Here is a 56,240-nt window from a genome sequence, read left to right on the forward strand (position 1 = left end):
TCGAGGAGGCAGTGAGCGAGGGTAAGGCGAGTAGAATGAAGGTAATAACCAAGGCAATGACAAAACTAAACTGCCCCCCCACCCAAAGCCCACGGGCACAATAAAACCACAAAAAACCAACACCATGGTGGTGCCGGGGCCGGGATTTGAACCCGGGCCCCCCCCTTGCGGGGACGGACTTTAAGGTTCCCTGCGGAATCTCCAGGCCCGCGCCTTGGACCTGGCTCGGCCACCCCGGCGTGTCAATAAGCCATTAACTGCGATTTAAAACTTTTCTTCATGGATTACGGCTTCACTATGGCTTTTTCAGTCTCTAGTTCTCTCTTGAATATTGATAATGCGTAGTTTATGTCGTTAAGTGGTATTCCTAGCAACTCAATTGCTTTCCTGTTGTTTAGGCTACTATCTTTGGGCCTTCTAGCTCTGTAATTTACGTCGATGAGCCTTATTGGCTTTATCAATTCCTCACTAAACCCAAAGTACTTAGCTATGGCTCTTGCGAATTCGTACCTGCTTAATCTTGGCCCAACCACGTGTATCACTCCATTGAATTTAACATCAAGTAGCTTTGTAAAGGCCTCGCCAATTATCGTATTCAATGTGGGTGATGACCACTGATCAGTTATTGCAGTGACCACCTCACTCCTCATTAACTTCTCAACCACGGTTTTGCCGAAGTTCGGCCTTCCGGGCCCAGTGCCGTAGATCCAGGCAACCCTGACTATGGAACCGCCTAAGGCTCTCGTGATTTCCTCCGCGAGGAGCTTCGTCAATCCATAGTAATTAACGGGCCTCGGCACATCATCCTCCGAGTACATGCCCCCCTCTCACCATCGAATACGTAGTCCGTGGATAGGTAATAAATGGCGGCGCCAACCTTATAGGCCGCCGTGAGCAATTCCCTACTTGCCACCACATTAACCCTATAACAAAGCTCTAACTGTTCCTCACACTGATCAACATTGCCTATCGCGGCCATGTGAATAACCACGTCAGGCCTATAATCATTAATTAACCTAGTTGAATCCCTCGTTATGTCAGCTTTAACAATGGTAATGCCAGGTATGTTAATGGGATGCTCGTTATAAGTACCGACAACCTCATACCTATTAGCCAGACTAATGGCTGTTTTGTATCCTGCGATGAACTAACGCCGGTGATTAATACAATCATCATTGAATAGGTTAAGTCGATTCTTTATAAGGAATTTCAGGAAAACCATGGCACAGTCTCACGATTATTAATGAGTAAGGTTAATTAAACCATAAAATTACTAAGTGGTTTGAGGGAGGACTCGAGAGCCGTGAAGCCCACGGCCCGATGAACTGTCACTCCTCCGGAGCGGCCACATCATATTTCTATTTTTCAATTTACTCATCTATCATTATTATGTAGGGTTCCTAAACATTCCTTTTCATCAGTAATACATTAATTAATACATTAATTCTGTTGTATGAAGATTATGATGCATTTTCTCGACTGGAATATTTATTAGGGGGGGTACTACAAATAATTTGGGGGGGTTATCTAAATGTTATTTAGTATCGAGCCTAAGAGCAGGAGGGAGGATCTCTATGATTTTGATCATGAGTTGGGAATGCTTGTGAGGTTTCTAAGGGGTTCGAGGTTGACGTTGGTTACTGGCCTTAGGAGGACTGGTAAGACGTCATTATTAAAGGTTGCACTTAATGAGGCTGGCATTGATTATGTATACGTAGATGTTAGGTTAAGCATGTACGCGGGTTACCGTGACGTGATTGACTTATTCGTTCAAGCGCTTAATGAGCTTCTGCGTAGGAGGTCCTCGATTAGGGATAGAGTAATTAATGCGTTTAGAGGCGTCGAGGGTTTAAAGGTTTCTATTAATCCGCCTGAAATATCGGTTAGGTTCAGGGGTAAGCCGCGGGTTAGCATTGCCGACCTACTTACTAGGCTTAATGAGATTGGAGAGCCCATGATAATAGCGATTGATGAGGCTCAGGAGTTGAGGAGGGTTAATTGGCTTAGGTTTGATAGGCTGTTTGCTATATCTTTGATAATCTACCGAACATAAGGCTTGCACTATCAGGTTCGCAGGTTGGTCTCCTTTACGACTTCCTAGGGCTTCATGATCCAAAGGCACCACTCTTCGGTAGGGCGTACATGGAGGTTAGGACTAGGAGGTTAAGCCCTGACGAATCCCTCGACTTTCTTGAGCGTGGTTTCAATCAATTAGGCATTAATTGTCCTAGGGATGTCCTTGAGAGGGCTGTGGAGACTTTTGATGGGATTATTGGTTGGTTGACATACTTTGGTTATGCGTACTCAATGAGGGGTTCCGTGGACTTTAATGAAATAATGAAAGATGCTGTGCAACTGGCGCTTAATGAATTACGAAACCTGATATCCTCACTCAGGAGCGTTAGGTATGCAGTGATTTTAAGGGTGTTGGCCAGGGAACCAATGCCCTGGAGGTTAATTAAGCGTAGACTTGAGGACTATGAGGCAGGGAAATAAATGCCGCGACGGTTTCCGAATTATTAAGCAACCTGGTGGGCCTGGGCATTATCGAGAAGGCTGATGATTATTATAGGATTTCCGACCCCGTGTACAGACTCGCTGCCGAGCACCTGTAAGGGTTTAATACGGGCTGTGATTAAATACAGTCGCCATAAATGGACCTAATCAAGTACCTGGAGTTTAAGGAAGAGTTAAGGAATAAGTTGGAGAATGAGTTGAGTGCTGAGTCAATAGAGAGGGCGAGAAGGGACCCACATGCAAGGAGGTATCCAAGGCCATGTGGTATGACAATACACACTGGGATTGGATGCACATACTCATGCACCTACTGCTACATCTATGACATGGGATTTCCGCACAAAGCACGACCATACCCACTAAGTGGTAAGGAGTTACTCTATGCATTGACATTGAACCCATACGTGGTGCTCGGGCCTGGTGGTACGATGCTTGCCATGGGGGGGTCCGTAACCGAGCCATTCCTACCCGAGACCAGGGATAAGGCCCTTGAGTACATAGAGGTTCTTGGTCCATTGGGTAATCCGTTGCAGGTTAGTTCCAAGTCTGTGCTTGGTGATGATTACATAGTTAGGATTAGGGAGTATGCGCCTCGCATTAGCTTTCTCGAGACTGTGGTGTGCCTTAGGGATTGCAGGAGGATAGAACCCCCCCTAGCCCCCCCAGACCCAATGGATAGGCTGAGGTTTGCAGGTAAACTCATCAAGGCAGGGATAAACACATCCCTATTCATAAGACCAATAATACCCAACATAACCGATAGGGATGCCCGTGAAATACTATTAATGGCTAAGGAAATGGGCGTTAAGTCCGTAGTACTTGGTACACTTAGGGTTACCGCAAGCATCTATGAGAGGCTCAAATCAATCGGTATTGACCTAAGCCTGAGGTTACCGAGCAGCAGGTTAGGTAGGGAGCAGGTTCCCATTAGGGCCAGGGATTTGAAGGACAAGATTGCCTCGTTGGCTAGGGAAATGAGTTTTAGGGTCTATGAGTCTGCGTGCGGAGCGAATATCGAGGCTGCCGGGTTGGGGTGCTATGCCTGTAAATGGGGGCCATGCGGCGACTTAAGTAGGTTACCCAATGTTGATGTTGGTGATGTTAATGAGTTCATCAAGTACCTGGGTTACTCCGGGCGTGTTGAGCAGTTGAGGGATAACAAAATCGTTATTAGACTTGATAAGGGTGATGCACGTAGAGTCGAGGCGCTGCTCAGGGAGTTGCTTAGGCGTGAGGTCGTTATTAGGGGGGGTTTCACGAAGCATCACTGCGTAGGTGGCGTATGTGGCGATTCTGATTAATTAGGTAACCTGGCAGTACTGTTTAATCGATATCAATACAATAGGCTGGATAAGCAGGGAACGTTCACTCAGCATCGGGATGATGAATCAGCCAGAGCCATCATCACCCAGTTATTAAGTGTTATTGAGGGGGGGTTATTACGTGAAAAGGGTGTTTAGGCATGTTTATCAATCTCGAAACCACTCCTCATTTAAGTACCGTTTCTATCCGCGTGATAAAGGCTTAAATAATACGTGATGTTGCTTTACGGTGTCTTCGTTCAAGTACTCAGACGTTTATAGGATTGTGTATCCGAGGAGACATGAGGGTATTTATAAGAACCGTGGCGATAATCCCTGGGTATCAATAAGGATTAGGCAGGGTGTTGGTCGCGACCCAAGCAAGTGGTTTTCAAATCAACTAAGGGTTATTGCTGAGGTCAGTAGGGTTTATGGTGATGGTAGGGCGATGCTCGGTACAAGGGGGGGTGATATAGAGATCTTCAAGGTTGATTTTAGGCTTTTTGACGAGGTTGTGGCTAAGCTCAAGGAGGTTGGTCTCGACCCAAGGGACTCCTGCGGTAATTCCGTTAGGAACCCAATACCATGCGCATCCCAATTCTGCCCATACGCCCACGTCAATGCTGAGGCGCTATCAACATTCATAGGCGATTACTTTAGGTATAGGAGTGAGTATGAGCAACCATCACTTCCGCATAGGATTAAGATATCAATATCAGCCTGTGAGAGGGCTTGCGCAGTGCCCGTGGCTCAGGACATAGGCATTGTGGCTAAGCCCAACGGTAAATTTGACATTTACCTAGGTGGCGGCGTGGGCGAGCATGCCTTCAGCGCTAAATTGGCGTTTGTTGATGTTGATGCGGAGGATCTGCTACCAATCTGCGTGGGTGTTGCTGAGGTCTTTAGGAGATCTGGTGAGAGGAGGGGGGGGTTCAAGTGGGTGGTTAAGTTACGCGGCCTTGATAAGGTTAAGGAGGAGGTAATGGCGATTGCCAGGGAGGTCAAGCCCAAGCTACCCAAGCCCCCTGATTTAGCGCCTAGGTTCGTTAAATCGAGGATTGTGAAGGTCCCATACCCAACTGGCTGGGTTACTGCCGATGAATTGGTTAAACTGGCTGATGTGGCTGAGAGGTATGGGTTTGGCTATGTATTACTGTTTAACAACCAAAGCGTTTACATACCTGTTCATGAGGGGGTTAGTAGGATTGAGGAATTGAGTAATTATGAGGTTAGGGATCCAGGGTCCATGTATCCCGAGGGTCCAATAACCGTTGCATGCCTAGGGAATGAACTATGTCCGCCGGGCCTAATAGATACCACGGGGCTCGGTCGTAAAATACACGTGCACTTAAGCAATTTCAATGAGCCGATTAGGGTTGGCATTAGTGGGTGCACGCATGATTGTGGTATGTCGTGGGTTTCGGATATTGGGCTTGAACCATTCGGTTCTAAGATAGGATATTAATAACGATGGGTGGTTCACCAACGGCGTTGGGCTTTGCCATTGGTACGGTTGATCCAGGGAATGCAGAGCTCGCGGCGCAGGTTCTACTTGACATGTATAGGAGTTCGGGCATTCACGGGGGGGTTAGGAACTTCGTGACTAAGGTTGGCGTTGATGCCATTAGGAGTGAGTTAGCTAGGCGCGTGCCCTCCTTTAAACCGCCGGATAAGGATATCAATATCGTATTCGGGCCAGACTAACCTATGGGGAATATGCTTTAAAGCGCGGTTTACTTTTATTTTCAGCTTATGATTATTGAGGACTTACCCGCATTGTCAACGGCCATTATCTGGGCCTGGGCGTCAATAATGTATGGGGACTTCATGAGGAGAATGCATCCGCTGGTTGTAAACTTCCTCAGGATGTTCTACGCCTCGGTAATACTCCTAATCCCAGCAATTGTGTTAGGGCTTAATTATGGAGCCGTGTGGGGGGCTCCCTGAGCGGTTTATTATCCCTAGTGATTGGCGACTCGCTATACCTATTCTCAATCAATTACTCAGGGGTCTCAATCGCAGCCCCCCCTGTGTCGTACACCTACATCCCACTGACCGTGGTGTTTGCGGTATTCCTAGGTGAGCAGTTAACCATAACGAAATTACTAGCGAGCATACTACTGATACCCGGCGTTTACCTGCTATCTCGTAGTGGTGGCTCAAGGAGGGAGATTAAGGGCTTATTCCTTGGTCTTGGAGCGGCCCTTGCATGGGCTGCTGGTCAGTCAATGATTAAGGTTGCCGACATAACGGGGGGGCTTAACCCAATCTCCATAGCCTTTACGAGGGTTGCAGCGGCAGGTATTGTACTGCTTGTGATTAATTATTTCATGGGAAACAACATTGCAGGGGCCATTAGAGGGACGGTACGTAGCTACCTGCCCATTATTGCCGTACTTGACCTGGGCCTTGGCGTTGCCCTATTCGCCTTCTCAATGGATTTAATAGGCCTTGGGCTTACCGTGATATTGACGGGCACGATGCCATTAATAGCCCAGCTCATGTCGAGTGCCATGGGTAGGGAGAAATTTAGTGTTGTTAAGTTCCTTGGTGCATTAGTGATAGTAATGGCGATTGTTTTAGTGGTTCTTTAATGATTGCCATGATTAACGACTATATTTGTAATTCTCTAACGCTTATCGCTATATTGGGGGAACTTAGCTATTAACTCTCTATCCTCGGTTACCAGCTTTGCATTGAGTTTCATCGTTAGATAAACATAGGACGCGTCATAATAGGTTATGTTCATCCTTCTGGCTAGGTCGATGACATCGCTGTTTAGGCTTATTGGTACGACATTCATAAATCCAATGACATTATTAAATACTTTAAGCAGCAGTTCCACATTTACAGTGGTTAACTTGCTAATTCTCCATAGGTAATTACCAATCTCATAATATGCTAAGTCGATGGTGTATTGATTCCTTAAGGCATTAACTGCCTTATCTGGTTTAAGCTCTACCAGCCTGATAATGGCGCTTGCGTCAAATACGAGGCTCATCTTGAATCACGGTCTGCGCGTATACTTCTTATGACGAAATCATTGCCATAAATCTCGCTAATTTTCCTAAGCTCCTTGGAAGCCTCCTTAAGCAATTCAATTAGTTCCTCATTTTCCCTACGCATTACTTCCTCCTCGAGAGCTTTACGTAAAACCTCAGAAACATTAATACCATACCTCCTAGCCTTCTCAAGAACCTCTCTCCTGACCTTAGTTGATACTGTAACCCAATTACCCACGTTACTACATTATAAATTCCTACCTATAAACATTACTCCATTATTGGTAATACACTTCCCTAACTACCAGTTATTATTAAGTGAGGAGAGGAAATTGACATATGACGGCATGAGTATTACGGGAGGTGCACAGTCCTAATTATTATGCCTTGACCCTTTCCCTGAGGTACTTAATCAACTTCTCAATATCCACCCGTGCCATTTCATCATTAACGTACCTGCTCAACACGCCCAATGGGTCAGGCCCATTATATTGATATTCATGCAGATCTATCGCCAACTCGGTGTAATAGGCTATATCCTCCCCCCCATGCCGTGTAGCTAATGTTTGGGCAACGGCCTTCATGAGTGTCGTGGGCATTACGGCTATGACTAAGTCGACGTAATCCACCACCTTACCATTCCTCAACCTCTTCCTACCCTTAAATACATTAATTAATAAGTCCCTACTACCCAACGCTAAGTATGATAAGTACGCCTTCCAAGCCTGAAATGCCTTACCCGCGGCATTCCTGTAAAGGTCTCTCTTCAGGAATTCCTCAGCTAATTCCGTCTTAACGGCAATCCCCCCCTTAGCCCTGGCCCTGGAAATCTCGTTCAGATTAGTGGCGCGTATAGTTTTGTGGCTTGAATTCAAAAACTAAACGCGCATTAAGGATTGTGTATATTATTCCATTAAAAATAGTTAAGGGTTCGAGCCTTAAACCAGTAATTAGTCTTGACCTAGCACCTTGATAGCTTCTTCAATCATTCTATGAATTCTCTCGATTAATGGTTCCACATCCTCAATTGCTAATTTAGTCTCATGAAAACCCCCCCACACATGCAATGAGTAACCTGCATTCCAACCATCCAATACCCAGTCACCAAGGGTCTTGGATAACCTCGAACAAGCCTTAAGCAGTAGGTGCGTATACCACCTGCCCTCCTAATTGCCTGTTGGTTTTCGGGCGTGTTGTACTTTTCGGCCAATGCCTTAACAATTTCCTCGGCGGCCTTATACGCCTTCTCACTGGCTTGAACAGCATCACCTTTATTCATGTACTCCCTGGCCTCATTGAGGTATTTCCTGGCCAACTCAAGCCTAAGCCTGATACTCTCCGTTGGGTCCTTTAAGTATAGTTGGTTTAAAATCACGTCAGTGACATCAATACCAAGTCTCTCTGCAGTCTCAATTACCTCCTTAGGTATCTCCACATATATGTTAAATGCATTCCTTGCTTTAAATACTAACCGTTTCACTTAGTTACCCCCCCAAATTTTGACAGAGTCAATTTAATTAAATGCGCCCTATGATATTAGTTCATACCCTATGGATGGACTCACGAATAAGGACCTTGCCGTGCTCATGCACCTGAAGAGGGCCAATGTGGATTACGGTAAGTCAATAGCCATAAACACGGGCATCCCACTTGAGGAGGTTCTGCAGATACTCGATAAGCTTGAGGCGATGGGCTTGATCGAGAGGGTCAGGGGGGGTGGTAAGACGCTTAAGAGGAGTGTTGCACGTTTCAAGCTTAGTAATGAGGTTCGTAAACACCACGTTTATTACAGGCTTTCGAGACGCGGAGAACTGCTCATTAGGAGTATTAAGAGGAGTAATAGTGCGGGGAAGGGCTAATCCTAGTGATTCATCAGGACGTTGAGTGTTCAGTGAATGAGGATAGGATCTTCTGTCTCCCTCAATTATCGTGGTAATGCCCTGTTTAACCATGTCGAGATCCAGGTAACGACTTAATGCGCTCTCCCTATCCAAACCGTTGTATTGGAACTCATGAACGTCCAGGGCTAACTCAGTCAGTAGTACCACGTCATTGCCGTACTTACGCCCCCAGTATCATGGCCACCTTCTTCATGCGTGTCGTGGGCATGATAGCTATTATGAAATCCACGGTCTCAACCCTAATCCTCTCCCTAAGCCTGGCGAAACCCTTAAACTCACTCGCCAACTCATTACGGGAATTAGCTGCCAAAACCACTAAGGTGGCTTTCCATCCCTGGAAGGCCTCGCCAGCGGCATTCCTGTAGAGACCATTCTCCAAGAACTTCTCGGCTAACTCGAATTCATAGAGTGCCTCCTTCGCCCTGACTTCCACGTACTTACTTATGTCCTTCCAGGGTGTACTATGGGTTCCATCTAGGCAGCAAATAGTTGTTTTAAGTTAATGAATATATGCCTTTATTCATGAACTGGCTTCGTAAGATTTATCTGAGCCCGCGCCTTACTTAGTCAATGGTTGAGTATGTATTCAAACCCATTGGTTATGTGGAGAGAGGTTTTCCAAGGCCGGGTGAACCCGAGAAAGATAGGTATGAAACCAGGTATGACTTTATAGGCGTTGTTCGCATTTATGATGAGTATGTCGATGGTCTACGCGGTCTTGAGGAGTACTCGCACATAATCCTAATTTACGTATTCCATGAGCAGAGGGAGGCGAGGCTCAGGGTTAGGTTAAAGGGTACGGATAAGGAGGTCGGCGTCTTCGCCACGAGGTACCCGATCAGGCCAAATCCAATTGGTTTGTCGGTGCTCGAGCTCGTGAGGCTTGAACCTCCTAGGCTGTGGTTACGAGGTCTTGATGCATGGACTGGGACTCCCATAATCGATATTAAGCCTTATGATTATTACGATGTTGTTAAGAAGCCGAGGGTTCCCAGGGAGTTTGAGGATGAGTGGGTAAGGAGCTACGTTGAGAAGGGGTATGGCGAGAAGGTTCCGTGGTTGGGCCCGTGCCCCCCCTAATGCCTTAAGGGTTAATTAATCTCGTGCACATCACTTTATCAATGGGCCATGTGTGGGTTAACGCCAAGGTTAGTAATGCTGACCCTTATTGAAAGCGCGGATCATTTAATGACTAGGATTAATGATAAGGCTTTTATTGAGGAATGGCATTACCTTAGACGGAGGTTCCTGTTGCCTGAATAACTTAGTAAGCCTTGGAAGGATTTACGGGCGTATATCGAAGCCAGGAGGGCTGAGGCATCAGTCGAGGCTAGATTGGCATTGAGGTTGTTGGTTGAGGGTTATACCAGGAACGCCGCTGGCAAGGCGTTTCAAGCATTTAAATCGTTGCTTGCGGCATTGGCTGGTGAGAGGAGGGAGGAGCTTCGCGGTAGTGTTAAGAATATTGATAGGGTAATAGCCCACATGCCCACATCCATGATTCGTGAAGTGGGTAAACTACTTGGTCTTGAGAGGGAATCCTTGATAGCGCTGGCGCTTCATCAGTATCAATACAATGGCGCTGATCCTGAGGGTGTCATGAGTATATACCCATCAAGGGACGCCGCAGCGAAAGACATATGTAACTTATTGAGTAATGTGGCTAGGGTTCTTGGCGATGAATCACTAAAGCAGGAATTAGATAGTACATGCAGGTCTTTTCAGGTGTAATTTTAAACTTCGATGGATTGCGTAAGCCTCCTTAACTGACCATTGGCACCTCCTCAGGCGCGACTTCGTCGGGCATGAACCTGTTAGTCAATACGTGACCCCCCCTCCTTAAGTGTTCGAGAGCCTCCTCAAGGTCAAAGATTGGGTGCTTACAGTCTATGCAGTATACCCAACCATACGTTGATAATACCTCTTAGTCGATTCTCGGCATCCTTCGAGAAATGACTGTGCTTAGCGCCCTCCTCCTTCAGGACTATGCGGTCTTTATAATAACCAAACCACATATGGATGGCATGGGGGGGTATGAATTCCTCCTCACCCTCGTTCATTAACCTTATATAGATTAAGGATGTGTTTAAGTTTTTATTAAGAAGTTTTTCAATAATTTATTAATAATTTCATAAATTATTTCGAATCATTACCCGATTTAAGAGAATATTGTTCATTATATGATGGATTTTTATGCTAATAATTCTTAAATTATCTATGTCAATTTAAAATAATTAATAATTAACAACTGTATTCTAACTGGTAACTGAAGGACACTTTTTATATTGGGTATTGATGGTTTCCCTGATAGGTATGATGTACGTGGTGGGTGATGTAGTATGAATGAGTTGAGGTATATAATTGGTGGTCCTCAGGGTGGTGGTTTGGAGACTACGTCTGAGATACTTTCATGGGCCTTTGCGAGGTCTGGCTATGGCATTATTTCTGATAGGGAGTATTTCTCGAATATTAAGGGTAGGCATAGCTATGTTCATGCCACGGTATCAGCCACGGAATTACCCAAGCACCTTACTTACCCAGTCGATATTGTGGCTGCCATGGATGCCGAGACGGTGTTCACGCACTTCAATGATCTTAGGGATGGGGGTTACCTAATCTATAATAGTGATGATGACTCAGTTAATTACGCCAGTATACCCAGCATGGAGAGGGAGTTGAGGGATAGGCTGGGTGAGCAGTTTAAGGAGCTTGGCCTAGATGGTACGGTTAAGTCCGTGGTTAAGTACCTACAGGGCAGTAGGAAGGTGCGTGTGGTTGCCCTGAGCTTTAAGGAATTGCTCATGGAGATTCAAAAGCGTGAAGGCATTGTTCCATCCCAAGCATCTAGGTACATAAGCACGATACTCGTTGGTGCCGTGGCCGCGATAACCGATATTAGCCAGGAAAGCCTTGACTATAGCCTTAGGAGGAGGTTTACGAGGGAGGACGTCTATAGGCATAATAGGGCTATGGCGGAGATAGTCATTGACCTAGTCAAGAGCCAATTCGGTTCAGAGCTTAAGCTCGACCCTCCGAAAATAGGCGTTAAGAGCATCCTCGTGGCTAGTGGCAATGATGCAATAGCAATGGCTAAGGTGGTGGCGGGGGGGGTTAGGTTCCAGGCATACTACCCAATAACGCCGGCCGCCGACGAGAGCTTCACGCTTGAGGAATACGAGACACTCGGCGGTGAGGGTTCAGTAATCGTCTTCCAAACAGAGGATGAGTTAGCCGCGATTAACGCAGCAATAGGCGCCGCCTTAACCGGCGTCAGGAGCTCAGTGGCAACGAGCGGCCCAGGCTTTGACTTAATGGTTGAGGGCCTTGGGTGGGCGGGCCACAATGAGGTCCCTGTTGTGGTCACGTACTACCAGAGAGGTGGACCAAGCACCGGGCAACCGACCAGGGGGGGAGGCCAAAGCGACCTACTGTCCTCAGTATTCGCCTCCCACGGTGAGTACCCGAGGATCGTGCTCGCAAGCGGCGATCATGAGGAGGCATTCTACGACGCAATTGATGCGTTTAATTACGCTGAGACGTACCAGGTACCGGTCATACACCTCGTCGATAAGTTCCTGGCCAACACCATAGCCACAATACCAATGCCGAACCTAGACAACGTGAGAATAACCAGGGGGGGTGTACTGGCACCGAAGGGCCTCAAGGAGTACAAGAGGTTTGACTTGTCAAGCCCCATATCGCCGAGGGCATACCTAGGTGAATACGTGATGTGGTACACGGGCGATGAGCATGATGAGTATGGGCACATTAACGAGGACCCAGTCAATAGGGTTAGAATGATGAATAAGAGAATGAGTAAGCTCGACATAATAGATAGGGAGATACCCGAGGAGAGGAGGTATTCATACTTCGGCCCTGAGAGACCTGACATATTATTGGTTGGTTGGGGGGGGTTTGTTAAGGGCACAGCCATGAAGGCCATTGAGGAGCTTAATGAGGAAGGGGGGGTAAAGGCGGGTTATTACCACATTAGGATGTTTATACCATTCCCAAGAAACTCACTTACGAAGTTCGCCAACGAGGTTGGGGGGGTTAGTAACCTAATTGCCGTGGAGCATAATTACATGGCCCAGGCGGCGAAGCTTGTGGCTATGAATACCGGCGTCATGATTAACAAGTCAATAGTCAAGTATACAGGGAGGCCTATGTACGTTCACGAGCTCGTGAGCGCCGTTAAAAATGTACTGAGGGGGCAGTACGAGGGAGGTGGTGAGCTATGGAGCGTAAGATCAAGCTAACAATAAACGACTACAAGACCAATGTATGGGTTGACTGGTGCCCAGGGTGTGGTAACTACGGAATACTCTCAGCCATGTACCAAGCCTTCGCTGATCTGCAGCTCGAGCCTGAGAAGACGGTGGTCGTCTCTGGAATAGGCTGCTCAGGGAAGACCCCCGCACTTCATAAACGTGACTGGCGTACATACGCTGCATGGTAGGGCGTTACCATATGCTGAAGGCATTAAGCTCGCTAATCCGGACTTAACGGTGGTGGTTAATGTAGGTGATGGAGATCTACTGGGCATTGGGGCTGCGCATTTCGTGGCTCTGGGTAGGCGTAATGTGGACCTGGTCGTTATAATGCATGATAACACGGTCTACGGCTTAACGAAGGGACAGGCAAGCCCGACATTGGCTAGGAACCTGCAGCCCAAGGCACTTCCCAAGCCTAACATACAGGATGCGGTTAACCCAATAGGCCTCGCCATTGCTGCTGGCTACACATTCATAGCCAGGGGGCTACGCTGCGAGGGTTCAGCACCTTAAGGAGTTGATAAAGAAGGCAATACTCCATAAGGGCGCCGCGTTCATTGATGTCCTACAGCCCTGCGTAACTTACGACAACATACACACATATGACTATTATAACAAGAGGGTTTATGATTTGCAGGAGGAGGGTTGGGACCCAGTGGTTAAGAGCCCCCCGAGGAGCTACCGCAGAAGGCTGCGCAGGCATTGGCTAAGTCGTATGAGGGTGATGGTAGGATACCAATTGGTATATTCCTAATTAACCCGAACGTGCCTACGTTCGAGGAGAGGTATGCACAGAGGTTGCCGAATTACCTAAAGGTGCCGCCGGCTAGGGAGCCCATTGAGGTTGATGGTAAGCCCGTGATAACCACGGAGAAGTTCAAGGAAATATTCAAGAAATACGTGATCGAGCTTAAGTGAGGAGTCGTTTCGGCTTCCGATTCTTTAAAATGGTGTCCGCAATCTTTATATTTAACCAACTGTGTTATTGACGCAATGTCATTATATTACGATTTAGTACCGACAGGGATTCCAGGGCTTGATGAGGCACTGGGTGGCGGGTTGATTAGGGGGGGTAGGACATACCTAATTAGTGGTGAGACTGGCACGGGTAAGACCTTGCTATCGCTGTCCTTCCTGATAAATGGTATTTATAAGTACGGTGAGCCCGGCATCTATGTATCCGTTGATGAGACCTATGACCAACTAATGAATGGCGTTAGGAGGTTTGGTTGGGACCTTGAGGCGCTTAGGGAGCAGGGTTACCTGGAGGTACTTATACCCGAGATGGACATTATCGAGAAGATTAGGGAGAAGGACCCAATAACCATAGCCAGATCCCTGGTATACACAATAGCCGATTACGCCAAGTCCCTGGAGGCCCAGAGACTGGTCATTGACCCAATAGCGCCTCTAGTCACGCTGGAGAAGGATGTGCAGGTTCTTAGGGAGTACATTAGGGCATTGGTCATGGGTATTGAGAGGGAGGTTGGTGTGACGACGATAATAACCACGGAAATACCGACGGGGGGCCAGGGTAATCTCGAGATATGGAGTTGAGGAGTTCCTGGCAGCCGGCGTATTCGTAATGGGGCTAGCCCAAACAACCGAGGGCGACTTCAAGAGGTACCTATTCATTAGGAAGATGAGGTGGCAAGCAGTACAACCAACAATACTTGAGGTCGAGATACAACCAAAGGTTGGCGTGGTCGTTAAAGGACCACTTAAGGATGTCCACATACCATTCTACGCATTAATGATTTGATTTAATTCACCTTTTATGAATGATAAAAGTGCATGAATATGAATTCTTATAGAAGACACTAATAATTCGATTATGCAACATGTGCGTATATATACTTATTTACCTAACACGTATTTTTAACTACAATGAAGGCATTGGTTTGGACTGCAATTAAAAGAATGGAGATTAAGGATGTTGAAAAACCTAAGCCAGGTCCTGGTTGGGTTCTGCTTAAGGTAAGGTATACTGGTATATGCGGTTCTGACGTGTCCGGTTTCTTAGGATTGAACGAATTGCGTAAACCACCATTAATAATGGGACATGAATTTACGGGCGTTGTTGAGGACGTGGGCCCTGGCGTTCCTAAGGATGTGGTTGGTAAGTTATTTGCCGTGAATCCAATTGTTGGCTGTGGTCATTGTAGGTATTGTAAGATGGGTCTTAAGAATCTATGTGTTGAGAGGAAGATAATAGGCATTGATTATCCAGGCGCATATGCTGAATACGTATTAGCGCCATATGACAATTTATACCCAGTAACTGATCCCATTAGGGGTGCATTAGCTGAGCCATTAGCAACATCATTAAGGCTGTCAGATTATCGGGCGCTGCTCTTGGTGATTCAGTCCTGGTTCTTGGGGCTGGGCCTGTTGGTGCATTCGCAATAAAGCTTCTATCAGCTGGCGGTATTAGGGACTTAACGGTTGTTGAAATTAATAAAAACAGGCTTGAGTGGGCTCGTAGGTTTGGAGCCACAAGGCTTGTTGAGAAGAGTGGTGATGAGGCATTAAAGGAAATTAGGGAGTTATACCCTGAGGGTGTTGATGTAGTCATTGATGCTGTTGGTTCCGAAATTACAAGACGATTAGCAATAAATGCAGTACGTAGGGGGGGTGGTAGGATTATCTTCGTTGGTTTACATGATAATGAAGTTAAGATACCAGGTAATGTAATAGTTAGGAATGAAATTGAAATAAAGGGTTCCTTCTCATACACAGATGAGGACTTCAGGAGGGCAGTTAATTTATTAGAGCAGGGACTTCTTGATCCACGCGAGGGTTGGATTGATATTAGGCCTCTTGAACGTGGCCAAGAGTCCTTTGAGGAGTTAACAGGAACATACACGAAATACGTCAAGATAATGCTTACACCAGGTGAGTAAGTATGGGTAATGGTGAGGTTGAAACTTTTAGAATTAAGGATGTTAGAGCTTATGTCGTTAAAGGCGGTGGTGCTGATTACCATGATCAATCAACTAACCACTGGATACTTGGTTACATAGCAACGCCAATATCAATATATCCAGAGTATAGAGCTAGTAGAGCATCATGGGGGGGTTTAAATGTACTTGGTTCACTCGTTGTTGAAGTTGAGGACTCAAGAGGTGAGGTAGGTTTTGGCGTGAGTACTGGCGGCTATCCAGCGGCTTGGATAGTAGAGAATCACCTGAAGAGGTTTGTTGTTGGTAAGTATGTTGGTGAAATAGAAAAGACTTGGGATCAGATGTTTAAGGCAACGATATTCTATGGGAGAAGAGGGCTCGTTATGAATGCCATATCCGCAGTTGATCTCGCGCTATGGGATTTGGCAGGTAAGGTTAGGGGATTACCTGTTTATGATCTACTTGGTGGCCCTGTTAGAGATGAAATAGTGTTTTATGCCACAGGTCCTCGACCCGATATTGCAAAGAAGAAGGGTTTCATAGGTGGTAAGTTACCACTTAAGCATGGACCTGCTGATGGTATAGAGGGATTGAAGGAAAACGTGAAGATATTCAAGGAGTGGAGAGAGCAACTTGGCGATGATTTCTTACTTATGTATGATTGTTGGATGAGTCTTGATTTACCATACGCAATGAGACTCGTAAATGAACTAAAGCCATATGGTCTTTATTGGATTGAGGAGCCATTCATACCAGATGATTATTGGTCATATGGTGCTCTTGCTCAGATATTACCACCAACATTATTAGCCAGTGGTGAGCATGAATCAACACTTCACGGCTTTAGAATGCTTCTTGAGGTTGGTAGGGTTAATGTCATTCAACCGGACATAACCTGGGTTGGTGGTATAACACCGATGATAAAGATATCAGCGCTTGCTGAAGCGTATGGTGCATACGTAATACCACACGGTTCAAGTGTATATGGTTATCACTTTATAATAACCAGGGTTAATAGCCCATTTGCTGAATACCTCGTCGTATCTCCAGACGCCACAGAGATAATTCCTCAATTTAGTCCGCTATTGCTTAACGAACCGGTTCCAGAGAATGGAAGAATTAAACTTAGTAGAAGACCTGGCTTTGGGGGGGTTGAGCTTAATAGAAGGATTGAATTAGTGAGGGTTAAGTGATTTTAAATATTAAATGATCCATTGTTTGTATCTATTTATGTTTTCTGGATCGTAGGCTGGTATTATGTATTTACTAATTCTCCTTAAGTATTCATAGGCGTCAAGGCATTCATAAATGTCTTCAGCGATTCCAATGGGTATATTCTCGGTTATGTTTCTCATGGTGAACGCGGCATCCGTGTAGCTGACAATGCCATCCTTAGTCTCGAGTATTATAGCCATGGAGCTCCTATGGTGACACCCAGTCCACTTTACTCTAACGCCAGGGACTACGGCATCCTCATCGTTTAAGAGGACGATCCTATTCCAAGCCTCCTCGAACAAATACTCCCTAACATACCTGGGCAGGTAAATGTCCCTATTGAGGAATGGTGATGGTCTTGGGTTAACCACATCCTCGAACCAACCCTCCTCGAGAAATAAATCCTCGCCTTTTTAAATAGGTCTATATTGCCCACGGTGTAATCCTGCACAGGCGTTATTACCACATGCGCAATATCATCTGGCTTTAAATTCAACCTCTTAAGAACATTCTCAATCCTCTCATCATCACCAACTGTAAAGCGACATCTATCACTACCAGCCCACTCCCTAAGGAACTTATTTCTAAGCGTTAAATCCCTAACAAGGCCCGTACCAACTAATACGTACCCATCATCCGTGTCAATAATCAATGAATAGAAGGAAAGCCTAACCCACTTATCAAACCACTGCATCCAATAAACCTCAGGTCCAGGAACTTCACCATGTTCTCCAACCTTGGCAAGCCAAAATCGTTTGACACCCATGCTGACCACCCTATGGCGTTATCACAAATCTGCCTAATATTTTACCCTCCGCTAATCTATTTAAAGCATTATTAACAGCGTCTTCCTCAAGAGGTACCTTCTCTATGTAAGACTTTATTCCATGTTCCTTCACGAATTTAACCATTTCCTCCATCTCACTTATAGAGCCATAATTACTACCAATAACTACGTACTGCCAAACCGTAGTTTCAAACACGGGTATTGGATAAGACTTACCCTCCATGCCAACGAGTATTACGGCACCGCCTGGTTCTAATAAAGGTATCATTTTTGCAGAATCCTCATTACCCACGAAATCGAGCATTACAGCTGCGCCATCTGGATTTAAATCTTTAATTACTTTATTAACATCACTGGGATGTACGGCATAATGAGCCCCTAACTCCATAGCCCACTTAAGCTTACTATCACTCCTAGAGACAGCTACTATTTTTACATAGGGTACTAAGTGCTTGAGAAACTGAATTGCATATGAAGCCAGACCACCAACACCATAAACAATAACTACTGAATCCGGTTTTAAGTAAGGCAGCGCCTTTTTCACTGCTGAGTATGAAGTTAAACCTGCATCAGCTAAAGGTGCAGCCTCTATGGGGGGGTCAATATCTATCTTAACTAAGTACCTGTAATTAGGTACATATAAATACTCAGCGTACCCACCATAATAATATGATTGACCTGGAATAGCATGGCCTTTGCACATCATGCACTTATCAATGCGGCAATACTTACAATTTAAATCAGCCCATATTGCGTAAACAAGGACCTTATCACCAGGATTTAGCCCTTTAACTCTCTTTCCGACAGCCTCAATAATGCCTGCATTTTCATGACCAAGAACGAAAGGTGTTCCAAACCCTTCTCTAGGTTCCTCACCTTTCCATAACCTTATGTCTGTTTTGCACATACCGGCACCTATGATTTTAATAAGTACTGATTCATCATCACCTGGTTCCGGAATATCTACATAACCTATCTTTAATGGTTTACCGAATTCCTGAAGTATTGCCGCCTTTACTTTCACATTTTAATTTAAGATATAAAGTACCTTATAAATCATGACTGCAACATGTTAGATATAAATAATTGAAACTTGAGTCTATTGATTTTAAGAATATTTTTTAAATTACTTTATCAATCTATTTATGGAATTTTGCCTCCATAGAAATCTCTCAGAACTTCTTCTAATGATTTGCCCTGTGACTTAGGTCCATACAAATAGCCTATTATTATATTTAGTATAAAGAATGTCGTAGCAACAGCAGCGATGGCTTTATATCCAATTATAGCTATTAAAGTCGGTACTATTAAGCTCCATACACCTAGGGCAAACCTCATCCAAGACCATGCAAAGCCCTGAGCACTATTCCTCACCTCAGTTGGGAATAACTCAGTTGACCAAACCCTTGTCTGCGGCCAAAGCCACATACCATGTCCAAATCCGAATCCTATTACGTTAAGTAATGCGACCCATAATATACTGAATGGTAGGAATATGGGTACTGCAAATGATATGGCGCAGATCGCAGCAGCTACTGCGTACATTACATTCCTATTTAGCTTATCAGATAATTGCATATAAACAGCTACTACACCTATTATTGCGGTTATAAACCACAGTATATCACCTACATAAGCCATCGTGGTCGTTGTGAATCCAATATCCTTAAAGAAGTAAGGTAGGAAGAACCCGAATGTTCCCGCTGGTACACCCCAGAATATATAAATTGGTATTATGAACGCTAATCCCTTCTTATACTTAAAGATGTCGCTCCACTTATACTTATATTGAGATTGTTGAGGCTGCGCGCCCTGAGGAGTATTTGCTTGCGTAGTTGTTTGTTCACCAAGCTGTTTTAAAGCTTCTTGAACTATGTTTGTCTTGCCAGCTACTAACCCCCCCACCTAGGTGATTCAATTAGGCCTCTTCTGAGGATCCAGGTTATTATTGCAACGGCAGCCAATACACTGAACACAACCCTAAAGGTTAATGCTCCATAGGGCTCAAAGGCTATACCTAATAGGAGCATGACTATAGGTCCTATATACCAAAAGACGTTGGTAAATGCCATTAAAAATCCTCTTTTATACTTTGGTGCGTATTCTGCTATTAACGACCAGGATGTAGGCACATCAAGACCAACAGCGATACCTACAATTATATACCCTATTAAAAGCATTATATAATTAACAGCTGCAGCCATTATTAATGCACCTACGAAGTACGCAAGTAGGTCATACATATAGATTGTTTTTCTACCATATCTATCACCAAGAGGCCCTGCTATTATTGCTCCAACAAATGCCGCAAATGCGTTAGGGCTAAACGCAGCAATGATTCCTAATAAAAGTGACGTTAAATGAAATGTTGAGATCCAATATATCGTGGATACCGCACCAGCGACTATCGAACCTGCATCTAAGAAATCACCCATTGCAGCCAAAACAGTCCATCTATAGTGGGCTAAAGTTAACCTTGCCTCATCAAACCTCCTTATTACATCCCACGAACTCATACAATATTAATAAGAATACACTATGAATATAAAGCATCTATGCAACATGTTGTATGATGATTATAAAAAACTATGTTAGTTATGTAAAATGGAAGAAAAACTTAATAATAGGAATTACGCATTATCAATGCCGTGAGAAATATCAATTATTATAATTTAATATTGTTAGATTTAAGCTATGTCCATGAAGTTGATTGGACAGCAAATCTTACAGATTTTGATTGGGTCTATAGGGTTACACAGGCTGGTTTTGATTATTCTAGGGGCGAGGTCGTCGAGGTTGCTACATTGAGGATTAACCGTAAGGATGACTTAAGGCAAGTCTTTAATTCATTGCGTAAACATGATATTGATATAGTATATTTTATGGGTATAAACCCGGGTTATCCTAAGTATGTTAAGGTTATTGTTAAAGGTAATATAGATTTATCCACTCGTTTTCTGGCTCAGGAGCTTGGGCTTCTTGAGGTTTATGCGTACTATACTAATGGTGTTGAGCATTGGGGGGGTTTCTTAGCTTTTAATCGTGAATCCATTGATCAATTCCTTAAAGAAGTTATTAATTATGGCAAAGTCATTAATGAGAGTCTTAAGGCTTTAAAAATTGAGGATTTAATTGCAGCAAATACATCAAAACTTGATGTATTTTTAAACTCGAGTGAGTACAGAGTGCTTAAGTATGCCTTTGAACGCGGCTTTTTCAACATACCACGATCAATAAGTATGGATGAGCTATCTAAAGAGCTTGGCCTTTCGAAGTCCACGATAGATCGTTATATACGATCATCATTAAGTAAGATACTTAAGGCTATAATATGGAGAGAAAATTGACTATACTTTATCTACTACATCACCATAACCATATATTAAATTTAAACTATCTACTCCTTTTGCCTTCGATGAATTCCACGAGCCATTGGTAGGCTATGTCGGGTGGTGCATGGACTGGTGGGTTCTTGAATGCCCATGCGGATAGCTGATGAGCGGCCCACCAACCTCTCTATCCATTGCCAGTTTCATGACCCTGACTATGTCGATCATAACGCCGGCGTTGTTAAATGGATCGTAAACCTCTAGATCAATCCTAATCCTGATTGGTACGTTTGCGAATCCGCGGGCTTCAATGAGCATGTGCGCAATCTTCCTACTGCCGAGGAACTTTATGTAGGCTACCGGCGATATGTATGCGTCGAAGTCCTCACCATCCGCCATCCTCTTCACAGCCTCCGTCTTAGTCCTTTCCTTCTGTCCCTTCCTATACATTAGGTTTAGGAAGTCTGGCGTGCCGCCAACGTTTAGTTGGTACGTGCCTCTATCTTAACGCCCCCCCTTAACGCCAATAGCCTAATTATGGTCTTGTGGAGGACTGTGGCGCCTAATTGATTTTGGACATCATCACCAGCGAGAGGTAACTTTGCCTTCTCGAACTTTTCCTGCCACTCTCTAGATGTCGCTATTACTGACGGCATGGCATTCACAAAGGCAGTCCCACTCCTTAGGGCAGCCTCAGCATAGGCCTCACTGGCTCTTTGGGCTCCCGTTGGTAGGTAATTAATGAGGACATGCGCATTAGTACTTTCTAACTCCCTAATAACATCCTCGATGGAACCCTCTGTAATTGGTATGAAGGTATTTCTTAATTGCTCAGCGACACCGTCAAGTAATGGGCCTGCCCTCACGATAACGCCCAATTTACCAACATCAACTATCTTAAGCGCATTGTTAGGCTCTGTGAATATTGCCTCGCCTAGGTCCTTACCGACCTTACGTGAGTCAACGTCAAAGGCAGCAACAATCCTTATGTCCCTTGGCTCGTATGGCCCGATGCGTTGGAATGCGAGCCCGACGCTCAGTCTCGACCTCGCAGTATTTAAGTCCCTGGATAAAGGCTGAGGCCGTATTACCAACACCGGCTATTGCTACGTTGATGCTCGACTTCATTGTTCACGTAATATTAACAGTTATTAATAAAGGTTTCTCCCGATCAATTCACTTACTCTTCAAAACCGCACCCAGTATCAGGAGTACTACGCCAGCTATCACGAGGCCTATGCTTACGATGGAGGATAGTACGAAGGGCATGAGCGTATTAACATTAATCGTGCCGTAGGTATAATAAACCATCACACTCTCACTATAATTATTTACCATTGATAACGTGCCTGGGCTTGTTTCGGGTACGTACACAACCACGTATTGGCCCTCAACATTCTCGGTCTCTAACTGGCCCGGCCCTGATGTAACCACCTGTAATGGCTTTCCTAAGGTGTCATTGTAGATAATCATTATTGCAGCACCGTTTTCTGGAACGGCTATCGTTATTGATGAGTTTGGTGGGACCAGGGTCTCATTGCGTACCCCCCCAGTAACTAGGGCTTCAACGCCGCTTGTTATTCCTGAGCTTAGGTAAATACCTATGAAGAATATGGCAATCCCAAGCACTATTAATGCACCGCCCGTTATCAATAATCCCTTCCTCATTATTTCATTACTAGAATGAATTATTTAATAAGTAATTCTCACTCTGATGGGTTAGGATTAGGCATGTTCGTGGCTATCGAGGGTATAGACGGTGTTGGTAAGTCAACGGTAATATCCATGTTAAGGAAGAAGCTGGAGGAAGATGGTTATAGGGTGTACACCACGGCTGAGCCTAGTCAATCACCCATTGGCAGGTTAATAAGGGATTGGCTCCTTAAGCCTGGCTCTAACGTGGCTCACCCATCAATATTTGCCCTACTCTTCACGGCTGATAGGGTTCAGCATTACTATGGTGAGGTTAAGCCTATGCTTGACGGCGGTTACTTAGTCATTACTGAGCGTTATATGGAGTCGACACTGGCTTATCAAGGTGCAATGGGGGGGCTGCAGCAGGAGTGGTTAATGGAGCTTCACAGGTTTGTGCCTAAGCCAGACTTAACAATAATTCTTGATGCACCCATCGATACTGTGATTAGTAGGCTACGTAGTAGGCGTGAGCTTGAGGTTTTTGAGGTCAATAGGGAATTCCTCGTTAAGGTTAGGGAGATCCTGCTGAGGCGGGCGTGATGAATAACTACCCGGTGGTCAATGCGGATAGAGAGCTGGGCGTTGTTGTTGATGATGTTTACGGGTTAATAATTAATGCATTGAGGAGGGTAGCTTAAATAGGCGTAATGTGGTAGTACCTTGCTATGTCTGTTAAGATGATTGACATAACAAGTAAGGAACCTGTCTATAGGGAGGCCATTGCCACAGGCTTCCTGAGAGTCGACGAGGATACCATGGGCGAACTAATGAAGACTGGCGTTAGCGGTCTTGGTAATGCGGCGGCCATAGCTAAGGTAACGGCAATAAACGCAACAAAGACTGCTTGGAAATACATACCGCTTCTTCACCCGGTGCCAATTACGTATATCGAGGCCAGGACGCGCTATGAAAAGGATGGAATTAGGATGGCCGTGTTGGCTAGGACGAAGGCTCAGACCGGCGTTGAGATGGATGCATTGTTCGGCCTATTCACGGGTCTGCTGGCTGCGTGGAACACGATTAAGGGATGCAGTAGGACATGCACGCCTGAGTGGGTCACAAACTTCATGGGTAAGCAGGTACAGACCTGTGGTTCAAGCCGTGTTGATGGTATGTTCGACATTAAAGTCGTTAGTAAGGTTAAGTCTGAGGACGGGGGGGTAAGCCTTTCACTAGGTGATTTTGAGGATAATGCGGGTGGCGCACCTGTTGTCACGATGTTTGACGTTACCACCGAGCCCACGTATTACGGCGAAGCATCGGCTAAGGGCTTCATAAAGCTTAGGGAGGGCACTATCGAATTGATTAGGCAGGGTAAGGTGGAGAAAGGCGATGTGGTGACCGTGGCTAAGGCAGCGTCAATAATGGCCACCAAGAAGACCTGGGAGGTGTTACCCCTCGTGCACCTTAATTATATAACCTATGTTAATGCTGATGTTAAGGTTGTTGAGGATGGCGTTGAGGTTACCGTGGACACGCGTAACGTATCAAACACGGGCTCCGCGATGGAGCGGTCTTCGCCGTAGCGTCGGTCTACTGACTGTTTGGGATATGGTCAAGAAGTATGAGAAGGATGAGAATGGTCAATACCCGTACACAGTTATTAAGGAGGTCAGGGTATTAAAGGCCCTAAAAACGCCCGTTGTTTAGGCGTAGACCTCGGTTATCACCTTCTCAACTTCCTCAACATCCTTGACAGTGTCAACGGACTTCCAATAAACATCCCTATAGATAACGCCCCTAATCCTCCTCTCACTTGCTAGCTTTGGGAATGCCGTGACCTCAATATCGCCCTTATCAGGTAAGTACTTAAAGATGTCCTTGGTGAAGGCGTAGACACCCGCGTTTATTAGGTAATCAAGCAGTGGCTTCTCCCTGAACTCCGTTATGAAGCCCTCATGGTCAACGTGAACAATTCCATAGGGACTCCTCATGGGGGGGACGAGGGCTATCGTTGAGATGACATTACCATTCAACTGTTCTATTAATGGCTTAATCGATAGGTTCGTTATTATATCGCCATTAAGCACTATGAATACCTCATCCTCAAGGAACTTCATGGCGTTCTTAATGGCGCCACCCGTACCAAGGGGTTCCTCCTCAACGCTGTAGAATAGCCTAACGCCGAATTTGGAGCCATCGCCCATGACTTCAAAGACCTTGGTCCTTAGGTAACCAACGGCGAGGACTATATCCTTAATACCCTGCCTACTAAGCCACTCAATCTGCCATTGAAGTATTGGCTTACCACCAACCTCAATGAGTGGTTTTGGTCTATCCAACGTTAGTGGTTGGAGCCTCTTTCCAAAGCCTCCAGCCAGGATTAATGCCCTAACCATTAATTGAGAATTAAGTTAGCTCTATTAATGCATTAAGCATCATAAACCTGCATTTAAAGTTAAACTTATTAACTTAAACTTTAGGTTTAAGGAGCGTATGATTGATAAGGCATTGGAACTGCTTAGGCAGGGCAAGGTAATATTCATACACGATTCCGATAATAGGGAGAATGAGGTTGACGCAGTGATTAGGCTGATTACGTAACGCCATCCGTAATTACCTGGATGAGAAGGAATGCCGGTGGTTTAATATGCTTCGTGACGGAGGACTCAATAGGTAGGCAATTAGGTCTTGACTTTATGAGTAATGTATTACGTAAAATAGGCTTTAACGGGCTAGTGAAGAGGCCCGGCTATGGTGATGACCCAGCATTTTCAATATATGTTAACCACGTGAAGACAATAACGGGCATTAGGGATAGGGATAGGGCATTAACGATCACGAGACTTGCCGATGTGGTTAAGATGATTAGTGAGGGTAGGGTAATGGATGCCCGTAAGGTCTTCTATGAGGAGTTCTACGCGCCAGGCCACGTGCCAATATTGCTGGGCAGGGTGGGGGGGCACAGGTTCGGGCATACCGAGTTATCCCTAATGCTCTCAAGGATGGCGGGAATACCGCCAGCGCTGGTAATTGTTGAGATGCTCAGCGATGATGGTGGGGGGGCATTAAGTAAGGATACTGTAAGTAAGATAGCCAATGAATTAGGCACAGCTCTCATAAGTGGCGATGAAATAATTAATGAGGCTAAGAGGTATGGAATTATTTAAATATATTTATCTAAATAATAAATCATATAAGTGAATATCGTATTAACTCACGTATTACTAATATACCTCCTGCCTTGATATTGTTTAATCTCAACTTGTCATAATTATCATAAAATTTGATATTAGTAAAGAAATTATGTGAGATTTAGCGTATTGAGACCGATATATTCGTCCGTTGCATTTCCAAGCGATGTTTTTAAATACTCCCGAATCAATGAACTTATTGACCAATATGGTCACACTAGAGGACCTAGCAAAGAAGGAATATGATGTGGAGGGTAGGAAGCTTAAGCCTACGAAGGTTTGGAAGGTTCAGCCTAAGGGTAGGAAGGGCTTCGTAATGGCGTTGTTCAAGACGCCCGATGGCAAGACAGTGAGGAAAGTAATAGCCAAAGTAGACGAACAAGGAAACATAATAACCTAAGTACTTAATACGTTCAAATAAAAATTCATAAAAACTATCCATTTTTCCCTTTTTATTTCCTTACCTAAAAATCATATTAATTGCGTATGAATTGCTGGCTAGTCTTTATTGAGGACTGCTCAAGGCCATGCAATTGCGTAAGTGAGCACCCATTGGTTTTAAATTCGAATCCTGGTATTAATAAGGACGATAACGTGATAATTGTAGATGAAGAGACAAGGGTTCCCTGTTGCATGGCTACGGTTAATAACATTAAGTCTCTGTTATCAATAATACACCGAGAATATACATTTATCTAAAGGACTGTAAGACTCCCAGCGAGAATAGTATGTATGAAATTATGAGAGTTATAAGGTCTGTGAGCTATATGATTAAGATTATGAATATAAGTCAAAATTTATGTGGATACGATATTGATTAAATTGAACAAAAATATGATAATAAAAATTAAAAATACATTAAATATAAGGTATTTTTATGACAGAGTCTAAGGAGCAAAGGCAATCAATTAGGAGAAGTAATGTTAGGTGGCTCATTGTCGCTTTAATGTTTATCGCAATAACATTTAACTATGCTGATAGGGAGATATGGGTTTTAACAGAACCGGCATTCTCAGCATCCTTTGGATGGTCAAAGCCAGGTGCCCCCCCGCTATCTCATTATGCATTAATGAATATAAGCCTAATACTATTCATATGGTCCCTTGCATATGCAATCTTCAATTTCCCTGGTGGCTGGATCACGGATATGCTAGGAATAAGGAAGGCCATGGCAGCATTCTTTGGTCTATGGTCGGCATTCACGGCATTAACGGCATCAGCCTTCAACTTCATATCAATGGCAATTGTGAGAGGATTAATGGGTGCGTCAGAGGGGGGGCCTGTATGGCCAATAAATTCCCCAGTATAAGGGATCCGTCTAAGGCATTTACGTGGGCTGGGTCAGGGCAGGCATTAGGGCCTATAATTGGCTTGGCGGGTGGTGCGGCGTTATATGCATTATGGGGGGGTTGGAGGGGGGGCGTGTTTCTATTCTTCGGTATACTAGGTATATTATTAGCAATTGCTTGGTATGCACTTTCTAGGGATAAGCCTGAGGAGCATCCTTGGGTCAATAAGGCGGAGCTTGATTACATTAGGGAGGGTAAGGCCATGGCTACGGAACCAACGCTTAAGTCCAGCGATACATGGAAAATAGCACTCCGTATAGTATTTACGACACAGGCCGGTATTGGCGTCCTATTAACATTTATATCGTTTGGATATATACTTTATACATTCCTATATTGGTTACCACCGTTGATGTAGGTGAATTCGCCCACTCAGTAACTAAATCAGGTTATTACTCAGCGGCAATAGATACGGCACTCTTTATTGGTTTTATAGCGTCTGGTCCATTTAATGACTGGTTGGTTGCTCGTTATGGTAAAGTAATGGGTAAGAGACTCGGTTCGATAGTGCCCATGTCGTTAATGATAGTGGCAGTTGCCTTATCATACTTTACGGGGATTGCCCATGAATTATTGCCAACGGCGTTATTACTTGCGACGGCAGCGGGATTAATGAACTTAACCGTGGGTTCTTATGCCGTTAATGGCTTTGATATAGCACCACCTGGAACCACTGCTACTGTGATGGGATATACAATGGTATTCTTAATTTGATGAGTGCTTTCAACTCTATAATAATTGGTTACCTCTTTATTAAGTATGGACCCTTCGTCGGTTTCACAAGTGCTGTGTTCTTCATGGCACTATTCTTAGCTGGTTACCTAGTGTTTATTAGGGAGGGTACCTGGAAAAGGGCCATTGAGTATGGTTACTCACTCGTTCAGGAGACGTTAAGTAGGTACCACTGAGCGCTTTAATTAGTTATTATTAGTTAAAATACGTGTTACGTAATATTTATATCCACGATGTATTACCGTAGACTCACTATGTTTGGTTATGCAGGTAAGATTGCCAGGATTGATTTATCCAGTGGTAAAGTATTGATTGAGGAAACACCCAATTGGTTGGTGGAGTTGTTTTATGGAGGTAAGGGCTTTGTCTATGGAATACTGTCAAGGGAGTTAAGGCCAGGTATAGACCCATTATCAGGTAGCAATAAGATAGTCATTGCGGCCGGTGCCTTAGCTGGTTTGGCGCCTGCATCGTCTAAGACAATAGTTGGCGCCATTAGTCCACTCTCTGGCTTAATACATGACACCAGTGTTGGTGAGTGGTTTTCATACATGCTCAGGGGGGGTGCGGGTTTTGACGCGCTCGTGATTGAAGGCGCCTCAAGCGAACCTGTGTATCTATGGGTTAGTAAGGGTAGGGTCGAGATTAGGGATGCCGGGAGGATTTGGGGGGGATTAACAACTAGGGATTCCGTTAAGTTGATTAGGGAGGAGACGAGTAAGGCGGCTTCTATAATGGTCATTGGACCTGCTGGCGAGAATCTCGTGAAAATAGCGAATATTATGGTTGATGGCGAGAGAGCTGGTGGTAGAGGCGGATTAGGCGCAGTCTTTGGTAGTAAGGGACTTAAGGCAATCGCGACGTACGGGATCCCCCCAATATACCCATTGCCGATAAGTATGGTTTCATGAAGAAAGCCCTTGAGTTATATAGGAAGTTTCAGTCATCGGTTGATACGGCTGAGCATAGGGATTTCGGTACGACGAATGGGCTTCTATATAGTGGCTTAATAGGTACATCACCGGCATTTAATTACGGTAGGCCAAAGCTTGAGGATGAGCTCGCCTATAAACTGTCTGGGTCGCGGTTCAGGGAGTTAGGTCTTGAGAAGGGATTTCCTAATAAGCCTATTAAGATAATTGGTGCCTTATGCCCAATTAAGTGCTCGAGGTGGGTAAGAATACCTGGTGAGGAGGATTACGTTAAGCCAGAATACGAGACTCTAGCCCTATTGGGCGCCGCGACTGGGGTCTTTGATGAGAAGTACGTGCTTGAGGCTAATAGATTAGTTAACGACCTTGGTTTAGACGCCATAAGTACGGGCAATGTTATTGCCTGGGCCATGGAGCTTTATGAAAGGGGGGGTCTCATTACGAGGGAGGAGGTTGGAAATATTGATTTAAGGTTTGGTAATGGTGAGGCATTAATTAAGTTAATTAATGATATTGCCTATCAAAGGGGGGGTTTTGGCAAGATACTCGCTCAGGGCGTTGCTGATGCATCTAAAATACTAGGTAAGGGAAGTGAGTACGCAGTTCATTTCAAGGGTCTCGGATTACCCGCTTGGTATCCAAACACGGTATTAAGGGGGGGATTAGTTATTTCGTACTTAACGGCTGACGTTGGAGGTAGCCACCTCAGAGGTTGGCCAAGGCTTCATGACGCGGAGACGCCGCTTAGGGATACCGTTGCTTCAATGGTTGAAGATAGAGATCGTAAAGCCGTGATGGATTCAATGGGGGGCTTTGCGTTTTTAATCCATACACCCTGGACGATATTGAGATGCTGTATAGACTTGCTACTGGTAGGGATGTTACTAAGAATGACCTGGTTAAGGTTAGTGTTAGGATTGATACCATAGCCAGGATTTGGCATGTTCTGAGTGGTTATATTGACCCATGGGCTGAAGTACCAAGGAAGATGATAGATGACGTGAATGGCCCAAAATTTAGACGTGAAGAAATAATTGATGGTGTTAGGGAATTCTACAGGATTAGGGGGGGTTGGGACGTTGAAACTGGGCTTCCAAGCCGTGAGTATTTAAGGGATTTGAAAATTGAATGGATAACAGATCTAAGAGACAAAGCTGAAAAAGTACTAAGAGGGCATAAACCTTAATCTCCAGTGTTAAGCATTGTCAATACTGATTAATGCTGCCGTATCCTTACCAAAATCAATGCCGTGTTGTAAGAGGTTATAGCTTAGACATGATATGCATTATTGTAATACCCGGTGAGTTAACTACCCATCGCTGCTCTAGGGTCTTTTAATGCCCCTAATTTAATTACGGCCCTTGAGTGAATCAATAGGTAATGTGCAATTGAAAGAAAAATTGGCGGCCCCCCGGTGGGATTCGAACCCACGACCTACGGCTCCGAAGGCCGCCGCTCTTCCTGACTGAGCTACGGGGCCGTAGTATTACTCCTATATTTCCCTTTTATTTTTTAGGTGCACCTATGGTATTACCTCTGTTGAGTCGAGTATTGGGTCGTAAATTAATTCGTTACTATTGATGATGCCCTTATTCATAAGCTCCTTTATCTGAGGTGCTATCGCCAGCACTATCCTTATCGTTTCCTTGGTCACATAGTCCACGGCCTCAACACCATCTTTGCCCCAGTACTTCTCACCCTCCATTAACGCGTATAGACACCTACCACCACAATAAGGCCTAAACTCGCACTTCATGCACATCTCGGGCAGCTTTATTTCCATTAGTCTAAATCCATTGTTAATATCACCAAGGACTGCCCACTTCTCCCTGACGGCTATTGGGCATGCCAGTACCCTGCCATCGGTTGATACGGCGACCGCCCTATAACCTGCACCGCAGGGTGGTCCCTCGTATGGCTTGAATAAGTATGCATTTAATATACCGAGTATTGGCACCATACCTAGTATTCTACCTCCTCTGCGTTTTTCAGAAATAAGCTCACTAATTTCTTGATGCCTGGCAGGTAATTATTATTGGCCCAGGTCCTAACATCCCACTTATCGGTCCATATGACGTTCAACTGCCAATGAACATAGTTAAAACCAAGGCTCAGCAGGTGTGTGACGTCTTCGTAGATGTCCGTTAACTTGGTAACGGTCATCCTGGCAATAATTCTCCTAACGCCAATATTCCTCAGGTGATTTAATGCATTAACAACGGCCCTATAAACACCCCTACCCCCCCCTATTGGCGTCAGTAACGCTTTCTCTACCGTCAATGGATAGTAAAACTACGTCCATCCTCCTCCAATAATCCCTGGGCAGTAAATTAACGAGGGTACCATTAGTTTGGATTCCGAACCTCCTCGCCTTAATGTTATCCATGACCCACATTATGAAGCGTGGATTAAGCAGTGGCTCACCACCGTAAAAGATCACGGTAGCATCGGCATCCCTCTCAATCAATTGTTTCAGCCTATTAACATCATAAGTCACCCTCCAGGGTACGACATATGGTTCAAAGGATCCTCCACAGTATGAGCACTTTAAGTTGCATGCGCCCGTTGTAAATAGAAGCCACAGCATCCTTAACACCCTTACCAATTTTGATCGCTCATACTCAGAATGCTTTTAAAACTAGCACCTATTATTGTTAATTGATGGACATACTCACGATTTCACTTCAGGTGCTACTGCAGGCTGGATTAAGCAATCAGAGTAGCTTCTGGAGCTTTATATCTACGATAATTTGGCTCATAATATTCGTATTACTCCTCACACCATACTTCCAGAATTACATGGCAATAATGTGGTACTCATACAGTGTGGGAAACTTCCTCACTAACCTAAGTAGGTTGATAACTAATAATGTCAACCTAGTTATTAGCCATATTAACCAACTACTAAGGTCAAATGGGTCATCCCAACCAACAAATAAGGACTTAATTGAGAAAACGATACAAGATCTCATGGAGTTTGTGGTTATAGAACCAGTTAGCGCCGAACCTACAGGATTAATGAAGACCCTTAAGTTACTTGTGACCTCCTATAATGAAAAACTTGAGGACTCAATAAGGACTTTATTACCAAATATCGATAGGCCCCTCGTCCAGAATGTTGTTGATGCTGTTGATGGTTTAAGGGAATTGAATTACATATATAAAGTAATCATGCATTACTATAGGTTGAGTAATAAGTATAAGAATCCATACTTAATGATGCAGGTATATATGTTATTACCGATCATTAGGGAGTATGTTAATGCATTAAATGGTGCAATAACAACATTCTTAAAGGGACAGCCTGTTGGTGATGCCGCCGGCCCCCCCTTAACGGCATATAGGTTCATGAGGAGTTGTTCAGGTTTAACGGAGCTTACGCATAATATTAAGGACACGTACATAGGGCTTTGTGATTTTGAGGGTAGGAGGGTTTATGTTATTAAGGCTAGGGGGGGTCCTGGAGGTACGGTTGGTAATCTCGATGATGGCATAATATACCTAGTAGAGAGGGTTGGTGTTAAGCCGAGGATGATAATCACCGTGGATGCCGCATTGAAATTTGAGGGTGAGAAGACGGGATCAATAGCGGAGGGTGTTGGCGTTGCCATGGGTGGTATTGGTGTTGAGAGGTTCAACATAGAAAGGACCGCTAGTAAGTATGGAATACCGCTCTACGCCATATTGATCAAGATGGGATTGCCTGAGGCTTTATCGGCGATGACTAAGGATGTGGAGGGTGCGGTTAATGAGGCTGTGGAGAGGGTTAAGAGGGCTATTAGGGAGAATGTTAGGGAGGGTGAGGAGGTAATACTCATTGGTGTTGGTAATACTGGCGGTGTTGCCCAGTAGTTAGTAATTTATTTAAATGCTCAGTTGTCATGCATGCAGTGAGTTTCGAGTATTACTACATAACGGTTGTGAGTCTCGTAATTTTTATAGTGGCTTTGCTAATTGGGTTAATAATGAATAATAGGTACTATAGAGTTATTAAAGAGTTATTTGCGCAATTAGGGAGACAGAGTCCAAGGGGCAATTGGCAATTGGTGGTGATGTTGAGGTTTTAACGTGCCCTCGCTGTGGCTATTCTAAGACAATACCGTATAGGCTCGGGGATTATGTGGGTAAGGTTGTTGATGAGACGTGTCCCAATGATGGTGAGAGACTCGTGGTTCACGCAATATATTCTTCAAGGCCCACTGAGCAGTACTCATGAAGATAAGCTTTATAACTGGTTGGTTTGTTTACAAGATTCGTGACCCATTTTAATATGGAATAAGGCAATGAGCATAAAAGATGTCTTTAGCCTAAGTGATGGTGCGGAGGTCACGATAAGGGGGGGTTGGGTTTATAGGAAGAGAGAGTTGAAGGATAAGATATTCCTGGTAATTAGGGATGGGAGTGGTATAATTCAGACGGTCATTAGTAAGTCTGACCCGAACGTGGCGGGTATAGCATCTAAACTCAATATAGAGTCGTCACTCGTATTAACGGGTACTGTCAAGAGGGAACCAAGGGCGCCAGGTGGTGCCGAGATTCACGTTAGAAGCATTGATTGGTATTACGTTGGTGATGCATTTCCAATAAATGAGGATGCCGCTAAGGCAGATAGTGAGTACCTACTTGATGTTAGGCATTTATGGGTCAGGAGTAGGAGGATGTGGGCTGTGCTCAGGGTTAGGCATACAGTGTTTGGTGCTATTCATGAATTCTTTAGGTCTAGGGGGGGTTATTACGAGGTTCAGGGACCAATGTTTGTATCAGCGGCTGTCGAGGGCGGTGCCACACTATTTCCTGTTAAGTACTTTGATAGGGAGGACGTATACTTAACGCAGTCATCTCAATTCTACCTTGAGGTTTTGATCTACGCCCTTGAGAAGGTTTACACAGTGGCGCCAAGCTTTAGCTGAGCCTTCAAGGACTAGGAGGCATTTGACGGAGTTTTGGCATGCGGAGGCTGAGGAGGCTTGGCTTCAATTCGATGGTTTACTTAACCTGCTTGAGGACTTGATTACGTACGTCGTTAATAAGGTCCTTGAGGAGAGGCAGGATGAGTTGAAATTGCTGAATAGGGATACGAAGATCCTGGAGAATGTGAAACCACCATTCTATAGGGTTAGTTATGATGAGGCTATTGAGATTCTTCAGTCTAAGGGATTGAACATTAAATGGGGGGGCGATGACATCGGAGCTGATGAAGAGAGGGTGCTAACAATGCAATTCGATAAGCCAATCCTCCTACACCACTTCCCCGAGCAGGTTAAGGCCTTCTACCATAGAAACGACCCAAGTAGGCCGGAGACAACACTGAGCGTTGATGTACTTGCACCGGAGGGTTATGGGGGGGAAATCGTTGGTGGTGGGGGGGAGCGTATTTACGACTATGAGGAATTACTCGGTAAGATTAAGAAGTTTGGACTTAAGCCTGAGGATTATGATTGGTACCTGGACCTTAGGAGGTACGGTTCAGTGCCGCATGCGGGTTTTGGGCTTGGCATTGATAGGTTGGTAATGTGGGTTTGCGGACTTGATCACATTAGGGATGCAATACCATTCCCAAGGGATATAAGGCGTGTCAAACCATAGTATGTAAGTGATGATTTAAAATGGTTCGATTACTAATAACCGGTTCCCCTGGTGTTGGGAAAACCACGGTGGCGATAGAGCTTTCGAAAACACTTAATACAGCATTGATAGACATAAACGAAATAATAAAACCTCTCCTTAGGTGGGACCCTAGATTGCTCACGAATTACGTAGTGGATGAGGAGGAGGCACGTGAGCTAATTAAGAGGAGTTTACGTGGCCTAGACTCTTACGTTATTGATACTGTGGCTATAAACCTAATTGATAAGGCATTGATTGATTGGTGCATCGTACTTAGGCTCAACCCCCCCACTGAGTTAATGCGTAGGTTATTGATGAGGAATTGGCCTAAATGCAAGATTGTTGAGAATGTGTTAGCTGAGGCCGTGGTTCTTCATTGAGTATGGCCATTGACTTATTTGGTAAGGATAGGGTGATCGAGGTTGATACAACGGGTAAGGATGTTCAGGATATTGTTAAATACATAATTAATCATGTATTGAGTGGTAATGGTGTTATTGGCGTGGTTGACTGGCTTGATGCGCTCGATACGGATTTTCTAATAGGCCTTAGTAAGGAAATGGATGAGTGTGTGGCTTAATGGTCTGTATACTTAATACTTCTCATTAACCTCTTAATCTCAAACATGAATAACCTATTCCAGCCAATGTTCTCAAGTCTCTTAACAACACTCCTAAGTGTACCAGCTCTGAGACTCACGAGCAATACCTTACCAACACGCTTACCCTGCATGAAGAACCTAATGAGTACAAGTCTCTCATTCTCATACTCAAAGACGTAGTCCTTAATTGTCCTATACTTACCAAGCGTGTCGCCGAACTCCTCCTCAGCCATGTCAAGGTAAGTGGCTAGGTCTGGGTCAATCTCCATGTACTCAAGCCTATGTAGACCGGCATTCTCAAGGTCGAGGATGGCAACGTCGAGGTCCTTATTGACCTCGAATATGGCAATGCCATAAATGCGCATTTCAATCCCCCCCATGCCAATGGCAGTACTATGCTTTAAAAACATTTTGTTCGCTAATTACTGAAAAAACAGAGTCAAAGTGATATGTGAACGTAACTTAACCATACATAGTAAACTAGGGTGTTCACGATGGTAATTGGCACTCCATACCTCATGAATTCTAAAAAGCCAAAGCCTTCACCACCCCCTCTTCTCACTAGCCTCACTAATTATCACGTTACTAGCTGCGCCGATTAACGTTAGATTCCCCGCTATTGTACTGGATGCCGCAAGCCCAACCCAAATAATTAAGTTGTTAGGCATGACCCCCCCAACTCTCTCATTATTGGTATGTACAGGGCCACCATCGGCACATTACTAATAACCTGACTAAGAAGTAAGCCTGATATAAAGACGCCCAATAACGTCGTTGGTTGTGGCAGGTAATGAGCCAATGCATTAAGCACGCCTGACTCAAGGGCTCCCTCACTGACTATGAATAGGCCTATGAAGAATAGTATTGTTGTCCAATCAACATTATGCGCAACACTCCTCCTATCACCACCACTGAGTAGGTAGATTATTGAGGCGCCCATGAACGTCAAAGTAACTGGGGGGGTTAGGTATGGGCTTATATTGAAGATATCCGTTATGAAGTAGAGCGGTATTAGTATTAACAGTATCGTGATTGCCGTGTAAGCCAACCTCCTATTAACAAGTAACTCCTCAGGCCTTCTAACCTCCTCAATCACCACATCATCATTGTTATTACGAAACAAAAACAATAGTAATGGGTACGTCACCAACACGTTAATTATTGTCGGCGGTAGTAAGTAAAGTGCGAATACTATGAATGGCTTCGGCATACCTGACTCAAGCGCTATGAGTAGATTCTGCGGATTGCCGACCGGTAGCGCTACACTGCCTATGGTTACGCCAAAGGCCAGGGCGTAAAGTAAGGGTTTAATGTTTATCCTAGCCTGCCTCCTCATGGATACTATTACCGGCGTAAATGAACCAGCAATACCATCATTCGATAGGGCGAGCGATAATAGGGCTGATAGCCCAAATATCCTGAGTATTAACCTGCCCATACTACGGCTACTAATTAATAACCTATACGCTAGATAACTGAAGAATCCGCTAACCTCAAGCGCCGATGATATTGTGAATAATGAGATTAGGAATAGAATAACGTCGAGATTTATCGAAGATAGGGCCTGATTAGGCGTAAGTATACCGAGCACTATCGTTAAAGCCGCACCAAATAGCATTGCTATCCAGGGCTGTACATTAATCCTCCCAACCCCCCCTCAGGCTATCAGGCCATATGTAATTGCTAATACGACACTATCCTCAATGAACTTTATTGACAGCATATCCTGCTTAGTGTCCTTCTACACTAGTATAAGAATTAAAAAGCTTTGTCTCCGGCATTAATTAAAGGAAAGAGAATTGAACAAATAAACTTAATTAGGAAGATAGATAGTGAGTTATTGATGATGAGGCTCGAGAGGTTTGATTTAATGATAATAACGCAGGCCTTACTGAACATACTTAAGGAAATTAATCTCGTGACGAATTGGTGACATTAAATGAGAGTTATGGATTTTATTAATGATTTAAGGGCAGTGATCACGTTCTTTACGGTAATACCCATTGGTGGTCCTCACGATGTCTCAAGGGCATTGAGAAACGCGTGGCTCGCTATAATAATCGTTCCAGTGATAACTGGGTTATTACCTGGTCTCTTCGGTTACTACTTAAGCCACCTAATACATAGTGGTTTGTTGGTTTCCTCAATCACGTATTTACTATTACTTATTCTAACAGGACTTAATCACATTGATGGCTTTGCTGATGTGATTGATGCATTAATGGTTAGGGGGGGATCAGTTGAGGATAGGGTTAGGGTACTTAAGGACCCGCATAGGGGGGGCTCTGCGTCGGTAGCCATGGTCGTATTACTGGTGATACTTGCGGTATCGTCATTACCTAATTTAATGAGGATATTATGGCAGTCTCTGTTCATGGCGGAGATAGTGTCCAAGTCCTCGTGCTGTCTATGTGGTGTGGTTGGTAAAGAGCCTGGCCATAGGGGGGGGTTGGGTTGGCAATTAACTAGGTATAGTAAGGAGAGGGTTCATTTAATTATTATTGCATTAATAATCGGTCTGGCGATCACTTACTTACTACTGGGTTTAATTGGTGTATTAATAGCCTTGATATCAATTGTCTCTAGTATATTGTTGTTTCTGGCTTTGCAGGAAAGCCTTGGGGGGCGCTGTTGGTGATCTCTATGGCTTCATACTCGAGGTCTCAAGGGTTATAACTCTAGTACTACTATCACTGCTTATTCCTATGTCTATTTCCATCTAATGTTCAGTATTGCTTTAATACACCGCCTTAACCGCATCATTTGTATGAGCAATGACTCAGACGCTATAATAAGTATAACGCCGGACCTAGCATTAGATATGGGGGGGTACACGTATGCCGGTGGGCTTGGTGTTCTTGAGGGTGATAAGTTTTACGGTGCGGCAGCGCTCGGCCTTAATTACTATGTAATCACACTCCTATACAGGAATGGTTATGTTGACTATGACTTTGATGAGGATGATAATCCAATACCGAAGCCACAACCGCAACCTAAGTCCTTCCTTGAATCATTAAGGCTTGTGGATACCTTCACGGTTAGGTTAAGAAATGAGAATGTGGAGGTTAATGCGTGGGAGTATCGCCTAGGTTCTGCGCATGCGGTATTCCTAGAGCCTAGGGGGCCTGAGTGGGCCTTGAGGTTGACGGATAGGATATACATAGAGGGTAGTGTTGAGGAGAAGTTCCTGAAGTACATATTCCTTGCGAGGGGTGCTGTGGAGTTCATTAGGAGGAATGTGGGGCTTGAGAATGTTAGGTACATAGATCTTCAGGAGGCTTACGCCGCCATGGTGCCAATAACACTTAGAATACCTGGCAGGTATAGGCTCATTATTCACACGCCAGGTCCCTGGGGGGCATCCATCGTTCCCAAATAGGCTCTTTGAGGAGGAGACTGGTTACAGGTTTATTGAGGACCCAGTAGTCCTAACGAGCATTGGGGGCGGCAATGGCTTGGGAGGTAATAATGGTATCTTCGAAGCACTACGACATAATGAGGAAGGTAATACCTCAATTCATTAGTAAGGCTAGGTTCATAACAAATGGCGTCGACCTAAATAGGTGGATGGACCCAGAAATAAGAATGCTCTATGAGAAGGGGGTCACTAACGAGAGAGAGCCTTACTCTTATTAAGTCTCGATTAAAGAAGGAGTTGCAGGGTTTAATTAGATCGTATAAATCCATTGAGCTAAACAATGACTCGTTCGTAGTCGCGTGGGTTAGGAGAATGACGCTGTACAAGAGACCTCACTTTGTGGCTAGGTTAATAGAGGAGGGTGAGTTTAACGATGTCGTTTTCATATTGGGCGGTAAGTCCCATCCAATGGATAAGGATGGCTTGATATACATGAAGAAATTCAGGGAGTTACACAGGAAGTATAAAAACGTTGTTTACATACATGATTATGACGTTATTAAGGCAAAGACAATACTCAAGGGTATTGACGTATTACTATTCACGCCATTCCCCCCCGGCTGGGAGGCCAGTGGTACGAGTTTCATGAAGGCCGCAATAAATGGCGTGCCGAGCATAGCGTCTAGGGATGGTGCCGCAGTTGAGTTAATAACGGATGGCGTGAATGGCTGGTTATTCGGTAGTGATATTAGGGAGTTGATAGACTTCGCAAACGATCCAAGGGGTAAGGAGATTGATGAGAGGGAGTACACGGAGTTTAAGGCGAAGTTCTCCCAGGTGTACGACTATATAACTCGGATAAGGAGCGTTTCTACCTAATAAGCCTAAGTGCCATATTTAGTTTTGCACCCAGGGTCGACATCAAGAGGGTTCTTCGTGAGTACTACCCAGACCTCGTCAGGGGGGGATAAGGTTAAAGCTTTTTAATTCCCCCGGTAGCCTTGGTCGACAATGCCGACATGTAAACTCTGCGGTAGGTCCTTTGATACATTAACCGAGCTATACATGCATTTAAGTAGTGAGTGTAATAAAATCCCGAGGTCCAGGAGATGCCCCGTATGCGGTAATAAGTACAGGTCTATTAGGTTAATGAAGCACCACCTAATCAATGAGGCTTTCGTTGAGTCCAGGCATATGAACTACTTAATTAGCATTTAAGAATAATATTATTTTTCTACTAAATAAATCATCACACCGTGGAGGTTACCAGGGTTATTAAGGTTATATCTAATTGCAGGGAGTACCTTGATTTAATAGTGAAGGCATTATCAACACTTAATGGAATACTGCTCATGAAGTTCTTCGGTAATGACCTCGTAATAACCTACGACACCAATAACATTAGTTTCGGTGATATTGCACAGTCAATTCTCTCACTCGGTGTCGGCTTAATACTTAGGAAGGTCATCATGAATGCGAGCATTAAGGGCAGCATTAATTTTGAGGAGCTGGAGCTAATGATTAGTAGGTCTGTTGACGGTATTGTGAGCTTATTTTACGACCAAGCAACGTCTAGGCTATCAGTTATTATGCATCCGGATACGGACATAAACGCTATCATTAATAACCTAGTTAATATGGGCGTCACGATTAATGAAATAACCACAGATGAAATAACCCAGGTACTAATGGCCCGTTCCTAACCTATGGCGGTGTCGGCCTTACTAAGTCGGTGGGTAGGTTCAACTGCTTAGCCACCCTGGCTAAATGTCTCAAGTACACGGTTAGTCCCCCCCTATCCCTCTTAGCAGCGTCCACTATTGCCTGCATAATGTCGATAACGGCATCATAAACCTCCCTATCAACTGGGTATGGCGACCCATCCTTACCACCAAGCGCAAATGCATACCTCCTTGGATCAATATTTGCTGGGTCATCCCAATCAACCGGGCTCCTATAAACCAACTCAGCTATCAACGCCAGGGCTAACATTGTGCTAGGCCCAAAGCCCCTAACGAGTAGTAATTCCTTAAAGTCATTGGCATCCCTCGCCCTTTTAATGGCATCCTCATTTATCGATGCCGTGTACGGTCTAAAGGCACCGCTTATGTACGGATTATAGTACTTGGGTGGTTCCTTACCCAGGTACGTAAGTATCGTGGAGTCACCCCCCCTCATCATAGCCCTAACCAATGCCCAATCCCTAATTACCTTATTAACGTCCTGATGAACAAGGTCAAGTACGGTCTCCCTAGCATCACCACTTAACCTACTAACCATGTTAAGCGCATAATCACCCTTAACACCCACAATACCCGTATGAGCTCATTCAATAAGTCATTCTCCATCCAAATATGGTACCTCCTAGCGTACCTAATCCTCTCATTCATGCCCTGTTGAATTATCGCCCAAGTACCATCAGAACCGATAATCATTGCATGGTGATAAAGCCTATAGCCATCCTGCAACGCCGTATTATCAATCTTAGCAGAAAGCCTAGACATAAGCTTAAGCCTCTCAACATCGACATCCCAAACCCTACCCAACTCATCAATTTCAACGGGCGTATTAATTGCGTAAACCCCCCCCTTACCACCAACAACCCTGATACCCACATCCTTCTTCGATAATGCCTCCTTAAGCGCGGCAGTGGTTATCGTAGTGCTACCTGATGAGTCCCAATCCATACCAATTATGTTATTAAACGCCTGAAAGAAGAGTGGATTAGAGAATAATTTGATGGTGTCCCTGATACCGTGCTCATCAACCAATAACTCAACAATAAGTCCGCTAAGCTTAACCATCCTGCTATAGAGCCACGGTGGTACGTGGCCCGTATGTAACGGTAAATCCGCAAACCCTGAAACACTCACATAACTGTATTTTTAATGACTAATATATAGTTCTTTCGTTCTTAGTGCATTCCCTAGTGAGTTCTCATTAGTATCAATGGTAATAAGGTTATGCTTTTATGCACCCTTAAATCTTGATCATTAATGGATTTCGACTTTAGTAGGGAGGAGGCTCTGTTTAGGGATTCGGTTAGGGAGTTTGGCGAGCGTTACATAAAACCGCACTGGGTCGATCTTGACGAGGGCAGGTACTCACTCCTTGACTTAATACCTAGGCTTGCCGAGCATGGTCTAGTTGGTTTAACACTCAGTTCTAAATATGGTGGTTCGGAGGGTTCCTTTCTAATGGCGGCAATAGCCGCTGAGGAGTTGGCCTACGCAGACCCGAGCCTAGCGGTCCCGGTATACTTCCTACTGGAGACCGCCTGGCCCTTCATAGTTCAGCGTTACGCTAAGGATAGTGTTAAGGAGGAGGTCTTGACGAGGCTAACTAAGGGTGAGGCTTGGATTGGTATAGCGTCTACTGAGCCCCAGGGAGGTAGTGACGTGGCTGGTGAAAGGACCGAGGCAAAGCTCGTCAATGGTAAGTGGCTCCTCACGGGTGAGAAGAACATGGTGACTGGCGTTTCAATAGCCCTTAGGTTGCCCTATGGTGGTGGCTTCGTAACAATAACGAGGACGGGACCTCTCGAGGCTAAGCATAGGGCCATAACGACCATGCTATTCATGGTCAAGAGGAATGGGGGGGTTGTTAACACGGGATTTGAAACGAGGGATTACGAGGAGTGGGGGGGTAGGAGGGGGGGAATACCAACCGGTTACCTGAGGCTTAATGGTGCACCTGTGGATCCTGAGTTCGTGCTTGGCGAGGTGAATAATGGGTTTAAGATAGCCATGGAGGCTTCGATGTGGCCAGGACGTTAATTGGCGCCGCGGCCCTTGGAACTGCCCGTTGGATGCTTGAGCAGGGCAGGGAGTGGATTAGGAGTAGGGTTGTCTTTGGTAAGCCAATCTCCTCATACCAATCAGTAAGCTTTAGGTACGCCGAGCTAAGCACAAGGCTTGAGGCTGCCAGGCTCATGGTATATAGGGCTGCCTGGCTTGCGGATAAGTTCTATAGGGGGGGTGATTCCTCGGTTTCCATACTCGATGTTGCCAATGCAGGGGGCTATGGCCAAGATGCTCGCCGTGGAGTTGGCCATAGACGTTGGCCTAGAAGTCATGAAGTGGTTTGGCGGCGTTAGCTACTTCAAGGAAACCCCAATAGCCAGGGCATTCCTAGGAGCTGAGCTACTACGTTGGTGCTGAGGGAACACAGAACATAATGAGATTAATAGTGGCAAGGGGATTAATAGGTAAGGAAGTGGAATAATCACGTGCCTCATCGATGAATTATCATTCCTCTAAAATTACACAGTTAATAGGGATAGTACGTACATGATCCTCACGTCAACGAAAGCCTCAATAAACGCCGCAACCGCAATAACCATTGCCGTGATTACTACGCACCTAACAGTGATGGTTTCGGAAGTCATTCTAACTACCCTACCCATCGCGTACAATTCCAGGGTACCATGTGGAATCATTGAGACAAGGCCGGCAATCCCGTAGGGTGTGGTTAATAATCCAGCCAAGACTCCGTATACATATATAAAAATAGTGACATAACCCCCCCTAGAGTACTGGCTTATTAAGTAAAGTGCCGCAAACGCCGCGGAATTGGTCACCAACACCCACAGGAATAGCCTAACCTCAAAGCTTATGCTAAGCAATACCGCTGATACCCTAACAACATCAAAGGCCTTAAAGACAAGACCTCCAAGCAGTAAGCCCGTCATTACGCCTAATACGAAGAAAGTAACTATGTTCTTAAACATGGTAAAACACCAAGAACATCCCAAGGACAACCAGAGACACTATTACGAGGGTTATGTAGGTGGCCACTGAGACGAGTAGGGATTGTCTCACGGACCTTAGGAATAGCGTTAAGAAGAGGGTTAGGGTCGCGAAGGCTATTGGTGTAGGCGCTGCTAGGGTCAACAGTGGGTAATGGTTGTCGAGGAATAGCCTAAGTAGTCCAAGGGCTATTGAGTAAGTCATGACGTAGAAGGCGATAGACCAGGCAGTCATTGAGTAGACACCATAATCATTAATGGGCTTAGTTAGGGCTTTAACAATGGGCTTACCAATAACAGCGAAGAGCATTAGAGTGCCGAATGAGGCGACGAAGGTAAGGAAGTAAACAACCGTGGCTGAGTAAGGAGGATTCGACGAGTAGGGGGGGAGTAGGGAGATGAACTTAGGACCAAGGACCTGGACAGCCAATGATAAGGAGACTGCACTCGATATGGCTGACGCAGGCAGTGCCAATGCCCACGGCGGTAATAGGGAGAATGGATTGCGGGAAATAATAAACCTCCTAAAGTCGGGGTGAACAAAGCTTATTAATGAGAGGTCTAGGTACGTAAATGGATAAATCAGGATAAGCGGCACCATGGCTAATTTGCCATAACGAGCCCTCACACGCCACATAAACTCCCTAAACCTCTTAGTAAATTCACTCACGTTCATGACGCTTTTCCTCCTTAACAATACCGATGGGGGGGCACGACCAACGCTGTAGTAAGCGGTGAGATCCGCAAGCGCCTCATCAAGCATGGGATACACTAAAATGGTTATTGAAAAGAACATAATAAAGCTGCCATAAAGTAAAAACGTAAGTGAGTAACTCTCTATTACATTGATATGATGGTAAAGCGTCAATAATGCAATTAAATAATCAAAGGGCATTACGAGTACCGCGGCGGTCATCGTAATAACCATAGTCCTAATTAACGACCACCTTATATGATGCTCTTCATGCATCAGAACAGCCCTATAATCTATGGGGGGGTCGCCGGCTATATCCTCCGATACAAATATCACATTGGGAATCCTAAGCACCATACCACCAACGGCCTCGCCTAAATTAGTGGCGCCACTCACGATATACACGGCATCTTTACAGGGACCAGGCAAGACACGGCATGGCAGTAGGCGGAAAAGATCAAATACTATGAATATGAGTAAGATAGACATTACATTAATAAAATAAGCCATGAATGAAGTATATAAATTAAGTCCCCATTTAATTAAGATTGAGGAAGAAATACTAAATAATGCTGATGCCCATGAAATCTCAACCCCCAACGATCGCGCCATGATAGACAAGGGTACATAAAGTGTACGATATTTCTTATAAGTATTTAGGTTTATTTTTAATATTTTATACCTATACATAGTCACACATCAAATAAGAACTATGCGAGATATATACCAAGGCCGATGAGAGCTGCTCCACCCGTACCAAGAGCTACAGCTGCCCATAATGGCAATGTCTCATCAATAGCGATATAAAGTAAAGTGGCTCCTACTCCAGCAAACCCGGCGCCTCCCCCCCCAACATAACCTGCACCTGCACTTGCCCAGGCTGGGTTTCCGGTTTGCTGGCTCTCTAAATATAATTCTATCCCTATTATATGCGGCATCACTGGCATCATTGCTATTGCTATTAATGTCAGCGCAGCCATGGCCTTTATCGCATCTTTCTTAAGATCAGGAATATTACTTCTCATCATTATAATTATAAAGTTATTTTGACTAATTAATAAACATTACGCCATCATATTTATAATTTTTGTAAATTATTGATAATCACTGATGAGCATAATGCCACGACTATTCACAATGCTTAGCTCACATAATGCTGTGAGAATAATTTTTAAAGCATAATGTGCATTCTCTCACTAATATGGGTCAGCAATCCGTAACGCCGCGTACTGCTTACATACTCTCGTTAATAGGTAGTATATTAATGGTGATAAGCTCGATAGCGGTTCTAATATTTGCGGGGATGTTAATGGCGATGCCCCCCCACTTCTATGCGTTTCATAGGTTTGGTTATTACCCAATGATGTCCATAATACCGTTGGCGCCTATTTTCTTCGTAGTCATAGGAATAGTGGGTCTCGTAGTGAGCGTACTAGCTATGTACTTCTCCCTGAGACTTAGTAGGTTGAGTGACGTGAATGCCGTGCATAGTACTGGCATTGTGCTTTTAATACTGGCGATAATTGGCTTATTCGTGGCGAATGGCTTCTTCATAGGCTTCATACTACTCCTCATAGGCTCAATACTGGCCATCACGTGGAAACCATAAATAATGCCTAAGTGTAGGCTTTACTTAAATGGTTAATAAGGCCTTAATTAAATACATTGAGGAACTATTAAACCCGTACTCAACCTACTACTCAGATGGAGTATTAAACAGCGAGGGTATGACGTTACTTAGGATAATAGCTAGGGAAGTCCTTAAGGAGTACCCTGCCCTAAAATCGAGGTTTGCCAAGGCCAGGCGTAGGAGGGATTATGAGTATGTATCGAGTCTTCTTAATGAGATAATTTCCTATCTTTCGCAGCAGTCTCAATGAACTTCACGGATTTCCTGTATATCTCGCCTATTCTGAAATTATGACCTTTAATGATTATTATGGTAATTAACACTATCAATAATACTGTGGTCATTGCACGTTTATAAAGTGCCGCAATTCTCCTTAAGTGGTTCATACGTACCTTTATTCATTACGCTATACTTATATTTATCTTCACATTTAATTAGCCGTGCCTGAATTAACAACGGCACTTAGCATTGCTAAGAAGTGCTCTTCATACATTGACCTGGCTAGTGGATCCGTTGCTGAGTATGACTTCATAGAATGGCTGCTAAACCAAATAGATAATCCATTATTCTCATATGAATTGCAGCCTGTCAGCGTCCTTATCTGGAGGGATAGGTTTTCGAGGGTGGTGCACGGTAATAACGAGTTTAAGGCGTTAAGCATGCCACTGACGTTGGGTGGTTCCGATAGGGGTAAGCTCACCATGGACATAAATGACTCGGAGGGTAAGGTACTGCTTACGGATTTTCCCGAGGACATGGATGATGCGAAGTACATATACATAAAGGCGATGGAAAAGGGCGCCCTGGCAGTTATCTTTAGGGATAAGTACCCTGGCGTTGTTAGGAGGATTGTAGTGACGGCAACGCCCGACTATTCCTGGGATAGGGCGCCACCGCCTGTGATGCCGGCACTCACGGTATCTAAGGAGGTCGGTGATGAGCTGAGCAAGCATGTTGGTGAGGAGGTGGAGTTCGTGAGTGATGTGGAGACTAAATTGGGAACTGGTTACAATCTCATTGCAAATCTTGAGGGTAATAAGGAGGAATCGGTAATATTAGCCGTGCACCACGATCATTGGTTAACCGGGTATGCAGACAATTGCCTAGGCGTTGGTTTAGGAGCCTCCATTCTGCTCAATACAGTTAAGGAGAGATCGTCTATGAAGAGGGGCCTAACCTTCATTTCATTTACCGCCGAGGAGGCTGGTAATCCAGGATTCGCCAGTCTCTATTGGGCCTATGGATCAACAAGGTATGTTGAGTATCTCGAAAGGAGAAACCTGCTTAATAGTGTTTATGCCGTGCTCAATTTAGACGTAGTTGGTAGGCAATACGTAATACACACCAGTGAGGACTTATCTATGCAATTAAGCCAACTGATTAGCGCACAGTGGGAATTACCTAAACCTTATTTTGACTCCCTTAATTTTGAAATGAATGGTATACCGTCAATGACATTATCAAGTCTTGATTATTACTGGGACGTATACCACACGGATAAGGACGTAGAGGACAGGGCTAATCAGCAGGATATTGACTCCGCCCTTAAGGTTACAAATCAATTACTTAATTACTTACTAACGAGTGATTTAACACCATCGCCATATATATCAGTGTTAAATAGGGACATAATTAGTGTGGGTCTCGGTATAGAGCTCAGGGAGGACTGGGAAACATATAGACTTGTTAAGTACTTATTGTCGAAGTACTTGGTTGAGTATAGGCGTGATGGGTCAGTTAAGACGATATATACAAACTCAATACTGTCCTACGTGAGGAGGTTCATAAATATTAATGATATAAGCCAGGTACCACTCAGGGTTGAGGAGATGGGCACTGGCAGGGTGATCATGGACACGAGCACCATAAGGAACGTGAGGCAATTAAGTCAGTATATATCGCAAGTGATTGAATCACTTACTGAGGATATGAGCATAAACCTAGTTGTTTAATTCCTTAGTGCCTGTTCTATCCCTTATTAACGTACTCGATATCTTATTGCCAAATCCATCCTTAATTATTGGCACGGCAATAATATAAAGTGGACGTAGCCCCCTCTCCCTCCTAAGATTATTTATCTCGATAGCCCTCGCAAGGTCTCTAAACTAACTACTATGGCGTCAATTGTCGGGTCAACGATTGTTGGTCCGTAGGGGGGGTCATTAATAACGTCGATTATCACATCGCGGTCATTACCACCCAACTCCTTAATCAAGCTCTTTAGGTTAAGGAACCTAATCTTTAACGCTTTACCTTATACGCCTTATAGGCTTGGGCAAACTCATCGCTAGTTACGCCTACTAGCACCTTAAGTCCATAATTAAGCGCCGTAAATAGTAACGCCGTGTGCCCCCCCGCGTGCAATGTATCGAATGTGCCTCCAACAGCAACCTTTCTAAATCTAAGCCCTCGCATTCTCAGTATAAATGCGTCAGTGCTTAATAAACCTTGAACCAGCGTTTTCCCACTTGGCTATTACTTGCTTAATTCATTGGCTATATATTTAATGGCAATCGATATATATGGGGGTAGAAAAATAATACTTGAGACTTAGATTTTTATACCCAGTTATACCCTATATGCGTGTCATCAATCTACAGGAGGGTTATTAGGATTGGTGAGAAGAGTATTGGAATCACACTACCTAAGCGGTGGCTTGATGTACTTAGCGTTGGTGTTGGTGACGTTGTTGAGATAAGCCTTGTGGGTAAGGTAATCGTTGTTAAGCCAATCACGCAGGTCGGTGGTGAAACTAATGAGGTCAGCATATCGCTTGGCGGCTCGATTGATGAGACGACTAGGGTAATCATTGCCAGCTATATAGAGGGTTATGACAATGTTGAGGTTATTGGGCAGAAAGACGTTATTAGGAAGGCATTCTCAAGCGTGGAGAAGAAGCTTCCTGGCTCGCTCATGCTTGAGGGTGATGGTAGCGTATTAATTAAGGTAGCGACTAGCGAGACTAACGTTGATCTTAACGAGGTGATTAATAGCATGGCTAATATCCTGAACTCCATGTTTAGTAAGTTCATTGATTACCTGGAATCAAATAAGGAGGATTTGCTAAGGGAGGTTCTTGAACTCGATGATCAAATGGATAAGCTGTACTTCCTCGCATTAAGGACAATAAAGAAGCTATCCTTCAGGGACCCGAAGAGAGCCATTGATGACACGATAGTTGTTAAGAACCTGGAACATGCGGCCGACGCCTTGGATAGGCTATCCAACGCCTTCATGAGGGTACAAGCAACTCAATGTAGGCGTGAGATTAGTGAGAAGCTTAAGGATGTGTGGACTTACATAATGAGGGCTGTGTACTCGTACTTAGACAATAACATTAACAACGCATTGAAGGTATTACTTGATAGGGAGCGAATGCTCAATAACATGCTTGAACTAGCCAACATGGGGGGGTGCACAGGGCTAAGTGGTTTATTAACGGCCTCGATACATGAGGGTCAGTTAATAGTTGCATTGGCGGCAGACATAGCTGAGGCAGCCTTTAGTAGGCATGTTAGGAGTATTGCGAAGCCTACGAGGATCATTACGGGTGAGGAGTTAAATAGTGAGGAGTGAGACTTATAGGGCTTTTATGATGAGCACGTCGGTAGCTGATTAATGAGGATGGTCAGAGGTGCTGATATACGTAGGCTTCGAGATCTTGAACTACTCATCCAGGGTATACCGGGTTATAAATCACCGAAGATACACCTTGAGCAGTACATAACCGATGCAAACATAGTTGCTGTGGCTGTGTGGGATGCTTACATGAGGAATTACTTAACGGGCGCCCGAGTGCTCGATCTTGGTTGTGGCACCGGTAGATTTGCGATAGCCGCGGCACTAATGGGCGCCAGGCAGGTAATATGCATTGATATAGATCCTGAGGCCCTAAGTATAGCCGTGGAATCGGCAGCCATGTACAAATTAGATAATGTTGATTTTATCGTGAGTGATGCTAGGAATATAAGCGTCACGGGCAGGTTCAACGTAACCTTTCAAAACCCACCCTTCGGAATACAGTCAGAGAGGGGTCTCGACATTAAGTTCCTAGCCACAGCAATAAGCCATAGCAACGTAGTATATACAATACATAAACTAAGCACCCTAGACTACGTAAGCAGCAAGGTCAACTCCTGGGGATGCATAATGAACCTGCTAGACAAGGTAACAATAACAATACCACTGACATACAAACACCACAGAAGAAGAATCTATAAAACCGAGGCATTCCTCGCACGAATAGAATGCCCAGGAAAATGACCAAAAAGTTAATTTCATCATAGATAGCTTACTTTATTTCATCTTAGCAATGATAATTTTAGTAATTGTTTAAATCCACCAGGTATCCCAAATTCTTGGTTAATCAATCGTCTAAGTACTTCATTCAATATTCCAACAACTTCATTCTAATATTCTCATCAGTTACACGTTCTCTCAGCAAACACTTCTTACCTCGCCTACACTTACCCCAATATATCTCAATTAACTCTGAAACTCTAGCCATGTATTATCAATATTCATTTTATTATTTAACTAATAAATTGCTCTTGAAGCTCGAATAGAAAGCATCAAATAAACCAGGTGCTATGTAGAATAGATAAATCATCAACAAATAAAAGCTTAAAAATCAATAAGATATGCTATTCCTGCGGGGGGGGTGCCCGAGCCAGGTCAAAGGGGGGGACGGGTTCAGGACGTGCGTACTGCACGTGAGAATCCCGTTGGCGAAGGCCTGCGTGGGTTCAAATCCCACCCCCCCCGCACCACGTGCATTACGTTTTAAATGGAGTATTTCTTAAGTAGGTTAGTTTGGTATTTTGGATTTGAATGACGCTAGTGAAGGTTTACTTATTACCGATGGGCTCCACCTTTACAGTGATCATTTAAGGATTAGTCTCTTTTTGAGAAACTGAGCCCTAATGAACAATCCCGTCGCTGAATTAACCATTGCATAGCCTGATTACATGCCTATTCTTAGCTATTTCGTCCTTTTCAATCATAATCATGGTATAATTAATATCATTACCATTATAATTCCCCACAATCCTCACATTCATGGTATTACTGGCGTTATCTATCTCGTAGTTTTTATTATGGCTTATGGCAATCAATTGCTGAATCATTATCATAATTATCACTAGTAATGATACGATAATTAATACAGTAATTATTCTGGAGTTCATAGCCCTATTTAAATTGCTCACCGCACCTACTTAAATAACCAACGTATCATGGCAGTAAGCCTGTGGTTACCTAGTAAGGCTTATTTACCATTATGCTTTTCAGAATAATAGTTCCCCCCCGCGCCGATAAGACCCGCGAAACCGCGGGCCCGTGAGTCGGTATCCGTCGGGTCATGGAGTCCCTCAGCACGATTATCTTCGGCATTTCTCATGAGTTACATTTACTATTATCTTCATGGCTTCCTCAAAGTCCTCACTACCTACAGATCCTAAACCAACCCTAATACCATCATCTCTACCGAAGTAGTATCCAGGTACTGTTAGGACATTCCTACTCAGTAGTTCGTTTGCGATGGACATTCCCGTAACCTCTCCACACCTGATTCTCATGTATAATATCGGCATGTGCTCTACGTAACTAATGTCTACGTAATCCCGAATATCGCCAATAATCCTCCTCATGGTATCAACATTCGGCATTATAATGCTCAGATTCCTCTCCCTAACCCAGTTCCTATTTCGTATGAGTATTGACGCATACCTCAGGTTTAGGTCGATAACGAGTGGACTAACCAAGTCAATTATCCCATTAACCTCCCTTATCACCCTATCATCACCGATTACCCAGCCAACCTTAAGCTCACTCATTGTGTAGAACTTCGACGTGCTGAAGGTGAAGATCACGTTCTCCGTGGGTAAATCCCTGAGGTTACTTTCCACGAATTCCAGGAATATCGAATCAACAACCGCATAGGCGCCCTTCCTCCTTAACTCATCGCTTAATTCCCAAAGTAATTTCTTGCTAAGGAAGATGCCAAGTGGGTTATTCGGATTTGAGAAGAAGAGTGCGGAGCCTTTCTCGATGTGGTTAATTAACTCGGATAGTGATTCATTTATGCTTAACTCAACCTGGCTTAGTCGCAGAAATCTTGGTAACACCCTTATTGGTTCGTACTCAGGCACTACGGTAATTACACGTTCAATAAGCCCTAAATCCCTTAACGCCGCTAAAGCCGCGAAGTTGCCCTCCTGCGTACCATGCGTGATCGCCAGGTTCTTCCTATCAACACCGTAAACATTCATTAAATCCTCAATGAAATCACCGGCCTCACCAAGCTTTACCACGTCATCTAGCCGTATTGGCTTAACACCACTACTTGATACATCATACCTAGCCCTATGAGTTCTTAACCACATGAAGTGGCCAATCTCCACGAGTAGGAGGGCGACACTTCCTTATTAATAAGTACTACGTAGGTAATCCCTAAAATACCATGGCATTAATGATTAAACAATGGCATATGAAAAGAGGTTTATCCTAGTCATCGATCAGGGAACTACCGGCACGAGGGCGGCGTTGATCTCACGAGATGGCTCAATAATAGGCTATTCATATCATGAGCACACGCAGATTTACCCTAAACCAGCATGGGTTGAGCATAACCCACTGGAGATTTGGGAGAAGACGAAGCTCGTGATTAAGGAGGTCCTCGAATTCACGAGGATTGACCCCAGGGAAATAGCGGCAATTGGGGGGGTCACCAATCAGCGTGAGACCACGGTTATTTGGGATCCGAGAAATGGCCAGCCTGTTTACAATGCCATTGTTTGGCAGGATAGGAGACTTCGCCAATGGTTGATTACCTCAAACAAAATTACTTAAGTACTATTCAGGAGAAGACGGGTCTTATTCCTGATGCTTATTTCTCGGGGACTAAGATTTGGTGGTTACTTGATAATGTACCTGGGCTTAGGGATAAGGCTAGAAGGGGGGGTGAGGTTATCTTTGGTACGATAGATACTTGGATAATTTGGAACCTGACCAGGGGCAATAAGGATGTATTAACGCCGGAGAGGGGTGGTGCTCACGTTACAGATTATAGTAATGCGTCTAGAACTATGATCTTTAATATACATAAGCTTGATTGGGATGATGAATTGCTCGATATTGAGGGCAAAATACCTAGGGATATACTGCCATTACCAAGGCCATCAAGTGATAAGAGGATATACGGTTATACGGGCCCAGAGGTTTCTCAATTATTAGGCGGTGTAAGCATACCTGTTTGTGGCGATGCTGGCGATCAGCAAGCAGCTCTATTTGGCCAAGTTGGTTTTGATGTTGGTGAGGTTAAGTCAACATACGGCACTGGCAACTTCATATTAATGAACATCGGTGATTCATCGATAAGATCAAAGGCAAATCTTCTAACAACTGTTTACTACGCCACAGAGGAGAAGAAGGCTAGGTATGCACTTGAGGGAAGCATATTTATAACGGGTGCTGCTGTGCAATGGTTTAGAGATGGTTTGAAAGCTATAGAGGTGTCTGATGAGATTGAGCCACTAGCTGCGTCGGCGCCTGACACTGGTGGTGTATACTTTGTACCGGCATTCGTAGGTTTAGGAGCACCATACTGGGATCAATACGCTAGAGGTCTCATAATAGGTATAACTCGTGGTACTGAAAGAAAGCATATAGCGAGGGCCATACTTGAATCAATAGCCTATCTCACACGTGATGTTTTAGAAGCCATGATGGCAGATACCAATATTAGGATTCCCAGGATTAAGGTTGATGGTGGGGCTGCTAAGGATAATTTCCTAATGCAATTCCAAGCAGATATAACGGGTATTGAGGTTTGGAGGCCTATCGTATTTGAGACAACGTCATTAGGTGCCGGTTACTTAGCTGGGTTAGCGGTTGGTTTTTGGAGGAGTCTCGATGAAATTAAGCAGAATTGGAAATTGGACAGGGTATTTAAGCCCAAAATGGATCCGGAGACAAGAGAAAGGCTCTATAAGGGTTGGAAGGCAGCCGTACAAAGGGCCTTAGGTTGGGCTAAGGAAGTACCATGGGCTTATGGGCTGTGATTTTGGGAATAAGTTTAATTTAATGATTTAATAATTAGTTAAAGAATGGTCCTCGTATATGGACATAGGGGTGCCATGGGTTATGCCCCCCCTGAGAATACGTTGCCATCATTTAGGATGGCCATTGACATGGGTGTTGATGGTGTTGAGCTTGATGTTCACATGACTAGGGATGGTGAGGTTGTGGTTATTCATGATTTCACGGTTGATAGGACGACAAATGGTAGGGGTTTTATTAAGGACCTGACTCTAGCTGAGATTAAGAAGCTTGATGCCAGTGCCAGGTTTGGTGGTAAGTGGCGTGACGTTAGAGTGCCAACGCTTGAGGAGGTGTTTAGGGAGTTTGGTAGGAGGGTTAAGTATAAGGTTGAGATTAAGCGTGGTAGTGATTATTATCCCGGCATTGAGAGAAAGGTTGTTGAGTTGATTAGGAGGTATGGCGTGGATGCCCAGGTAATCTCCTTTGACTTTGATGCCCTGAGTAATGTTAGGGCTATTGATAAGGACATAGAGATTGGCATAATATTTATTGGCAGGATTACCTGGTTCATTGACATTGCCAGGAAGTTGAATGCGCAATGGCTTCACGCATCTCACGATTTAATCGATGAGAGAGGTATTGAAATGGCTCATAGGCTTGGTTTAAGGGTTGGTGCTTGGACTGTGAATGATGAGGAGGAGGCGAGACATCTCGTTGATATGGGTATTGACGATATTACTAGTAATTACCCAGACAGGATTTTACGGATCGTTAAAACCGGTAAGGTGATTTGATAATGGAGTTTGACGTAGCCGTAATTGGCGGTGGGGTCAATGGAGTATTCACGGCATTGGACCTAGCCTTAGGGGATTGAAGGTAATACTCCTTGAAAGAGGGGTCATTGGCGGTGGTACATCGGGTAAAATGCATGGTCTACTACATAGCGGTGCTAGGTACGTGGTTACGGATCCAAAGGCAGCTGTTGAGTGTGCAGAGGAGAATAAGATCATTGCGAGGATAGCCCCCCCTCACGTGGTTGATGATACCGGCGGTTATTTTGTGGCTATTACTAAGGATGACCTTGAATTCCAGGAGGAATTCATTAGTGGCTTAAGGAGGGCTAACATTGATTATAGAATTGTTGATGTCAATGAGGCTATTAGGGAGGAGCCTAACCTGAACCCTGAAGTTAAGGCTGTTATTGAGGTTCCCGATAAGGTCGTGTATGCAAGGGAATTACTAATGAGCGCGGCTATTTCGGCGTACATCGAGGGTACATTAATAATTCAGGGTGCGGAGGTCGTGGGCTTCGATCTCAATGGTAATGAGATAACAAATGCGAGGATTAAGGATAATATTAAGGGTGATGTTAAGCGTGTTAATGCGAGGGTCTTCGTTAATGCGGCTGGTCCCTGGGCTGGGCGTGTTGCTGGTATGGCTGGTATAAGCGTTGATGTCATGCCTACGATGGGCGTTATGGTGGTTTATAGGCGTAGATTGACGAGGAGGGTTATCAATAGGATGAGACCACCATCAGATGGTGATATACTCGTGCCCTATGGCTCGGTATCGATCATGGGGGACCACAGCGGTCATCATTGAGGACCCGGATAATATAACGATAACTAAGGACGACATTGAGTTTCTAACGTCAGAGGGCTCTCAAATGGTCCCTGCACTGGCTAGGGAATCCATTGTTAGGGCTTACGCATCGGTTAGGCCGTTAATAAGCATGCCAGGGGGGGCCACGGGTAGAGAGGCGACTAGGGACTTCATGGTAGTAAGTCATGAGAGGCCAAGGAACTTGGTGTCGGTCATTGGTGGTAAGTTCACGACAGGAAGATTAGTCGGTGAGAGATTGGCTGATGAGGTTTCAAAGATGCTGGGTGTAAATAGGGTATCGAGGACTAAGGATTACACGTTATTTGGGGGGGCCGATCTCAATATTAACATTAAGGATTTGGACCAGGATATAGTCTCGATTATTAAGTCGTTTAAGGGAAGTATTGATGAGGAGAGGGGTTTAATCGCATCGCTATCGTTAATACTCCAAGGTATCACCCGTAGGAGTAGGTCATTAATTGGGTGGTCTTAGTGGCAAGTGAATTGCATTATAGTGCTCATTTACAATAAGTAAGTCGCCTAATGAGGTCCTTAGCTTCATAACTGATTTACCTAGGGCTATAACCTGCATATCAAACATCATTAATTACGAGGTGCTTAGTAAGGATAGGGTTAGGGCCAGGTTTAGGGTTGATTTGGGTAATGAAGTCCCCCCCATTGCTGAGTTAAGGAGAATAACCACAGATGCAATTATTGAATTAATTAATCAATCGGGGGGGAATGAGGTTGGGTACAGGGTTGATGGCAGGGCCGCGGGTAGCGCAATAAGCGTCTCGTTGACTATAAAGGTTAATGATTTGGGTAATGGTTCTCAGGTTTACTGGGACGCCACGGCAAGTCTAGGTAGGCTACTTCAGATGATGAGTAGG

General features: G+C 44.5%; 59 protein-coding genes, 3 tRNA genes and 16 pseudogenes (1 of these 78 running past the window's edge). 51 read left to right on the top strand and 27 right to left on the bottom strand.

Annotated features, from left to right (window positions below; all coding sequences use genetic code 11):
- Positions 1–128 precede the first annotated feature (128 nt).
- From JCM11217_RS09775 to JCM11217_RS16010, 3 genes and pseudogenes are all read right to left on the bottom strand, one after another.
- Positions 129–239, bottom strand: a tRNA-Ser gene (locus JCM11217_RS09775).
- Between the two features lie 45 nt (positions 240–284).
- Positions 285–1,051 (bottom strand): annotated as a pseudogene (locus tag JCM11217_RS09780) (NAD(P)-dependent oxidoreductase).
- The gene (locus JCM11217_RS16010; RefSeq protein WP_243679105.1) at positions 1,033–1,176 is read right to left on the bottom strand and encodes a hypothetical protein; all 144 of its coding nucleotides are present in this window, start codon (positions 1,174–1,176) and stop codon (positions 1,033–1,035) included. The pseudogene JCM11217_RS09780 and the gene JCM11217_RS16010 overlap by 19 nt, the downstream one beginning before the upstream one ends.
- Positions 1,177–1,531: 355 nt before the next feature.
- On the opposite strand from JCM11217_RS16010, the gene JCM11217_RS16015 reads away from it, so the two are divergent.
- The 7 genes from JCM11217_RS16015 to JCM11217_RS09800 all read left to right on the top strand — a co-directional run bounded on the left by JCM11217_RS16015 (position 1,532) and on the right by JCM11217_RS09800 (position 6,412).
- Complete coding sequence (locus JCM11217_RS16015; protein ID WP_243679106.1) at positions 1,532–2,053, top strand: hypothetical protein; 522 nt, start codon at positions 1,532–1,534, stop codon at positions 2,051–2,053.
- 89 nt (positions 2,054–2,142) lie between these two features.
- The gene (locus JCM11217_RS16020; RefSeq protein WP_243679107.1) at positions 2,143–2,496 is read left to right on the top strand and encodes a hypothetical protein; all 354 of its coding nucleotides are present in this window, start codon (positions 2,143–2,145) and stop codon (positions 2,494–2,496) included.
- Between the two features lie 158 nt (positions 2,497–2,654).
- The gene (locus JCM11217_RS09790) at positions 2,655–3,818 is read left to right on the top strand and encodes a radical SAM protein (RefSeq protein WP_054842815.1); all 1,164 of its coding nucleotides are present in this window, start codon (positions 2,655–2,657) and stop codon (positions 3,816–3,818) included.
- Between the two features lie 250 nt (positions 3,819–4,068).
- Entirely contained in the window at positions 4,069–5,283 is a 1,215-nt protein-coding gene (locus JCM11217_RS09795) for a nitrite/sulfite reductase (RefSeq protein ID WP_243679108.1), read from the top strand.
- Between the two features lie 5 nt (positions 5,284–5,288).
- On the top strand, positions 5,289–5,522 hold the full coding sequence (locus JCM11217_RS16025) for a hypothetical protein (RefSeq protein ID WP_243679109.1): 234 nt from the start codon (positions 5,289–5,291) through the stop codon (positions 5,520–5,522).
- 48 nt (positions 5,523–5,570) lie between these two features.
- Positions 5,571–5,765, top strand: coding sequence for a hypothetical protein (locus JCM11217_RS16030; RefSeq protein WP_243679110.1), 195 nt, complete (start codon positions 5,571–5,573; stop codon positions 5,763–5,765).
- Positions 5,750–6,412, top strand: a complete 663-nt coding sequence (locus JCM11217_RS09800; RefSeq protein ID WP_243679111.1) for an EamA family transporter — start codon at positions 5,750–5,752, stop codon at positions 6,410–6,412. The genes JCM11217_RS16030 and JCM11217_RS09800 overlap by 16 nt, the downstream gene beginning before the upstream one ends.
- 35 nt (positions 6,413–6,447) lie before the next feature.
- Here the strand turns inward: JCM11217_RS09800 and JCM11217_RS09805 are convergent, their stop codons facing one another.
- The 4 genes and pseudogenes from JCM11217_RS09805 to JCM11217_RS09820 all read right to left on the bottom strand — a co-directional run bounded on the left by JCM11217_RS09805 (position 6,448) and on the right by JCM11217_RS09820 (position 8,255).
- On the bottom strand, positions 6,448–6,819 hold the full coding sequence (locus JCM11217_RS09805; RefSeq protein WP_054842816.1) for a type II toxin-antitoxin system VapC family toxin: 372 nt from the start codon (positions 6,817–6,819) through the stop codon (positions 6,448–6,450).
- Complete coding sequence (locus JCM11217_RS09810) at positions 6,816–7,058, bottom strand: type II toxin-antitoxin system CcdA family antitoxin (protein ID WP_054842817.1); 243 nt, start codon at positions 7,056–7,058, stop codon at positions 6,816–6,818. The genes JCM11217_RS09805 and JCM11217_RS09810 overlap by 4 nt, the downstream gene beginning before the upstream one ends.
- A gap of 142 nt (positions 7,059–7,200) precedes the next feature.
- Positions 7,201–7,695 (bottom strand): PaREP1 family protein, encoded by a 495-nt coding sequence (locus tag JCM11217_RS09815; RefSeq protein ID WP_243679112.1) that lies wholly within the window; start codon positions 7,693–7,695, stop codon positions 7,201–7,203.
- Positions 7,696–7,770: 75 nt separating this feature from the next.
- A pseudogene (locus tag JCM11217_RS09820) lies at positions 7,771–8,255 on the bottom strand (PaREP1 family protein).
- 115 nt (positions 8,256–8,370) lie between these two features.
- Here JCM11217_RS09820 and JCM11217_RS09825 point away from each other — a divergent pair.
- Complete coding sequence (locus JCM11217_RS09825) at positions 8,371–8,679, top strand: DUF2250 domain-containing protein (RefSeq protein WP_054842818.1); 309 nt, start codon at positions 8,371–8,373, stop codon at positions 8,677–8,679.
- Between the two features lie 202 nt (positions 8,680–8,881).
- On the opposite strand, the gene JCM11217_RS09830 is transcribed toward JCM11217_RS09825, so the two are convergent.
- The gene (locus tag JCM11217_RS09830; protein ID WP_054842819.1) at positions 8,882–9,154 is read right to left on the bottom strand and encodes a PaREP1 family protein; all 273 of its coding nucleotides are present in this window, start codon (positions 9,152–9,154) and stop codon (positions 8,882–8,884) included.
- A 137-nt stretch (positions 9,155–9,291) separates the two neighbouring features.
- Here JCM11217_RS09830 and tsaA point away from each other — a divergent pair, with 137 nt between their 5' ends.
- Together tsaA and JCM11217_RS09840 are read left to right on the top strand one after the other, a co-directional pair.
- Positions 9,292–9,801, top strand: a complete 510-nt coding sequence (gene tsaA / locus JCM11217_RS09835) for a tRNA (N6-threonylcarbamoyladenosine(37)-N6)-methyltransferase TrmO (RefSeq protein WP_054842820.1) — start codon at positions 9,292–9,294, stop codon at positions 9,799–9,801.
- 270 nt (positions 9,802–10,071) lie between these two features.
- On the top strand, positions 10,072–10,452 hold the full coding sequence (locus JCM11217_RS09840; RefSeq protein ID WP_243679113.1) for a PaREP1 family protein: 381 nt from the start codon (positions 10,072–10,074) through the stop codon (positions 10,450–10,452).
- Between the two features lie 149 nt (positions 10,453–10,601).
- Here the strand turns inward: JCM11217_RS09840 and JCM11217_RS16035 are convergent, their stop codons facing one another.
- The gene (locus tag JCM11217_RS16035) at positions 10,602–10,781 is read right to left on the bottom strand and encodes a hypothetical protein (RefSeq protein WP_243679114.1); all 180 of its coding nucleotides are present in this window, start codon (positions 10,779–10,781) and stop codon (positions 10,602–10,604) included.
- Positions 10,782–11,060: 279 nt separating this feature from the next.
- On the opposite strand from JCM11217_RS16035, the gene JCM11217_RS09850 reads away from it, so the two are divergent.
- The 6 genes and pseudogenes from JCM11217_RS09850 to rhmD all read left to right on the top strand — a co-directional run bounded on the left by JCM11217_RS09850 (position 11,061) and on the right by rhmD (position 17,091).
- Positions 11,061–12,980, top strand: a complete 1,920-nt coding sequence (locus JCM11217_RS09850) for a 2-oxoacid:ferredoxin oxidoreductase subunit alpha (protein WP_243679115.1) — start codon at positions 11,061–11,063, stop codon at positions 12,978–12,980.
- Positions 12,959–13,913: pseudogene (locus tag JCM11217_RS09855) on the top strand (2-oxoacid:ferredoxin oxidoreductase subunit beta). The gene JCM11217_RS09850 and the pseudogene JCM11217_RS09855 overlap by 22 nt, the downstream one beginning before the upstream one ends.
- Before the next feature lie 75 nt (positions 13,914–13,988).
- Positions 13,989–14,757, top strand: a pseudogene (locus JCM11217_RS09860) (recombinase RecA).
- Between the two features lie 125 nt (positions 14,758–14,882).
- A complete protein-coding gene (locus JCM11217_RS16040) occupies positions 14,883–15,404 on the top strand; it encodes an alcohol dehydrogenase catalytic domain-containing protein (protein WP_243679116.1) in 522 nt (173 codons plus the stop codon).
- A gap of 20 nt (positions 15,405–15,424) precedes the next feature.
- Entirely contained in the window at positions 15,425–15,898 is a 474-nt protein-coding gene (locus JCM11217_RS16045) for a zinc-binding dehydrogenase (protein ID WP_243679178.1), read from the top strand.
- A gap of 2 nt (positions 15,899–15,900) precedes the next feature.
- Positions 15,901–17,091, top strand: a complete 1,191-nt coding sequence (rhmD, locus tag JCM11217_RS09870; protein ID WP_054842821.1) for an L-rhamnonate dehydratase — start codon at positions 15,901–15,903, stop codon at positions 17,089–17,091.
- Between the two features lie 9 nt (positions 17,092–17,100).
- On the opposite strand, the gene JCM11217_RS16050 is transcribed toward rhmD, so the two are convergent.
- The 4 genes and pseudogenes from JCM11217_RS16050 to JCM11217_RS09885 all read right to left on the bottom strand — a co-directional run bounded on the left by JCM11217_RS16050 (position 17,101) and on the right by JCM11217_RS09885 (position 20,335).
- Positions 17,101–17,415: a hypothetical protein gene (locus JCM11217_RS16050; protein ID WP_243679117.1), complete on the bottom strand. Its 315-nt coding sequence runs from the start codon at positions 17,413–17,415 to the stop codon at positions 17,101–17,103.
- Positions 17,379–17,879 (bottom strand): hypothetical protein, encoded by a 501-nt coding sequence (locus JCM11217_RS16055; protein ID WP_243679118.1) that lies wholly within the window; start codon positions 17,877–17,879, stop codon positions 17,379–17,381. Before JCM11217_RS16055 ends, JCM11217_RS16050 begins: the two co-directional genes overlap by 37 nt.
- Positions 17,880–17,889: 10 nt before the next feature.
- On the bottom strand, positions 17,890–18,924 hold the full coding sequence (locus tag JCM11217_RS09880) for an NAD(P)-dependent alcohol dehydrogenase (RefSeq protein WP_054842822.1): 1,035 nt from the start codon (positions 18,922–18,924) through the stop codon (positions 17,890–17,892).
- A gap of 119 nt (positions 18,925–19,043) precedes the next feature.
- Positions 19,044–20,335: pseudogene (locus JCM11217_RS09885) on the bottom strand (MFS transporter).
- A 213-nt stretch (positions 20,336–20,548) separates the two neighbouring features.
- Here JCM11217_RS09885 and JCM11217_RS09890 point away from each other — a divergent pair.
- Positions 20,549–21,247 (top strand): helix-turn-helix domain-containing protein, encoded by a 699-nt coding sequence (locus JCM11217_RS09890; protein WP_054842823.1) that lies wholly within the window; start codon positions 20,549–20,551, stop codon positions 21,245–21,247.
- A gap of 46 nt (positions 21,248–21,293) precedes the next feature.
- Here JCM11217_RS09890 and JCM11217_RS09895 read toward each other — a convergent pair.
- A pseudogene (locus JCM11217_RS09895) lies at positions 21,294–22,357 on the bottom strand (inositol-3-phosphate synthase).
- Between the two features lie 48 nt (positions 22,358–22,405).
- Positions 22,406–22,897 (bottom strand): hypothetical protein, encoded by a 492-nt coding sequence (locus JCM11217_RS09900; RefSeq protein ID WP_054842824.1) that lies wholly within the window; start codon positions 22,895–22,897, stop codon positions 22,406–22,408.
- 63 nt (positions 22,898–22,960) lie between these two features.
- Here JCM11217_RS09900 and tmk point away from each other — a divergent pair, with 63 nt between their 5' ends.
- Positions 22,961–23,464 (top strand): dTMP kinase, encoded by a 504-nt coding sequence (gene tmk / locus JCM11217_RS09905; RefSeq protein WP_243679119.1) that lies wholly within the window; start codon positions 22,961–22,963, stop codon positions 23,462–23,464.
- 137 nt (positions 23,465–23,601) lie between these two features.
- Positions 23,602–24,574, top strand: a pseudogene (locus JCM11217_RS09910) (molybdopterin biosynthesis protein MoeC).
- On the opposite strand, the gene JCM11217_RS09915 reads toward JCM11217_RS09910, so the two are convergent.
- Positions 24,571–25,263 (bottom strand): nucleotidyltransferase family protein, encoded by a 693-nt coding sequence (locus JCM11217_RS09915; RefSeq protein ID WP_054842825.1) that lies wholly within the window; start codon positions 25,261–25,263, stop codon positions 24,571–24,573. The pseudogene JCM11217_RS09910 and the gene JCM11217_RS09915 overlap by 4 nt on opposite strands.
- A gap of 97 nt (positions 25,264–25,360) precedes the next feature.
- Here JCM11217_RS09915 and JCM11217_RS09920 point away from each other — a divergent pair.
- The 7 genes and pseudogenes from JCM11217_RS09920 to JCM11217_RS09945 all read left to right on the top strand — a co-directional run bounded on the left by JCM11217_RS09920 (position 25,361) and on the right by JCM11217_RS09945 (position 30,257).
- Positions 25,361–26,034, top strand: a pseudogene (locus tag JCM11217_RS09920) (3,4-dihydroxy-2-butanone-4-phosphate synthase).
- A gap of 232 nt (positions 26,035–26,266) precedes the next feature.
- Complete coding sequence (locus JCM11217_RS09925; RefSeq protein WP_054842750.1) at positions 26,267–26,458, top strand: chromatin protein Cren7; 192 nt, start codon at positions 26,267–26,269, stop codon at positions 26,456–26,458.
- 546 nt (positions 26,459–27,004) lie between these two features.
- Positions 27,005–27,765, top strand: a pseudogene (locus tag JCM11217_RS16060) (MFS transporter).
- Entirely contained in the window at positions 27,744–28,121 is a 378-nt protein-coding gene (locus tag JCM11217_RS16065; RefSeq protein ID WP_243679120.1) for a hypothetical protein, read from the top strand. The pseudogene JCM11217_RS16060 and the gene JCM11217_RS16065 overlap by 22 nt, the downstream one beginning before the upstream one ends.
- A complete protein-coding gene (locus JCM11217_RS16070) occupies positions 28,121–28,315 on the top strand; it encodes a hypothetical protein (protein WP_243679121.1) in 195 nt (64 codons plus the stop codon). The genes JCM11217_RS16065 and JCM11217_RS16070 overlap by 1 nt, the downstream gene beginning before the upstream one ends.
- 57 nt (positions 28,316–28,372) lie before the next feature.
- Positions 28,373–29,050: an aldehyde ferredoxin oxidoreductase N-terminal domain-containing protein gene (locus JCM11217_RS09940; protein WP_243679122.1), complete on the top strand. Its 678-nt coding sequence runs from the start codon at positions 28,373–28,375 to the stop codon at positions 29,048–29,050.
- Positions 29,047–30,257: pseudogene (locus JCM11217_RS09945) on the top strand (aldehyde ferredoxin oxidoreductase C-terminal domain-containing protein). Before JCM11217_RS09940 ends, JCM11217_RS09945 begins: the two are co-directional and overlap by 4 nt.
- Before the next feature lie 215 nt (positions 30,258–30,472).
- Here the strand turns inward: JCM11217_RS09945 and JCM11217_RS09955 are convergent.
- Together JCM11217_RS09955 and JCM11217_RS09960 are read right to left on the bottom strand one after the other, a co-directional pair.
- Positions 30,473–30,551 (bottom strand) — tRNA-Arg (locus tag JCM11217_RS09955).
- Positions 30,552–30,593: 42 nt separating this feature from the next.
- Positions 30,594–31,658 (bottom strand): annotated as a pseudogene (locus JCM11217_RS09960) (TIGR04084 family radical SAM/SPASM domain-containing protein).
- Between the two features lie 74 nt (positions 31,659–31,732).
- Here JCM11217_RS09960 and JCM11217_RS09965 point away from each other — a divergent pair.
- The 6 genes and pseudogenes from JCM11217_RS09965 (at position 31,733) to JCM11217_RS16085 (ending at position 35,258) form a co-directional block, all read left to right on the top strand.
- Positions 31,733–32,923 (top strand): DUF1512 domain-containing protein, encoded by a 1,191-nt coding sequence (locus JCM11217_RS09965; RefSeq protein ID WP_054842830.1) that lies wholly within the window; start codon positions 31,733–31,735, stop codon positions 32,921–32,923.
- Between the two features lie 38 nt (positions 32,924–32,961).
- Entirely contained in the window at positions 32,962–33,138 is a 177-nt protein-coding gene (locus JCM11217_RS16075) for a hypothetical protein (protein WP_243679123.1), read from the top strand.
- Positions 33,108–33,287, top strand: coding sequence for a hypothetical protein (locus JCM11217_RS16080; protein WP_243679124.1), 180 nt, complete (start codon positions 33,108–33,110; stop codon positions 33,285–33,287). Before JCM11217_RS16075 ends, JCM11217_RS16080 begins: the two co-directional genes overlap by 31 nt.
- A gap of 67 nt (positions 33,288–33,354) precedes the next feature.
- A pseudogene (gene asnS / locus JCM11217_RS09975) lies at positions 33,355–34,657 on the top strand (asparagine--tRNA ligase).
- A gap of 20 nt (positions 34,658–34,677) precedes the next feature.
- Positions 34,678–35,058, top strand: a complete 381-nt coding sequence (locus JCM11217_RS09980) for an AAA family ATPase (protein ID WP_243679125.1) — start codon at positions 34,678–34,680, stop codon at positions 35,056–35,058.
- Positions 35,055–35,258, top strand: a complete 204-nt coding sequence (locus JCM11217_RS16085) for a hypothetical protein (RefSeq protein ID WP_243679126.1) — start codon at positions 35,055–35,057, stop codon at positions 35,256–35,258. Before JCM11217_RS09980 ends, JCM11217_RS16085 begins: the two co-directional genes overlap by 4 nt.
- Here JCM11217_RS16085 and JCM11217_RS09985 read toward each other — a convergent pair.
- Together JCM11217_RS09985 and JCM11217_RS09990 are read right to left on the bottom strand one after the other, a co-directional pair.
- A complete protein-coding gene (locus tag JCM11217_RS09985; RefSeq protein ID WP_243679127.1) occupies positions 35,255–35,659 on the bottom strand; it encodes a hypothetical protein in 405 nt (134 codons plus the stop codon). The two genes, JCM11217_RS16085 and JCM11217_RS09985, sit on opposite strands and share 4 nt — an antisense overlap.
- 272 nt (positions 35,660–35,931) lie before the next feature.
- Positions 35,932–36,870 (bottom strand): SLC13 family permease, encoded by a 939-nt coding sequence (locus tag JCM11217_RS09990; protein WP_243679128.1) that lies wholly within the window; start codon positions 36,868–36,870, stop codon positions 35,932–35,934.
- 177 nt (positions 36,871–37,047) lie between these two features.
- On the opposite strand from JCM11217_RS09990, the gene JCM11217_RS16090 reads away from it, so the two are divergent.
- The 7 genes from JCM11217_RS16090 (at position 37,048) to JCM11217_RS10010 (ending at position 40,340) form a co-directional block, all read left to right on the top strand.
- On the top strand, positions 37,048–37,212 hold the full coding sequence (locus JCM11217_RS16090) for a hypothetical protein (protein WP_243679129.1): 165 nt from the start codon (positions 37,048–37,050) through the stop codon (positions 37,210–37,212).
- A 6-nt stretch (positions 37,213–37,218) separates the two neighbouring features.
- Entirely contained in the window at positions 37,219–37,917 is a 699-nt protein-coding gene (locus tag JCM11217_RS09995; protein ID WP_243679130.1) for an adenosylcobinamide-GDP ribazoletransferase, read from the top strand.
- A 129-nt stretch (positions 37,918–38,046) separates the two neighbouring features.
- Positions 38,047–38,658 carry a hypothetical protein gene (locus JCM11217_RS16095; protein ID WP_243679131.1) on the top strand — a complete coding sequence of 204 codons (612 nt, stop codon included), beginning with the start codon at positions 38,047–38,049 and terminating at the stop codon, positions 38,656–38,658.
- Positions 38,659–38,729: 71 nt separating this feature from the next.
- Positions 38,730–38,915, top strand: coding sequence for a hypothetical protein (locus JCM11217_RS16100; protein ID WP_243679132.1), 186 nt, complete (start codon positions 38,730–38,732; stop codon positions 38,913–38,915).
- A gap of 19 nt (positions 38,916–38,934) precedes the next feature.
- Entirely contained in the window at positions 38,935–39,516 is a 582-nt protein-coding gene (locus tag JCM11217_RS16105) for a glycogen/starch/alpha-glucan phosphorylase (RefSeq protein ID WP_243679133.1), read from the top strand.
- Positions 39,517–39,648: 132 nt separating this feature from the next.
- Positions 39,649–39,855 (top strand): hypothetical protein, encoded by a 207-nt coding sequence (locus JCM11217_RS10005; protein WP_054842832.1) that lies wholly within the window; start codon positions 39,649–39,651, stop codon positions 39,853–39,855.
- A gap of 38 nt (positions 39,856–39,893) precedes the next feature.
- On the top strand, positions 39,894–40,340 hold the full coding sequence (locus JCM11217_RS10010) for a hypothetical protein (protein WP_054842833.1): 447 nt from the start codon (positions 39,894–39,896) through the stop codon (positions 40,338–40,340).
- Position 40,341: 1 nt separating this feature from the next.
- Here JCM11217_RS10010 and JCM11217_RS10015 read toward each other — a convergent pair.
- Positions 40,342–41,441, bottom strand: a pseudogene (locus JCM11217_RS10015) (DUF763 domain-containing protein).
- Between the two features lie 192 nt (positions 41,442–41,633).
- On the opposite strand from JCM11217_RS10015, the pseudogene JCM11217_RS10020 reads away from it, so the two are divergent.
- A pseudogene (locus JCM11217_RS10020) lies at positions 41,634–42,861 on the top strand (acyl-CoA/acyl-ACP dehydrogenase).
- Positions 42,862–42,898: 37 nt separating this feature from the next.
- Here the strand turns inward: JCM11217_RS10020 and JCM11217_RS10025 are convergent.
- From JCM11217_RS10025 to JCM11217_RS10035, 3 genes are all read right to left on the bottom strand, one after another.
- Entirely contained in the window at positions 42,899–43,366 is a 468-nt protein-coding gene (locus JCM11217_RS10025) for a hypothetical protein (RefSeq protein WP_243679134.1), read from the bottom strand.
- Entirely contained in the window at positions 43,359–44,567 is a 1,209-nt protein-coding gene (locus tag JCM11217_RS10030; protein ID WP_243679135.1) for a hypothetical protein, read from the bottom strand. Before JCM11217_RS10030 ends, JCM11217_RS10025 begins: the two co-directional genes overlap by 8 nt.
- A 221-nt stretch (positions 44,568–44,788) precedes the next feature.
- Positions 44,789–45,106, bottom strand: coding sequence for a hypothetical protein (locus JCM11217_RS10035; protein WP_054842836.1), 318 nt, complete (start codon positions 45,104–45,106; stop codon positions 44,789–44,791).
- Between the two features lie 173 nt (positions 45,107–45,279).
- On the opposite strand from JCM11217_RS10035, the gene JCM11217_RS10040 reads away from it, so the two are divergent.
- From JCM11217_RS10040 to JCM11217_RS10050, 3 genes are all read left to right on the top strand, one after another.
- Positions 45,280–45,687: a hypothetical protein gene (locus JCM11217_RS10040; protein ID WP_054842837.1), complete on the top strand. Its 408-nt coding sequence runs from the start codon at positions 45,280–45,282 to the stop codon at positions 45,685–45,687.
- Between the two features lie 28 nt (positions 45,688–45,715).
- Entirely contained in the window at positions 45,716–45,958 is a 243-nt protein-coding gene (locus tag JCM11217_RS10045) for a hypothetical protein (RefSeq protein ID WP_054842838.1), read from the top strand.
- A 190-nt stretch (positions 45,959–46,148) separates the two neighbouring features.
- Positions 46,149–47,660, top strand: coding sequence for a M28 family peptidase (locus JCM11217_RS10050; RefSeq protein WP_054842839.1), 1,512 nt, complete (start codon positions 46,149–46,151; stop codon positions 47,658–47,660).
- On the opposite strand, the pseudogene JCM11217_RS10055 reads toward JCM11217_RS10050, so the two are convergent.
- A pseudogene (locus JCM11217_RS10055) lies at positions 47,649–48,123 on the bottom strand (pantetheine-phosphate adenylyltransferase). The gene JCM11217_RS10050 and the pseudogene JCM11217_RS10055 sit on opposite strands and share 12 nt — an antisense overlap.
- Before the next feature lie 168 nt (positions 48,124–48,291).
- Here JCM11217_RS10055 and JCM11217_RS10060 point away from each other — a divergent pair.
- The 3 genes from JCM11217_RS10060 to JCM11217_RS10070 all read left to right on the top strand — a co-directional run bounded on the left by JCM11217_RS10060 (position 48,292) and on the right by JCM11217_RS10070 (position 50,472).
- Positions 48,292–49,284 (top strand): phosphate uptake regulator PhoU, encoded by a 993-nt coding sequence (locus JCM11217_RS10060; RefSeq protein WP_054842840.1) that lies wholly within the window; start codon positions 48,292–48,294, stop codon positions 49,282–49,284.
- Between the two features lie 42 nt (positions 49,285–49,326).
- On the top strand, positions 49,327–49,971 hold the full coding sequence (locus tag JCM11217_RS10065; protein ID WP_054842841.1) for an METTL5 family protein: 645 nt from the start codon (positions 49,327–49,329) through the stop codon (positions 49,969–49,971).
- A 391-nt stretch (positions 49,972–50,362) separates the two neighbouring features.
- Positions 50,363–50,472: transfer RNA gene (locus JCM11217_RS10070), tRNA-Leu, on the top strand.
- Between the two features lie 179 nt (positions 50,473–50,651).
- On the opposite strand, the gene JCM11217_RS10075 is transcribed toward JCM11217_RS10070, so the two are convergent.
- The gene (locus tag JCM11217_RS10075) at positions 50,652–50,915 is read right to left on the bottom strand and encodes a hypothetical protein (protein WP_054842842.1); all 264 of its coding nucleotides are present in this window, start codon (positions 50,913–50,915) and stop codon (positions 50,652–50,654) included.
- 171 nt (positions 50,916–51,086) lie between these two features.
- Positions 51,087–52,109, bottom strand: a complete 1,023-nt coding sequence (locus JCM11217_RS10080; RefSeq protein ID WP_054842843.1) for an aminotransferase class I/II-fold pyridoxal phosphate-dependent enzyme — start codon at positions 52,107–52,109, stop codon at positions 51,087–51,089.
- A gap of 79 nt (positions 52,110–52,188) precedes the next feature.
- Here JCM11217_RS10080 and glpK point away from each other — a divergent pair.
- The 5 genes and pseudogenes from glpK to JCM11217_RS10100 all read left to right on the top strand — a co-directional run.
- Positions 52,189–53,768, top strand: a pseudogene (gene glpK / locus JCM11217_RS10085) (glycerol kinase GlpK).
- Positions 53,769–53,813: 45 nt separating this feature from the next.
- Positions 53,814–54,542, top strand: coding sequence for a glycerophosphodiester phosphodiesterase (locus tag JCM11217_RS10090; protein WP_054842844.1), 729 nt, complete (start codon positions 53,814–53,816; stop codon positions 54,540–54,542).
- A 76-nt stretch (positions 54,543–54,618) separates the two neighbouring features.
- Positions 54,619–55,350 (top strand): FAD-dependent oxidoreductase, encoded by a 732-nt coding sequence (locus JCM11217_RS16110; RefSeq protein ID WP_243679136.1) that lies wholly within the window; start codon positions 54,619–54,621, stop codon positions 55,348–55,350.
- Positions 55,307–55,843: a hypothetical protein gene (locus JCM11217_RS16115; protein ID WP_243679137.1), complete on the top strand. Its 537-nt coding sequence runs from the start codon at positions 55,307–55,309 to the stop codon at positions 55,841–55,843. Before JCM11217_RS16110 ends, JCM11217_RS16115 begins: the two co-directional genes overlap by 44 nt.
- A 67-nt stretch (positions 55,844–55,910) precedes the next feature.
- Positions 55,911–56,240, top strand: partial view of an SRPBCC domain-containing protein gene (locus tag JCM11217_RS10100; RefSeq protein ID WP_243679179.1) — the 5' portion only. It continues 78 nt past the right edge of the window; 330 of the gene's 408 nt are visible here — the first part of the coding sequence; it begins with the start codon at positions 55,911–55,913; the stop codon falls past the right edge of the window.

The sequence above is a fragment of the Vulcanisaeta distributa JCM 11217 genome (genome assembly GCF_001316005.1).
GTDB lineage: Archaea > Thermoproteota > Thermoprotei > Thermoproteales > Thermocladiaceae > Vulcanisaeta > Vulcanisaeta distributa_B.

Bases quoted from the DNA above. Each gene is read 5' to 3' on its own strand.
- JCM11217_RS16010 (WP_243679105.1), bottom strand. From the start codon at position 1,176: ATGATGATTGTATTAATCACCGGCGTTAGTTCATCGCAGGATACAAAA.
- JCM11217_RS16015 (WP_243679106.1), top strand. From the start codon at position 1,532: ATGTTATTTAGTATCGAGCCTAAGAGCAGGAGGGAGGATCTCTATGAT.
- JCM11217_RS16020 (WP_243679107.1), top strand. From the start codon at position 2,143: ATGGAGGTTAGGACTAGGAGGTTAAGCCCTGACGAATCCCTCGACTTT.
- JCM11217_RS09790 (WP_054842815.1), top strand. From the start codon at position 2,655: ATGGACCTAATCAAGTACCTGGAGTTTAAGGAAGAGTTAAGGAATAAG.
- JCM11217_RS16025 (WP_243679109.1), top strand. From the start codon at position 5,289: ATGGGTGGTTCACCAACGGCGTTGGGCTTTGCCATTGGTACGGTTGAT.
- JCM11217_RS16030 (WP_243679110.1), top strand. From the start codon at position 5,571: ATGATTATTGAGGACTTACCCGCATTGTCAACGGCCATTATCTGGGCC.
- JCM11217_RS09805 (WP_054842816.1), bottom strand. From the start codon at position 6,819: ATGAGCCTCGTATTTGACGCAAGCGCCATTATCAGGCTGGTAGAGCTT.
- JCM11217_RS09825 (WP_054842818.1), top strand. From the start codon at position 8,371: ATGGATGGACTCACGAATAAGGACCTTGCCGTGCTCATGCACCTGAAG.
- tsaA (WP_054842820.1), top strand. From the start codon at position 9,292: ATGGTTGAGTATGTATTCAAACCCATTGGTTATGTGGAGAGAGGTTTT.
- JCM11217_RS16035 (WP_243679114.1), bottom strand. From the start codon at position 10,781: ATGAACGAGGGTGAGGAGGAATTCATACCCCCCCATGCCATCCATATG.
- JCM11217_RS09850 (WP_243679115.1), top strand. From the start codon at position 11,061: ATGAATGAGTTGAGGTATATAATTGGTGGTCCTCAGGGTGGTGGTTTG.
- JCM11217_RS16040 (WP_243679116.1), top strand. From the start codon at position 14,883: ATGAAGGCATTGGTTTGGACTGCAATTAAAAGAATGGAGATTAAGGAT.
- rhmD (WP_054842821.1), top strand. From the start codon at position 15,901: ATGGGTAATGGTGAGGTTGAAACTTTTAGAATTAAGGATGTTAGAGCT.
- JCM11217_RS16055 (WP_243679118.1), bottom strand. From the start codon at position 17,879: ATGGGTGTCAAACGATTTTGGCTTGCCAAGGTTGGAGAACATGGTGAA.
- JCM11217_RS09900 (WP_054842824.1), bottom strand. From the start codon at position 22,897: ATGAGGAAGGGATTATTGATAACGGGCGGTGCATTAATAGTGCTTGGG.
- tmk (WP_243679119.1), top strand. From the start codon at position 22,961: ATGTTCGTGGCTATCGAGGGTATAGACGGTGTTGGTAAGTCAACGGTA.
- JCM11217_RS09915 (WP_054842825.1), bottom strand. From the start codon at position 25,263: ATGGTTAGGGCATTAATCCTGGCTGGAGGCTTTGGAAAGAGGCTCCAA.
- JCM11217_RS09925 (WP_054842750.1), top strand. From the start codon at position 26,267: ATGGTCACACTAGAGGACCTAGCAAAGAAGGAATATGATGTGGAGGGT.
- JCM11217_RS16070 (WP_243679121.1), top strand. From the start codon at position 28,121: ATGAGTGCTTTCAACTCTATAATAATTGGTTACCTCTTTATTAAGTAT.
- JCM11217_RS09940 (WP_243679122.1), top strand. From the start codon at position 28,373: ATGTATTACCGTAGACTCACTATGTTTGGTTATGCAGGTAAGATTGCC.
- JCM11217_RS09965 (WP_054842830.1), top strand. From the start codon at position 31,733: ATGGACATACTCACGATTTCACTTCAGGTGCTACTGCAGGCTGGATTA.
- JCM11217_RS09980 (WP_243679125.1), top strand. From the start codon at position 34,678: ATGGTTCGATTACTAATAACCGGTTCCCCTGGTGTTGGGAAAACCACG.
- JCM11217_RS09985 (WP_243679127.1), bottom strand. From the start codon at position 35,659: ATGGGGGGGATTGAAATGCGCATTTATGGCATTGCCATATTCGAGGTC.
- JCM11217_RS09995 (WP_243679130.1), top strand. From the start codon at position 37,219: ATGAGAGTTATGGATTTTATTAATGATTTAAGGGCAGTGATCACGTTC.
- JCM11217_RS16095 (WP_243679131.1), top strand. From the start codon at position 38,047: ATGAGCAATGACTCAGACGCTATAATAAGTATAACGCCGGACCTAGCA.
- JCM11217_RS16100 (WP_243679132.1), top strand. From the start codon at position 38,730: ATGGCTTGGGAGGTAATAATGGTATCTTCGAAGCACTACGACATAATG.
- JCM11217_RS10005 (WP_054842832.1), top strand. From the start codon at position 39,649: ATGCCGACATGTAAACTCTGCGGTAGGTCCTTTGATACATTAACCGAG.
- JCM11217_RS10025 (WP_243679134.1), bottom strand. From the start codon at position 43,366: ATGTTTAAGAACATAGTTACTTTCTTCGTATTAGGCGTAATGACGGGC.
- JCM11217_RS10030 (WP_243679135.1), bottom strand. From the start codon at position 44,567: ATGTCTATCTTACTCATATTCATAGTATTTGATCTTTTCCGCCTACTG.
- JCM11217_RS10035 (WP_054842836.1), bottom strand. From the start codon at position 45,106: ATGATGAGAAGTAATATTCCTGATCTTAAGAAAGATGCGATAAAGGCC.
- JCM11217_RS10040 (WP_054842837.1), top strand. From the start codon at position 45,280: ATGGGTCAGCAATCCGTAACGCCGCGTACTGCTTACATACTCTCGTTA.
- JCM11217_RS10045 (WP_054842838.1), top strand. From the start codon at position 45,716: ATGGTTAATAAGGCCTTAATTAAATACATTGAGGAACTATTAAACCCG.
- JCM11217_RS10065 (WP_054842841.1), top strand. From the start codon at position 49,327: ATGAGGATGGTCAGAGGTGCTGATATACGTAGGCTTCGAGATCTTGAA.
- JCM11217_RS10090 (WP_054842844.1), top strand. From the start codon at position 53,814: ATGGTCCTCGTATATGGACATAGGGGTGCCATGGGTTATGCCCCCCCT.
- JCM11217_RS16115 (WP_243679137.1), top strand. From the start codon at position 55,307: ATGGCTCGGTATCGATCATGGGGGACCACAGCGGTCATCATTGAGGAC.